The organism is Paenibacillus sp. FSL R5-0527, from assembly GCF_038008055.1.
Taxonomy (GTDB): domain Bacteria; phylum Bacillota; class Bacilli; order Paenibacillales; family Paenibacillaceae; genus Fontibacillus; species Fontibacillus macerans.
In genome coordinates this window covers 4,405,633-4,463,303 of record NZ_JBBOYI010000001.1, presented here as the reverse complement: position 1 = coordinate 4,463,303, position 57,671 = coordinate 4,405,633, and the positions used below count along the sequence as shown (strand labels likewise).

Genomic DNA, 57,671 nt, shown 5'->3' with positions numbered 1-57,671 from the left:
AGGCCGCGCCATACGGGCTGACGCTCGTACAGGGGAATTGGGTTTTGGTCGCGCGCTGCGAGCTGCGGCAGGATATCCGCCATTTCCGCTTGTCGCGGATGACGGAGCTTGCCGTATTGGAAGAACGGTTTTCCATGCCGCCCGGGTTTAATCTAAGCCGTTATCGCCCGCCGAATGACCGTAACCTGCAGGTGCTGGTTCGGGTGAACCCCGATATCGCCGACAAAATCGCCGAGACCGTTAATTTTTATGTAGAAGAAATTGAGGAACGGGAGGACGGACTGCGGGTCACTTTTCGCGTCCGGCAGTTGGAGGAACTGCTGCCATATGTCCTCGGTTGGGGCGGGGAGGTCGAGGTGCTGGAACCGGATTCCCTCCGCCGCCGGATTCGGGAAGAGGCCGAAAAAATTTTAAAACGCTACTGACACGCTGTTGTCAGTAGCGTCTTTTTATAATGGGAGTATATCCATGATTGAAGAGGAGTTGTTTGTAATGATGAGAAGTACGGCTGAGGCATTGCAGGCGTTTGAAGCAACGGTGGAACGGTATTTGAGCGAACTGGAAAACCTCGATATGGAGCAGCTGCTGAAAAAAACGGATGAGGAGGAATGGTCCATCGGGCAAATGTACATGCATTTGATCCAATCGGCGCAATTCATGCATTTGAGCCATATCGACCAATGTTTGGCCGAAAGCGAAGCAACCTTGGTCCATACGGGGGAAAAAACGGAGCAGGGCAGGGCGGTATTCAAACTGGGGAGCTTTCCGCCCATTCGGATTCGGGTCCCGGCTTCGCCGCAATACACGCCGCAGCAGCCGGAGAGCAAGCAGCAGCTGTCGGAAGGGCTGCGTGGTGTAGCGGAGCGGATGAAACGCACCGAACCCGCTTTGAGTCAGGCGCCCGAACACAGCAAGATGCCGCATCCCAGACTTGGCCCGCTGAACGCCAAGGAGTGGTTTTTGCTGATCGAGATGCATTACCGGCATCATCTCCTGCAACTGGACCGTTTAAAGCGGGAGTTGAATTTGCAAGCATAACCAGCAGCTATAAGTTTAATAATATAGCGGCAGTCCTGGACTTTTATTCTGGTCCGAGGCTGCCGCATTTTTTTGCCAGTCTAATATTCACACATAACCCGAGCCGATCTCCCGGAAGAACTCAAGGATAAACTCGAAAAACGAGTTTTCCGTGTCGGTCAGCCGCTCTCCGGCGGGCCAGGACAAATAGATGGTGCGCTTGCACCGGGGTTCGCTAATGTGGAGCAGCTTGATATCTTCGGTAACCACCTTGCTCCATAGAATGGATGGGATGAAGGAGACGCCGATGCCGGTCTGGATCAACCCTCTGACCGTAGCGGGATCATCGCTTTCAAAGACGATGTCCGGTTCGTACGGCAGCTGCGCGAAGAAGCGGTCGGTCGTTCTTCGCAGCGGATGGCTTGTCGTCAGGCTGATGAACTTCTCATGCTCCAGGTTTTTCAGTGATACGGAATCAAGCGAACTGAGCGGGTGAGCCGCCGGCACGCCGAGCAAAATTTCCTCTTCAAGCAGAACGGTGTGTTCATTGCCTGCGATCTCTTCGGAGGTAATCGCGAAATCGTAAGCCAGCTCTTTCCTGATCTGGGTGGGATGCTGGGTCAGGTTAAACCGGATCTTCGGGTACAGGCCGCGAAACTGCTGGACAAGATTGGGCAGCAGCATGGAACCTACGGCGACATACAGCGTAATGATCTCAATTTTCTCCTGCTGCATTTCCTTGATCTCGGACACGCCTTGCTCCAGAGCGGACAGCGACTGGTTCACCCGTTTCAGAAATTTTTTACCGTATTGGTTCAGCACGATATGCTTGCCTTCCCGGTCAAACAACTGTACCCCCAATTCCGACTCCAGGTTTCGAATCATTTTGCTGAGCGCAGGCTGCGAGATAAACAGCTCGTCGGCGGCCCGCGTTACATTTTCATGTTTTGAGGTGACTTGAAAATATTTAAGCTGCAGAATATCCATGCTGAATCCATCCCCTTTATAGTGCGTTTTCTCCCATTAAAATGTGTGTTCAAAAAGTCGGCTTTTCAGCACCGAGAAGGTTGGATGAAGCTAGGGACTGAGTAGCGGAGCGTAGGAAGATCCTACGTGAGCAACGGAAGGCCCGGCTGAATTCAAGATTCGATGCCGAGTCCGCTTCATGATCTGCTTCGTGATCAAAAGCTGACTTTTTGAACTACCGCTTATAACCGTCCGGTTATCGATCATATGTGAATATATGTATTTTACAGTTTTTTACGGGCTTCTTACAATGAACAGTGTAAAGAAGACGAATCCGCTAAAGGTGGTGAGATTCTGAACATCGTATTTGCTTTTCCCGGTCAAGGGGCGCAGGTTCCCGGTATGCTGCAGGATGTGCCCGAGTATGTGAAAAAAGCAACGAATATAGTAGGTACCCCCTTGCGCGACGATGAGGAGGCGATGAATTCGACGGTCTGGATTCAGGCGGCGCTTTTCGTGAAGGAGACCGCGTTCGCGTACCGGCTTATCGAGCGGGGCATACGCCCTCAATTCGTGGCCGGGCACTCCATCGGCGCTTTTCCCGCCGCGGTTATTGCCGGGGTTCTCTCGTTCGAGGATGCGCTTCGGCTCGTGTGGCGCCGGGCCAAACTAATGGAAGAGGCTTACCCGGAAGGCTACGGAATGGGTGTCGTCATCGGGCTGACCAAAGCGGAAGTTCAGCAAGCCGTAGACCGCTCCCACAGCGAGGCGGCGCCCGTCTACCTCTCCAATATGAACGCCGAGCAGCAATTCGTCCTTTCCGGCTCATTGGAAGGGATTTGGCGGGCTTTTGGGCAGGCGAAAGCGCTGGGGGCAAGCAAAACCGCGCTGTTGAAGGTGCCGATTCCCTCGCATTGCCCTTTGATGTCAGATATATCCGAGGAGTTATTGGAACTGGTACGGACCTTTCCGTTGCGGGAACCCGAAATTCCTTATTTGGCGAACCACACGGGGAGAATGCTCAGGGCGAAGGAGAAAATCGCCGAGGATTTGGCCCTTAACGTAGCTTATCCCGTTCGCTGGACCGACATGGCGGCCGTCTGCGTCGAATCCGGAGCCGGCTGCTTTATCGAAATGCCCCCGGGCCATACGCTTTCCCGCCTTGTCAAGCAGGCCCACAGCGGCACCCGGCAGATTGCCGTGGACGAGGTTGGTCCGGAAGCGGCCGAGTATCTGATCAGAAAATGGAAGGAGCAAGAAGAATGAGCAAAGTGGTGCGTTCCTGGTCACAAAAACGCGATAAAAAACTGGAGAAATTAAAGAAGGTAGGGAAATGGCTGGACGGAAAATACGTCGATGCTTCCCGGATCGTCGATATCCTGGAGGCGTTGATGGAACCGGGCGCCAGGGTCGTCCTGGAGGGGGACAACCAGAAGCAGGCGTCTTTTCTGTCCGAGAAGCTGCTGGAAGTCGATCCCGGCAAGGTGCATGATCTGCATATGATCATGTCCAGCATTTCCAGACCCGAGCATCTGGATATTTTCGAAAAAGGCATCGCCGGGCGGCTGGATTTCTCCTACAGCGGCTCGCAAAGCCTGCGCATCGCGCAAATGATCGAAGATGGAAGGCTGAAGCTCGGCGACATCCATACGTATTTGGAATTGTTCGGACGCCTTTTTATCGATCTGATTCCGGACGTCGTGCTGGTGGCGGCGGACAAAGCGGACCGCGAGGGCAACCTTTATACCGGCTTCAACACCGAAGAAACCCCGACGATCGTGGAAGCCGCGGCTTTCAAGGACGGCATCGTCATCGTGCAGGTTAACGAAATCGTGGACGAGCTGCCGAGAACGGATATTCCGGCCTCCTGGGTGGACGTGATCGTCAAAGCCGACAAGCCGTATGCGCTGGAGGCGCTGTTTACCCGCGACCCGCAAAACATCACGGAGCTGCATATCCTGATGGGGATGATGGCGATCAAGGGCATTTACAGTAAACACCATGTACAGTCGCTGAACCATGGCATCGGTTTTAATACCGCGGCGATTGAGCTGCTGCTGCCCACCTACGGCGAAGAGCTCGGGTTGAAGGGCAAAATCGCCAAGCATTGGGCCTTGAACCCTCACCCGACCCTGATTCCGGCGATTGAGTCCGGCTGGGTGGAAAGCATCCACAGCTTCGGCGGCGAGGTCGGGATGGAAAAATATATCGCGGCCCGTTCCGACGTATTTTTCGTCGGCAAGGACGGCACGATGCGCTCCAACCGGGCGATGGGCCAGGTGGCGGGGCAATTCGCCGTGGACATGTTCATCGGCTCGACGCTGCAGATCGATCCGCTCGGCAACTCGTCCACCGTGACCTCCGGCAGATTGTCCGGCTTCGGCGGCGCGCCGAACATGGGCCATGATCCCCGCGGACGCCGGCATGCGACAAAGGCGTGGCTCGACATGATCGAGCACCCGCACGAGCTCTCCAAAGGCCGCAAGCTGGTTGTGCAGATGGTGGAAACCTATGGCGCCAACAAGAAGCCGGTATTCGTGGATTCGCTCGACGCCGTCAAGGTGAAGGAAGAATCCGGCCTCGCGGTTACGCCGGTCATGATTTACGGCGACGATGTCACCCACGTCGTCACCGAGGAAGGCATCGCTTACCTTTACAAAACGGACAGCATCGAGGAAAGAAAGCAAGCGCTCGCGGCCATTGCCGGCGTATCGCCCCTGGGCATGGAGAGCAGCGAAAGCGATGTGAGCCGGCTGCGCGACAGAGGCATTGTGGCCTATCCGGAGGATCTCGGCATCATGCGCAGACAAGCTAAGCGTTCGCTGCTCGCGGCGCAGACAATCAACGACCTTGTGGATTGGTCGGACGGGCTGTACGAGCCGCCGGCTAAATTCCGCAGCTGGTCTTAAAGCCATGCTGGCGGCAACTCACGCGGCGTTTGGGGCGGCCTTGGCCGGTAAAGCCGTGAAGGCGCTTATGGACGAGGCCCTGCTAACGCCCAAGCCAGGGCTTGTGGACGCCAGAGACAACGGTTCCCATACGGATATGACCCTTGAGCTTATGCTGAAATCAGCGAAGGCTCTGGAAGGAACATTCCGGGAAATCGCCCGGGTCTCTTACCTTCATCCGGTGAACCAGTCGTTACGCGAACAAATCGCTTTCATCGGGCGGGAAGGCGAGAAAGCGATGCTCGCCGCCACAAACGGCGTCAACACGCATAAAGGAGCGATTTGGGCCCTGGGTCTTCTTACCAGCGCACGGGCCGCTTTCCCGGAGGAACGAAATCCGTACCGGATTATGAGCATCGCCGGGACCATCGCCTCGTTCCCTGACCGGTTCCGCCCAAAGCAGCGCACCCATGGGCAGGCGGTTAAGCGGAAGTATGCGGTTATGGGGGCTGCGGAAGAAGCCCAGTTCGGTTTTCCCCATGTGCGGGAAGCGGCACTGCCCGCCTTGCTGCGGGCCAGAGCTTGCGGGAAAACGGAGGAGGAAGCCCGCATTGAGGCTTTGTTGGCCTTGATGGCCACGGTGGACGACACCTGCATCCTGCACCGCGGCGATTGGCCGGATCTGCTGGCCGTCAAGCGGATGTCCGGCGCGTTCCTGGCTGCGGGCGGCTTCACCACCCTAACGGGCCGGAAGCTGTTTCACCGCCTGTCCGCGTATTGCGAGGCAAAGCGGCTTTCTCCCGGAGGCAGCGCCGATTTGCTCGCCGCAACCTTGTTTCTTGTCGATTAACCTATTTCATGGAGGTGTCCCTTTAGATATGGAAAGATTAGAATTTCAATATCAAACTTCAAAGCCGATCCAAAAGCCCGCGCACATCGGCGTCGTCGGTTCGGGGGATTTGGAGATCATTGTGGAGCCGGTGGAAGGCCAAACGAGCAACGTCAGCATTCTGACGGGCAGCGACGGATTCGGACAAGTTTGGCAGAACGTGCTGACCCGCTTTTTCAACCGTTATCCGATTACCGCCAATTTTACGGTTCATGATTTCGGAGCCACTCCGGGTGTAGTGATGTTAAGATTTACCCAAGTTTTGGAGGTGCTCGATTATGCAGAATAGTTTTGTGGAACTGAACGGACGCGATCGCGCCAAAGCGCTGCTGGATGAAGGAACCTTCCGGGAACTGCTCGGACCGCTGGACAAGCTCCAGTCCCCGCATCTTGAGCCGCAGGGAATCGTCCCGCAGAGCGATGACGGGATCATTTTGGCCGTCGGGGAAATCCGCCAGCGGAAAGTCCTGATCATTTCGATGGAAGGCGCTTTTCAAGGCGGGGGCATCGGCGAAGTCAGCGGCGCGAAAATCTCCGGCGCGCTGGAACTGGCGCTGGAAGAGAACAAGAAAGGGAATACCTTGTATCCGATCATGATTTTCGATACGGGCGGCGTTCGGCTGCAGGAAGCGAACTACGGGCTGCTGTCGATTTCGGAAATCGGCGCCCAAGTCGTAGCCCTGCGCAAATACGTTCCCGTGGTGGGGCTGATTCCCGGCCGCGTGGGGGCGTTCGGCGGCATGTCCATTACGGCCGAATTGTTCACAACATTAATCGCTACAAAAAAAGCCCGCCTCGGTCTGAACGGACCGGAAGTCATCGAGCAGGAGGCAGGCGTAATGGAGTTCGACTCCAGCGACAAAGCGCTGATCTGGAACACCATCGGGGCAAATCAGCGGCTCGATACCGGATTGATCGATGATGTGGTGGAAGATACCATAGGCGCAGTGATCGAGGCGGTCGACGCCGCGCTGGGTGCGCCGGTCAAACCGGCCAAAACCGAGCAAATCGATTTTTATTTGACCCTGCTTAAAGCCCTTGATCCGACCGAGACGTGGACGCCCGAGCGTTACCGTGAATTTTACAAGCAGCAACAGCCGGTCAAGCAGCCTGTGCCGCTGGCTAAAGAAGGCGCGGCCGACGCTAGTGACGGCAGAGGATACCGCTGGTTCTCACGGCTTACTGGAATAGCCCATCCGGTCAGCGAGGTTCCGACGGTGCTGGCGGCCGATGTGGAGAAAAACGGGCAATTGTGCAGATATATCGCGATCGTTCCGGATGCCGAAAACCGCTTCCCGCGCGTGAGAAAGGGCGAGGTCGGGATGATGGAAGGGTGGACGGTGGCTCAAATCGTCCGGGACGCCGTCCTGCAGGACGAGAACAGCGAGGTCAAACGCCCGATCATCGCCGTGATCGACGTCCCCAGCCAGGCTTACGGTTACAAGGAAGAGATGGTCGGGATCAGCCTTGCGCTCGCGGCGAGCGCGGACGCTTACGCAACGGCCAGACTTGCGGGCCATCCCGTGATCGGCGTCATCGTCGGCAATGCAATTTCCGGCGGCTTCCTCGCCCATGGGCTTCAATCGAACCGGCTGATCGCCTTGGACGACGACAAAATCAATATCCAGGCCATGTCCAAGGCCTCCGCGGCGCGGATCACGAAGCGGACCATCGCCGAGCTGGAGGAAGCGACCAAGAAAGTTCCGGCCATGGCTTACGACGTGCGCAGCTACAGCACGCTGGGGCCGCTGTACCGGCTGTTGTCCGGCATCCAGGCGGACGATCCTCAAAGCGGTGACGTGGCAACCGTGGAACAGACCATTTCCGAAGCGATCGACAGCACCAAAGATGCGCCCCGTGATCTAAGCTTCCGCCTGGAGACCAAAGAAGCTTTGGCCGGCGGACGCACGGCAACGCTGAAGGTTCGCAAGACGCTGTCCGAGCAATGGTAATGGCGGTCCGGCCTCACGATCTGATTGAGGTTGCCGATCTTACCTGCCTCTCCATGCATGAAAACCACGAATGGGCTGCGGCCTCGTTAAGGCGGACCCCCTTTGTGGTCGTCCGGCGGTCCTGCCCCCCGGCGGATGGCCGCATTCCCGTAGGCATTCGGGGAGCGGAGCGGAACCAGCGGGAAGCGGCGCTGCTTGCCCCGGAGGGAGCGGGACGGATTGTCACGCCTTATGAAATTGCCGAGCGCCGGATGTGGAACGCCGTGTCTGCGGAGAGACGAGGGCTGCCCGTGATCCGGGTCATGGACAAGGTAGCGGAGTTAATGGCGGACTGGCGCTGGGGTCCTGCAGGCAGCGCCGGCTTCGAAATGGCGACGGGTTGTCCGTCCTTGAAGGTCACCAGCGATCTCGACCTGGTAATGGACAATCCGGAAGCGATGAATTATGCGGAAGCCGCAAACCTGCTGCAGAGGCTGGATAAGCTTGGGGTCCGCATCGATATCCAACTGGAGACGAAGGACGGAGCTTACGTCCTGCGTGAAATCATCGACAGGCGGACAAGCACGGTGGTGCTGCGTTGCCTATCAGGCCCGAAGCTCGTCCGCAATCCTTGGAAATGAGGGTGAAGTGCATTTTATGGAAAACAAAGCGGAACAAAATATCTCTATCAATGAAAGTGATATTTTAAAGGTGTTCGCCGTCTGCGGCGCGATTATGCAAAGCGTGCTGGGGGTGTTTCTGAAACATGCCCATAACGAGGTGGACATGGCCTTGCTTGGCGTCCTATATAATTTGGTAAAATACACGGCGCCGGTCTTTATTTTTGCCATCGTATACGGCATGGTGAAAGGGAATCAGTATACGAAACCGGCCCATTTTTACAAGGAAAAATTCAGCGAGCTCGTTGTCCCGTATTTTCTATGGGCGACCGCCAGCCTGATATTCTTCCCCGACCTGCAGGTGAATCGGCCCGTCACTTCCTTTTGGACGCTGGTGGAATCCTATGTGGTCGGCAATTCATCGCCGCAATACTGGTACACGGTCATGATGCTGCAGTTCCAGGTGTTAATGCCCATCATTATCTACGTCTGCTACAAGTTTTTGGCCAAGCCTTCGCGGGTCATCCCGACGTTGGTCGTGAGCTTCATTGCCTTCGGGGCCTGGCTGTGGTTCTACGACACCTATGTATTTCACGGCGCTTACGAAATCAGCCTGCGGTATTTGGACCGCTTTTTCGTCAGCTACTTTATTTATGCCCTGCTGGGCGGAATTGCCTGGGTCTATAAGGAGCGGTTCGACGTGGTGCTCCGCCGGCTTCAGTTTCTGCTTATTCCGGCGGCGCTGCTGCTGCTGATTTGGACAAATCAGGAGTTCTTCGGCTTTGGATTCAACGGCATGTCATTCGGCAACCTGATTTATTTGAAGCCGTCGATGACGCTGTACAGCCTGGTTATCATCATTCTGATCTACATGTTGGCCAGACATTTGATTCGCCTGGGGTCCCGTTCGCTCCCGTATTATAAATGGCTTTCTACCTATGCGTACCGGGCATTTACAGCGAACGTATTCATTTTGACCATCGTGCTGCGCCTGTTTGGCGGTCTGCTCGACGTGATTCCATTCTTCTCGGCTCTGCTGTTGGTTTTTCTGACGACAGCGGCCTGCTCCTTCACCGTTGTTTATGCTTTTGCACAGCTCAAAATATGGATCGAGCGTGCGGTTTTCAAAAAGGGAGCGGCGGCAAGGGGCCATCGTCATGCGAATGCTCATTAAAGGCTAAATCTTAAGCTTCAGCGTTTGTGAAGTGCAAGCTGGAACGGAAACTTGATTCTTCCGAAGCCGGAATGGGACGATCTGTTAAAAAAGTGTACTTGGTACGATTAAAAAAACCGGCCACGGAGGTACCATACTCCGTGCGCCGGAAAAATCAGCGTTTTATCCACGCCCGCTCCAGATCCATCTCCCGAATGCATTCGGCCGTGTCGTGTTTGTCGTTGTCAATCAGCGGCGCCACCGCGTACGCATGCATCTCTTCGGCCGAATGGGGCCGCAGAATCGGATCTAACGCATCCAAATCGTTCGTCCCCTCATCAAGCCACCGGGCCATGTTCTCCGGAGAGAGAATCGCCGGCATCCGGCTCTCAAATTCCCCGATCAACGGGTTGGCTTCGGTCATGACCAGAGTGCAGGTGCGAAGCGGTTCCCCGCGCGCATCCCGCCAGATTTCGTATAAACCGGCCACCCCGAACATGGCGCGGTTTTTCATGATGACCCGCACCGCGTATGACTTCTTGCCTTCATTTTTCCAATAGTAAAATCCGTTGCATGGGATGATGCACCGCTGCTTGTTCACCATTCTGCGGTAAGTCGGATTCCGCTGCACATTCCGGAGATCCGCGTTGATCGCATCCTTTCCCCAGTAGGGCACGAATCCCCAACGGAACTCGTCCAAAATCCGCTCCCCGTTCTGCTGCAGCACGACCGGCGTATGTTGCGTGGGGCTAATGTTATAGCGGTTTTTATAGTAGTACATCACCCGCTCGATCTGAAAATGCTCCTGAACCTCCGCCAGCTCGGCCGCCATGGAAAAACGTTGACACATGAAACATCAGCCTCCTATATAACCTAACTTATAGTGTTTGACAAAGAAGGAAAAATATTCATTTGGCTCCTTCGGCGGAAAAATTTTCTTGTCTATTTTTCAAAAAAATCTTGGTAAGGTAGGAGATAGCAATCGATTAAGAGGTGATGTTGTCATGATGAAGAAACGCTGTTTGTTCTGCGATAAGATTGTCTTCACTAAACAGGAAGGCGAGTATGATAGATATATGGACTGTTTCTGTTCACCCGGCGGGTCTTATAGCTTGCTGACGGACAGCTACAATGCAATACAATCGCTTCCGCACCAAAAGAAACGCGGCTTGCTTCATTTAGTTTCGGCGTATATCCGGGAGCGGACGGATTGTAGTGAAAAGGTCGCTTTATCCGCCAACGATATGGAAGCCATTGCAAATTCTCCCGACATTCCGGCGAACATTCAAGACAAAGGGAATCGTTTGCTCCAGTATTTGCATAGACATTCCAATGGTCCGGGGGAGCCGGTGATCATTCATCCGCTCTCCAACAGCTACAATCTGACGTATTCTCCCAACCTGCAAGAACTGGTATATATCATTGATAAGCTGAGAAACGAGCAATTGCTCATTAGGGAAGGGATTACCTTTCAACTGACTGAAAAAGGATGGAGGGAAGCCGTCGCCAGCGCCGCAGGAAAAAACTTAAAGCCATGCTCCGTTCTTATTTCGGATGAGGAGGATTTGCGTACGGAGTGGCAGGCTAAGCTGCTCCCCAAAATCGAGCAGTACGGTTATCTGCCGCGCTTGCTGGCGCAAAGGAACACGCAGGGCAGTGAAAAATATTCCTTGGAAGCGATAGCGGACAGCAAGCTGGTGATAGCGGATTTAACGGGTCAATCTCCTGAGGTGTATTTTGCGGCGGGATATGCGCTCGGTTTGAACATCCCCTTGATCTGGACCGTAAGCAGCAGCGATGCCGATACACTCCCTGTAAAAATCAAGGAGATCCGTCCCGTTGTTTGGGATACCGTTGAAGAATTGGCGGTCATTCTCCAGCAGCGCTTGAGTTGATAGAAGGGCTCCGGAAAGCGGGGCACAGAGGAGGCAGCTTATGTCTCCTCTAAGTTTTTTATAAAAGGGATGGCCGGCCGCACCTTGTTCATGGCGCGTTCCTTGGCTTCATCCAATACGTGCGTATAGATTTGCGTGGTAGAAATGTTCTCGTGGCCAAGCAGTTCCTGGACAGCGCGCAAATCAGCGCCGTTTCGCAGCAGATCCGTAGCAAAAGAATGGCGCAGTTTATGAGCCGATAGGGGGACACCCTTAAATTGAGGATATTTCTCGGCCAGAGCTTCGAATGTCTTATCGGCGATGGTTTGAACCATACGTTTACTGATGCGGCGGCCGAATTGCGAAATGAAAAACGCGGGCTCGTCTTTTTTGTTCCGCGGTTTAATTCGTTGGTCCAGCGACATCTGCAAAAGATAACGCAATTCCTCCGGAAGCGGGATATACCTCCATTTTTCCCCTTTGCCAAGCACCGACATTTTGGATCCGAAACGATAAAAATCAGTAATGTTCAGCCGGACGATCTCGCTTACCCGCAACCCGGCGTAAGCCATCAACGCGATAATGGCAACGTCGCGCACGATATACCTTCCCTTTACAAGCTGGAGGCACGCATCCAGGAATTGCTTTTGAAGAAATACCGGTTGCCGGTTTTTCTCGATCTTCGCTTTTTCAATATCCATCGCCGGGTTGTGGCTGCACACCCTAAACCGGACCAGAACTTTATAGAACAAACGGATTGCGGACTGGCAACGGTTTCGATAGCGGGGGCCGGCGCCGGATTCGCGAACCCGCGTGAGATGCTGCAATATGTCAATGTCGGTTACATCGGCAACCGCTTTACCGTTCAATCCCGCGAGAAAGTGTTTGATGTCGTGGAGGTAGCCGTTCTGGGTTTCCTTTGAATATTCACGATCCTTCATATATACCAAAAAAAGGTTCAATTCACGCTCATATAGCTCCAAAGTATCTGTATACTTCATCCATTCGCACCTGTCCAATCGCTTACAATCGAAATTACATTAAACGTACATTTAACGCAATTTAATTATAGCAAAAATCGCCCAAAAGAAGGAACTATCGTGCATATAATTTTTTAATTTTTTAGGTAAAGAGATAAAGGTTTCATGCATGAACAGAGTTGAGGAATGACAACTTAAGGAAGTGGTATACATCACAATATCCAAAGGAGGATACCTGTTATGGCTCACCAGAAGAGAAGGAAAGAAGCGGCCTGGAAGTCACGCAAGCAAGAACAGCATCCCCATGGTAAAATCAAATCGCTCAAGGAATTGTCCAGCGAATAGGATTGAGGAGTATACTACTTGAAAGCGAAGGACTGCCGGCGGAAATTGCCGGCAGTCTTTTTTTGCGCGAGAGGCCCATGCAATTGTGCATGGGTCTGCACGATTTTGCCATATTTCTATCAAATCAAAGAATATGTTGAAAAATATAGCAGGATTAATGGGGGAATATGTAAAATAGTTACTCTAGCAATCTCTTTTTGTCTTATTTTAGGAGATTGACCCTATTTAGTAAAGGAGGCAGATGATAGGTTGATTTAAGCGCTTCAGGTTCGGCTTTTAGCAGGTAATTATCTTCTTTTGCAAGGAGGACAAACCAATTGAAACAGGCCAAAATATTAGGCAAATCGGGCATTTGGCTGCTCGTTGCCGCACTTATCGTTCCGTTGTTTTCACTCGCCGCATTCAGCGAGGAGGGGGCGGCGGCTGCCGCAAACGGCGATAAAATCATCGTCGGCTACTGGCACAACTTTGACAACGGGTCCAGCAACATCCGGCTGCGCGATGTCCCTTCGAGCTATGATGTCATCCAGGTTGCGTTTGCGGAGCCTTCAGGCGGTGCGGCGAGTGGAGATATGGCTTTCCAGCCTTATAACGCCTCGATCGACGAATTCCAAGCCGACGTACGGGAACTGCAAAGCCAGGGCAAAAAGGTGCTGATCTCCATCGGAGGAGCCAACGGAGCCGTGGAATTGTCCACCGACCAGGCCAAACAGAAATTTGTCAGCACCATGAAAAGCATTATCGATACGTACGGCTTTGACGGCCTGGATATCGATTTGGAAGGAAGCTCGCTGTCCTTGAATCCGGGCGACACGGATTTTCGCAACCCGACGACGCCTAAAATCGTCAACTTGATTTCCGCCGTGCGGGAGATCGCGAACAGCTACGGTTCCGGCTTCGTCTTGACCATGGCGCCGGAAACAGCGTACGTGCAAGGCGGATACGCCGCTTACGGCGGTCCGTGGGGCGCGTACCTTCCGGTCATTTACGCTTTGCGCGATTCGCTCGACTATCTGCACGTGCAGCATTACAACTCCGGATCGATGACCGGTTTGGACGGGAAATCCTATGCCCAGGGAACGGCGGATTTCCAGGTGGCTATGGCCGAGATGCTGCTGCAGGGATTTGACGTTGGCGGCAATGCAAACAACCATTTTCCCGCCCTGCGCCAGGATCAAGTGCTCATCGGGCTTCCGGCGACGCAGTCCGCGGCAAATGGCGGATATACGGCTCCGGCCGAAGTGCACAAAGCGCTGGATTATCTCGTTAAGGGGCAATCTTTTGGCGGAAGTTATACGCTGCGCAATCCCGAAGGATATCCCGGCTTCAAAGGGCTGATGACCTGGTCGATCAACTGGGATAAAGCGGCCAACTACGCCTTCTCCGGCAGTCACCGGGCCTATCTGGACAGCTTGGGCGGCGGTGGCAATCCCGCCCCCGATCCTGATCCCGATCCTGAACCGGATACCACACCGCCAACCGTTCCCGGTAAACTGCGCGTAACGGGAGCCACGCCGACAAGCATCAGTCTCGCCTGGGATGCTTCCACGGACAACGTGGGCGTTGCCGGCTACACGGTAACGTATGATGCCGGAAGCGTAAACGCAACCGGAACCGCGGCAATCGTTAGCGGTCTGTCTCCGAATACGACTTATACCTTTTCGGTAACCGCTAAAGACGCCGCCGGCAATGTTTCCGCGGCCGCTTCCGTTCAGGGAGCGACGACGGCGGAGGATGATCCGGGTGAAGGTGAAGTTCAGCCTTGGGAGCCATGGGTTGCCTACCGTATAAATGACCTGGTGTCCTATAACGGCAGCATTTACGCGTGCATTCAGGCGCACACCTCGCTCCCGGGCTGGGAGCCGGCAAACGTGCCTGCATTGTGGCAATTGCAGTAACCAAGGCAGCGCCTATTTGAGGTTGAGCCGATAGGGGAATTTGCGGAAGCGGGGGGCGCCCCGCTTCCTTGTTTTGCGCTGCCGCAACCATGCGGAGAATGTCCCCGTTGCAACGAACTCTTCGCCGAAATCACACAAAATAGCCGCTGGTACAACCGTTAGATTTTCGGCCGGGCGATAGTTTGGTTCGAAAACCGGGTCAGCCTAACCTAAATCAACTGCCAAGGGCGCCCGAAAGCTTGGGGATAGGAAAGTGGAGTGGGCGGCAGATCAACACGCGCTGTCCGGAGACTTTGCACGATGATCCCGTTTGATCAGGTAGCAGAGAGAAAGACAAGCTCGGGAGAAATAATATTTGTGGAGAAGCAGATAGGTTCGAGATATTTTAAACCCACACCAATCAAGTTGATCCGCATTAAACTTACCCCTGCCGTTCAAACGCCAAGATTTCCTCATCTCTTCTGTTTTTTCTTCCCTCTTTTAGAACCCTTGTTCTAGCCCCGCTGGTCCCTGGCTCCCTGAACGAAGGGGATAATCGTGCAAAGGTTGCTGGCAGGACACCAAGACACGAACCCTTTAGACAGCCCCACACCTGGCGTTGATTTGTGAAACTGCTCGAAGCTCGAAGCGGCTAGGGTGCAAAAGGTAGATACACTGACCTCGGCGGAACGTGACTGGCGACTTTTTTTGTTTTAAGGATATAAGTTGTTGTCCAAACGCAAGGAAATCACATTAAACAAAGGTCATGATAGCTGTAAATTTTTAACGTGTTCTGGAAGTGTAATGCTGGTATAATTAGCTTTTAGACGTTTCTTTTAATTATTTTGGAGGTGTTTGATATGCAAAAAAGCCAATTTCAATCCAACCAACGAACCGGAGTAAATCAAGATCAAAAAAGAAAAACGGTAAGCGGCCGCATGTGGCGGTATGGATTGTGATTAGCGAATAGGGAGTAGCGAATATTACCTTCTGAACCTGGAATGACGCGCCGCCTACCTGAAAGGCGGAATCCGTTTTGCATAACGTTCAAGCGGCAAAAGTATTTTATTTGATGAATTTTATTTCTTCGCTGGCAAACAGCACTATATTTACGACCTACAGCATCTATTACGTCACACAGCTGGGCCTGAATCCCTTTGAGCTGGTTCTGATCGGAACCGTATTGGAATTAACGGTGCTGATTTTTGAGGGGATTACCGGCGTCGTTGCCGATACATACAGCCGCAGACTGTCGGTCATTATCGGGATGTTCATTTTGGGTGCGGGGTTTACGTTTGAGGGCAGTATCATTTGGTTTCAGGGGCTCGGCCTGGCGATCCCGCTCGTCGTTTGGGTGATGCTGGCCCAGGTGGTGTTCGGGATCGGCCACACCTTTATCAGCGGGGCGGACAGCGCCTGGATTGTTGACGAGGCGGGGGAATCCGCTGCCGGGTCCATTTTTATTCGCGCCAAACGTGTGGCTCTGACAGCATCTCTGCTGGGAATTGGCGTGAGCGTGGGCCTTTCCGTGCTGGCTCCGAATTTGCCGTATATAGCGGGAGGCCTGATGTATGCTGTGCTCGGCCTGCTCCTGATCCGTAAGATGAAGGAGACGGGCTTTGTCCGGCCGCCGCGCAGCGGAAGAGTCTCTCATTTTCGAGAGATGACCCGAACCTGGAAAAGCGGGGCAAAGGTGGTCGCACGCAGTCCGCTATTGATGATCATCGTGTTCGTCACGTTGTTTAGCGGCGCGGCCTCGGAAGGTTATGACCGGCTATGGGAGATTCATCTGATCCAGGAAATCGGCTTTCCGGACTGGACGTTGCAGGCGGCCGTATGGTTTGGCCTGATCAGCGCGGCCTCCACGATTTTGGGAATGCTGGCGGTAGGCTTCATCGAGAAAAAGCTGAACATGAGCAGCGAGCGAACCGTGTCCGCGGCCTTATTTATGCTGACTTTCATTCGCGTTGCCGGCGTTTTCTCGCTTTTCCTGGCGACGGACTTTGTCTGGGCGCTGGGTCCGTGCTGGCCGTAAGTGTAGTCGTTACCGTAAGCGAGCCGGTCTATGCGACATGGCTGAACATGAATCTGCGCAGCGATACACGGGCCACGGTGCTGTCGATGGTCAGCCAGTCGGACGCGCTTGGCCAAACCGCGGGAGGGCCGGCCGTGGGCTGGATCGGAAACCGGTTCTCTATCCGAGCCTCCTTGTTAACAGCAGCAATATTGCTGCTTCCGATTTTGGGCGTATTTGGCCGGATGCTGCGCAAGCGATAACGTAGCGATAAAAGTTAAAGGAGGCAGTCCCAAAAGGTCAGCTAGCTTGTGACCTTTGGGCTGCCTTCATCTCTTAAATGCAGTGGGGGACATGCAGGGGTGTGATCCAGAAAAAACCATGTCAAAAACCGTTGATCTTGAAGAAAAGATCAACGGTTTTTATGTATACTTAATCATAACCGGAACGAATAGGTAAGCAACTAAAGGAGATCCGCACGCAATGAAATCTGACCAAATAAAATTCCCGCTGGGATTTTGGGCGGGATTACAACAATTAGGAATTGCCCCGCACGACGTCGCACGCAAAGCGGAGCTGCCGCTCACCATTGCTGCAGAACCTGTCGCCGTCACCGTCGCCCAATATTTCAAAATCTGGCAGGCATACGCCGATCTCGTCGGCGACACTGCGATTGGAATCATCAAGCTGGCCACCGTCTTTGAAACGGCTCAGTACCCGCCGACCGTCTTAGCGACCTATCATGCTCGCGACTATCGCGACGCCCTTGAGCGGATGGCCCGGTACAAACAACTGTGCCCTCCGGAAAGCTTGCGTATCACCGAAGAAGGCGAGCGCTGTACCATCGAATTGGAACGGATGCCCGGTGAGCAACCCGGACCGCCAGTGCTGATTGGAACCACGCTGGCCTTTCTTCTGGAGCTAGGGCGGCGGGGCACGGGGCGCCCTTTAACTGCACGGTCCGTGGAATTTTCCAGCGCGATGGGGGATGTAAAGGCTCTTGAGGCTTACTTCGGGTGCCCTATCCGGATCGGTGCAGCCAACAACCGATTAACGCTGCATCGAAGAGACCTGGACCGTCCCTTTGTTTCATATAACAAAGAGTTGCTGGAGCTCCTGACTCCCGTATTGGACCGCTCATTGGAAGAACAGCTCAGCCGTTCATTTCCCGAGATGGTCAAGAGGATCTTGAAGCGCAGTCTGGCTGGAGGGCGCCTTGACATTCGGACGGTAGCGAGCGCGCTTGGCATGAGTGTTCGTACCTTGCAGCGCCGCCTTACTGACGAGGGCACAACATTCAAGCAGTTGTTGGCACAGGCTCGGCATGAACAGGCACGGGAATACTTGGCAGACCCCAAGCTCGATATTAAAGAAGTGGCATTCTTGATCGGTTATGAAGATCAGAACTCGTTTTACCGCGCCTTTCGCCTTTGGGAAGGCGATACCCCTGCAAATTGGCGTTCCGAATATTTAACGACAATTTGCTAGGTTTTCATAATTGGCGGGTTATACAAGAAATTTGGCATTGTCCACTAGTTACCGAACGATCCGGACACAGTAATATAATCCCTATCCGGAGCACGAGAGTGTTCTATGAATAACTGTAAATCAGCTCGCCGTAAATGACGACAAAGGAGACAGATGATATGGATATGGGATTAAAAAACAAAACCGCTTTAGTAACCGGGTCGACAAAAGGGATCGGGAAAGCTATAGCCATCGAACTTGCCAGAGAAGGCGCCAATGTCCTTATTAACGGACGGAATAACGATGAAGTAGAACGAACCGTAAAAGAACTGAAATCCGAGTTCCCGGCTACCTCCCCTCAGAATGCCGCAGCCGATCTTGTGAATATCCGGCAAAGAGAAGCTCTATTTGAGAAATATCCCCATGTCGATATTCTGATTAACAACATGGGGATTTATGAAATCATGTCCTACGAGGATGTTGACGATGAAGTATGGGAGAAATACTTCCGAACGAATGTCCTTGCCGCTAATGGATTATCCAAATTTTATATGCCTAAAATGTTGAAAAACAATTATGGACGAATCATCTTTATTGCCAGTGAAGAAGCGATTATGCCTTCAGGGCAAATGCCCCAGTATTGTATGACCAAATCTATGTTATTATCCCTGTCAAAAAGCTTATCCAAATTAACGAAAGGAACGGAAGTCACATCCAATACGATTTTGCCGGGACCAACGCTTTCCGAAAATGTGTATCAAATCATTGAAAGTTTGTTTCCAGACGAGATGCCGTTCTCGGAAAAAGAGAAGCAATTTATGGCTGCCAACCTGCCCCAATCCGAAATACAGCGGTTTATCAAGCCTTTTGAAATAGGCAGGCTGGCCGCATTCGTATGCAGCCCTTACGCATCCGCATTTAAGGGTTCTCCAATCCGGATGGACGGGGGCATGGTGCCTACCATTTATTAACCTATTTTGCCGCCAGATTCATCTCTACGCACATAAGGATGAAGGCGCCAGCGCCGTGCAGGTCGTTTTCGCTGGTTGGGCGGGCGATATAGTGGGCGTAGTCGCCGATTCCCGTGCCGATGCAAATATTGCCGATCACGACGTTGCCGTTCTCGTCGAACTTCAGCGTATCGATGACGCCTTGGTAGCCTTTCCAGGCATACTCCATGTACTTGGCATCCAGATAACCGAACCGGACGGCCTTGGCCATGGCATGCACGAACAGCGCCGTGCAGGAATTTTCCGGCCAGTTATCCGGACGGTCGCCTTTATCAATAACCTGGTACCACAGGCCAGTGGCCGGGTCCTGATAGTTCGTCAGCGCGATAAGCAGATCCTGTACAACGGTAACAAGCTTTGCTTTATCCGGATGGTCCTCCGGCATGTGTTCGAACATTTCCAGCAAGGCGACGGGATACCAGCCGATGGCGCGGCCCCAGAACTCCGGTGCTTGGCCCGTGAGGGGATCGGCCCAGTCGGCTTTTTTAGTTTCGTCCCAGCCGTGGTACAGCAAGCCGGTGGCCGGGTCCTTCGTATGCCTCTCCATGAGCAGCGCCTGAAAGGCCATCATGTCGAAATATTCGCTGTCGCCAAATGTTTTGGCAAATTGCACGGCAATCGGTCCGGCCATATACAAGCCGTCCAGCCACATTTGATTCGGATAATGTCCCTTGTGCCAGAATCCGCCGGACGGATTTTTCGGCCAAGATTTCAGCAAGGGTACCAGCGTGTGCAGCGCTTTTTTATACCGCTCGTCTCCCGTTTGCTCGTAGAGGGGGAAGAGAAGCACGCCGGGCTGAATGTCGTCGAGCTCGTCGGACATAAACTTCTTGATGCTGCCGTCCTCGAGAACCTGGCTGTCCACCCACCGTTTCATATAGTCGAACAGCTTCTGTTCTCCGGTCTGCCGCCAGCATTTCTCCATACCGGACAGAAAAACGCCTTGATGGTAGTGGAACCGGTCCGGCGGAAGCTTTTCCGGCTCGAATTTGGCCATGATCGCCTCGCAGGCTTTAAGCGCCCATTGAATCGGGGTCATAAGGGATGAAGCGATTTGCATACGTATCCTTCCTCCTTGATTGTTTGTACTCCCATTCTAGCATCGGTTTATGTACATTTTTTGCAAAAAGCCTCTGTTTCTTCTCATTTCTTGCAGTATAATGTAACAACAGGTACGGAAGGGAGAGCGGAGCGGATTGGGAGATCTATATTTCGAGAATCATGCGGGTACTTTCGAGGTATCCCACCGGAAAGCGTTAAGCCACCATATGCCGGTGAGCCATTTTCACAGCACTTACGAAATCTATTATCTGATGTCCGGCAAGCGGGAATTTTTTATTCAGGACCGGACGATTACGATTAACGAAGGCGATGTCGTCATCATTGCTCCCAATATTCTGCACCGTACGACCAATGCGGAGCGGCCGAAGCATGAGCGGTTCATTATCAATATGCACGAGCGGTTATTTTCGCCGGACGGCGCCCACAAGGAGGCGCTTTGGCCTTTGCTGGATCGGGATTACCTGATCGTGAATGGCTCCTTGCGCAATAGACAACCGCTCGAAACGCTTTCCAGAGCGATTATTCAGGAGATTCGGGAACGCAGTAGCGGCTTCGAATTGTTTGCCCAGACGCTCGTCGTGCAGCTGCTCATCATGTGCTGCAGGCACTTCCGGCAACAGGATGCGGAGCTGCCGGCATCGCCAAGTCCGATGCATGAACGAATAGCGGAGATTGTCCGCTATATCAACGAGCATTACATGGAGGAATTGTCGCTTCATTTGCTGGCGGATAGATTTTATATCAGCCCGTATTATTTGAGCCGATCCTTCAAAGAAGCGACGGGCTTCGCGTTCGTAGAGTATGTGAACAGCGTACGGATCAAGGAAGCCATAAAGCTGCTTGAGAGTTCTTCCATAAAGGTCAACTTGATCGCAAGAAAGGTGGGGTTCGGAAGCGTGACGCACTTCGGTCGAGTGTTCAAGGCGGTCACGGGCCATGCGCCGTTGCATTATAGAAGGAAATAATAGTATACAATTTCCTGAAAAATTTTAAGGAGAGCGAGATAGATGCTCTACAAAGCAAAATAAGCTTTCTATAATCGCCCGAAAAGGGGGTTATGGAAAGCTTTTTGCCTATTGGTACGACACAAAAAAATAATTGAACGCAAAAAAGCGCTATGTTATAATCATTAGCGCACTGAAAAATCATGATAAACCGATATTTTATTTTCTATCCTAATTTAATTTTATACCGGTGACCTCTGATTTGTCAATGCTCTTTTTTATCCAGACTTGACTAAAAAGGAGTGTGTTCAGAAGAACATGGAAGCGAAGGAATGGCGGACAGAACAAGAACGGCTGGATCAGGTTAGGGAAAAGCTGAAAGCGAGGATGGACGAGCTGGAACCGAAGGTTGCCGGGCTGCACGACCAGGCTGGTGAGATTCGCAGGCGGTTCTGGGAAGAAGTTACGGTCAACACGGGCTCGGACGAAGAATTTGAGGAAACATTTTATACGATCAAACAACAGGCCGCGGTGTTATCTGAACGGGAGCGTGGCCTTCGGCTTCTGACGCTACAATGGAGAAGCTTAAAACGGCTGTTACCGTCTCCTTATTTCGGACGTGTCGATTTTCTGGAGGACGGTCTGAACCAGAGCGAGCAGATTTATATCGGTGTATCTTCCTTCGTCGATGAAGATGGATTGAGCTTCCTGGTGTATGATTGGCGCAGTCCCATTGCAAGTCTTTACTACGACCATTCCCCCGGTGCGGCCTTTTACGATACGCCTGGTGGGCAGATCACCGGTACGATGGAGCTGAAACGGCAGTATCAGATCCATGACGGACAAATCCGGAATATGTTTGATGCGAACGTAACGATCGGCGACGAGCTGCTCCAGCAAATGCTGGCCAAAGGCGCGGACTCGCAAATGAAGAGTATCGTATCCACCATCCAAAAGGAGCAAAACGCCATCATCCGAAACGAGAATAGCCGGCTGCTTATCGTGCAAGGGGCGGCCGGCAGCGGAAAGACCTCCGCAGCCTTACAACGTGTGGCGTATTTGCTGTACAAAAACCGCGATTCGCTTAAGGCTGACCAGATCGTTCTTTTCTCGCCGAATCCGATTTTTAACAGTTATGTATCCTCCGTCCTTCCCGAGCTCGGCGAGGAGAACATGCAACAAACGACTTTGCAGGAATATCTCGAATATTGGCTTGGTTCATCCTTACGTCTGGAGGATCCCTTCGATCAGATCGAATATGTGCTGACCGCACAATCAACTGCCAATGATGAGGCACGCCTTCAAGGGATGAAGTACAAGGCGTCCGAGGCTTTCTTGAGTGCCCTGGAGAACTATGCGCAGTGGCTGGGGCGGGAAGGTATGCTTTTCAACGGCATTCGGTTTCGGGACCGTGATCTGATCACCGCAGAGCAAATGAGATCGCAATTTTACAGTTACGACCCTTCCTTGCGCTTGGCCAATCGTGTCGAACTCCTGCAGAAATGGCTTCTAAAGGAACTGTCACTGCTGGAACGCCAGGAACGCGGGGCATCCTGGGTAGAGGAGGAACTCCAATATCTCGACAGCGAGCAATACGCGGAAGTTTTCGGCGAGCTGCACAGGGACAGGGAAGTCTTTGACATTGCTGAGCGTTACGCCGTAGTTTACGAGAAAATAAGCAAGAAGCGCCGGGGAGATGAAGGCGACTTTGACTTCGCCGAGCGGGAGGAGGATTTGCTCAGCCAAAGGATCGTGAAGATGAGCTTCAAACCGTTAAGGCAAAGTGTGAGGAAATTATCTTTTATCAATGTCCAAGGTCTATATTCCCAATTGTTTGGCGATGAAGCTGGTTACCGGGAGAAGACGAATGAGGCCGAGATCCCTGTTTTATGGTCTGAAATCTGCAAGCAAACCAAAGAAAAGCTGGACCGGCTCGAATTATTTTATGAAGATGCGACTCCGTATTTGTATTTAAAAGAACTGCTCGAAGGCGTGCGGACGAACACGGAGATTCGGCATGTCTTCGTCGATGAGGGGCAGGATTATTCGCTGTTTCAATATGAGTATCTTAAAAAACTGTTTCCTCGTGCCCGCATGACGGTACTCGGCGATTTCGGGCAGGCGATCTTTACGCAGTCTACAAACCTACAGGAGTCCGATTCGCCGCTGTTTCGGCTTTATGGCGAATCCGAAACAAGTTTGATCCGCCTGGTGCGCAGCTATCGTTCAACGCGGGAGATTGTGGAATTTACGAAGGAACTGCTCGCTGATGGGGCGGAAATCGTCCCCTTTGCAAGGAGCGGACCGAAACCTCTTCTTGTCAGGTTAGAAGGCGGGGAGGAGCGTGACGCGCGAATGTCGCAAGACATCGCGGCACTTAAAGCTGAAGGCTTCGACTCGATTGCCGTCATTACGAAGACTGCAGCCGAAAGCCGAACCGCCTTTGAATCATTACGGACGCAAGGAAGCGAAGCATTGCAGCTCATTACGAAGGAGACGGTTACCTTTGAGAAAGGAGCGGTGGTTATTCCCGTGTATCTCGCCAAGGGTATCGAGTTTGATGCCGTTCTGATTTATGAGGCTTCACCTCAAGTTTACGGCCGGGACAACGAGCGCAAGCTTCTGTATACCGCATGTACACGGGCCATGCACCGGCTTCAGCTTTACACAACGGGCGATTGGTCGCCGTTCGTGCAGGCATTGCCTGCGAATTTGTATGAGAAAGCAACATACTGACGGCTAATTGTGAAGCGGCTTCGATCCACCCGTATGCCAATAGCCTTGGTCATGAGTCGGCCAAGGCATTTTTGCTGATTATGTTAGTCTGTTCGTGTAAGAATAAATCGGGGCCCCGCCGGAAAAATTAAGTGCAGTTATTCATTACTTTAACGAACAGAGGAGATTGGAATATGGTAAAGTATATTTTATTGGCAGCAATATTGCTGGTATCGGGGTGTGCGGCCGGCAACAATACGGCGGGAAACAACACGGCGGGAAAGACCCCTTCAATGAAAGCTCAAACGGCTGCACCAACTCCTGTCACCACACAGGCGTCTTCAATAGCTACATCAACTAAGGCTCACGGATCGGTTAGGATAAAAGAAACTCCCGATGGATTTCCTTCCAATATAGGGGACTTCATTCCACCTGCCGGAAATCCGACAAACCCGGTACCTTCCAATCCGACCAATCAAGTTCCATCAAGACCAACGAATCCGACACCTTCAACGCCTTCACCTACTACAGGCACCACAGGACAAGCTCAGGATTCCTCCCAATTTGCGCAGCAAGTACTGGATTTGGTCAATAAGGAAAGAAGCAAAGCAGGTTTAGCCGCTCTCACCATGAGTCCCGAATTGTCCAATATGGCGATGGTCAAGGCACAAGACATGTATAACAATAACTACTTCGATCATAATTCTCCAACACACGGATCCCCGTTTGATATGATGAAGGAGTTCGGAATTACCTACAATTCAGCCGGTGAAAATATTGCCAAAGGGCAAAGCACCCCTACTCAAGTGATGAACGATTGGATGAACAGTCCGGGGCATAAAGCCAATATTTTAAACAGCTCCTATACCAAAATCGGTGTTGCTTACTACAATAGCGAGTGGGTTCAAGAATTTACGGGGTAATCCGGAACATAGGGGAATGCGCTCAGTATTAATTACACGCTAATCAAAAAAGAACCTGGGTAAATTCACCAGGTTCTTTCATATTGCACATCAACAGACACAATGATATAATTAGATCACGACTGACTTCTGTTTAAATGATATAAATATCTCATTTTACATTTTAATTGTAACACGCCGGTAAACTCTTGTCAAATGTTTTTTCTCAATTTAATGGTTAGGAGAGATGTGGAATGAGTTCGTTGGTTCTTGGCTTCAAGGAAATCGAAAAAACGCAGCTTTCGCTCGTTGGCGGAAAAGGGATGAATTTAGGGGAGTTATCCAAACTAAAAGGAATCCAAGTGCCTGAAGGATTTTGTGTTACAACCGCGGGATTTCAAAAAGCCATCGAACAAAACGAAACGTATCAAGCTTTGCTTAATCGACTAACCATGCTAAAAGCAGAAGATCGCGATCAAATCGGGGAAATCAGCGGAAAGATTCGGCAAATCATTTTGGACGTCGAAATTCCTTCCGATGTTGTGAAAGCAGTAGCTCACTGTCTATCCCAGTTTGGCCAGGAGCATGCTTATGCCGTGCGTTCCAGTGCGACTGCCGAAGATTTGCCGCATGCCTCTTTTGCCGGTCAACAAGACTCCTTTTTAAATATTATCGGCATCGATGCGATCTTACAGCATATCCGCAAATGTTGGGCGTCGCTGTTTACCGATCGCGCGGTCATCTACCGAATGCAAAACGGATTCGACCACCGTCAGGTTTATTTATCCGTTATCGTGCAAAGGATGGTTTTCTCGCAGGCGTCGGGGATTTTATTTACCGCCGATCCGATGACCGGAAACCGAAAGCTGCTGTCCATCGATGCCGGTTTTGGGCTTGGAGAAGCGCTGGTCTCCGGCTTGGTATCTGCCGATGGTTATAAAGTACGGGATGGGGAAATCGTCGATAAGCGGATAGCCACCAAAAATTTAGCGATCTATGGACGAAAAGATGGGGGAACAGAGACAAAGCAGATCGATCCTGATCGGCAAAACACGCAAACCCTGACGGATAAGCAAATTTTACAACTGGCAGGCATCGGGAGACGGATCGAAGCTTATTTCGGCCAGCCGCAAGATATTGAATGGTGTTTGGCTGACGGCACTTTTTATATCGTCCAAAGCCGGCCGATCACAACTTTATACCCGATCCCTGAGGCGAATGATCAGGAATATCACGTTTATGTATCTGTGGGTCACCAACAAATGATGACCGATCCCATGAAACCATTGGGATTGTCTTTCTACCTGTTGCTAACTCCTGCGCCCATGCGTAAAGCCGGCGGAAGGTTGTTTGTTGATGTTTCAACTATGCTGGCTTCACCTTCCGGCAGGGAGACTTTAATCCATGTTCTGGGAAAAAACGATCCGCTCATAAAAGATGCATTGACGACCGTCATAGAGCGGGGGAATTTTATAAAATCGGTACCGGATGACAAGGAAGAACGGAGTAACGGAAAAAGCAATCAAGGTCCGGCGCCTGCGGATTATCAAACCCTAAACGATTACGATCCGGCAATCGTCTCTGAGTTGATTAAGCAAAGTGAATCATCGATCGAGGAGTTAAAACATAAGATCCAAACGAAATCAGGAGCCGATCTGTTTGATTTTATCCTGAAAGATATCCAGGAATTAAGGGAGAGGAAGAGCGTATCTGATCCACGAAGCTTTGGTGTGATTATGACTGCTATGAATGCTTCATCATGGATCAATGAAAAAATGCTGGAGTGGTTGGGTGAAAAAAACGCAGCAGATACGCTGTCTCAATCTGTACCAAACAATATCACTTCGGAAATGGGTCTGGCGCTAATGGATGTCGCAGATGTGATACGTCCTTATCCGGAAGTCATTGACTATTTACAACATGTGCAAGATGATAACTTTTTGGATGAACTGCTTAAGTTGGATGGAGGGCAGGAAACTAGGGACGCGATCTGTGCTTTTCTGGGCAAATACGGAATGCGGTGCGCCGGAGAAATCGATATTACCAGACCTCGTTGGAGCGAAAAACCAATTACACTTGTCCCCATGATTCTGGGTAATATCAAAAACTTTGAGCCTAATGCCGCAAAGCGGAAGTTTGAGCAAGGGCGACAGGAAGCTTTGAAAAAAGAACAAGAGTTATTGAAGCGATTGAAGAAATTACCGGATGGCGAACAAAAGGCCAAAGAAACAAAACGAATGATCGACCTGGTCCGGAATCTCATTGGATATCGGGAATATCCAAAATATAGTTATATTAATCGCTACTTCGTTTATAAGCAGGCTTTGCTCAAAGAAGCCGAACAACTCGTGCAAGCGGGCGTTATTCGCGAAAAAGAAGATATTTACTATCTCTACTTTGAAGAATTTCACGAAGCCGTCCGCACCAATCAACTGGATTACCGGATCATCAGCCAACGAAAAGACGAGTACAAATTATACGAAAAGCTAACTCCACCACGTGTTATCACGTCTGATGGTGAAATCATCGCAGGGGAGTACAAACGAGAACATCTCCCAGCCGAAGCGATTGTGGGTCTGCCTGTTTCTTCCGGAGTGATCGAGGGACGAGCACGTGTCATCTTGAGTCTGGAAGATGCTGATCTGGAAGATGGAGATATCTTAGTCACCGCCTTCACCGACCCTAGCTGGACCCCCTTGTTTGTATCCATCAAAGGCCTGGTCACCGAAGTTGGCGGACTGATGACCCATGGAGCCGTTATCGCGCGTGAGTATGGCTTACCAGCCGTTGTCGGCGTGGAGAATGCCACCAAATTGATCAAAGACGGGCAGCGAATTCGCGTGCATGGAACAGAAGGGTACATCGAAATATTGTAAGGGTTAGTTCAATGAAGCGGCGACAGTTAAGGACTTGATGATTCGGTCCATAGGCTGTCGCTGTTTCGCTATTCAAGCCAGTCTAGAGCTTGCTGCAGCACTCCAATTTTATGAATGGATATTAGCCGTTAACGAGCAAAAAAATTACTTCTTGCAATTTTGAACCAAAAGGTACATAATAGTGCCATGCTCAATTATGAACCGAAAGGTTCAAAAATGAATGGAGAGGAGTTTTACATTTGAATACGACAAGCACAATGAATAAACCATTAGCCGGCAAAAAAGCATTGGTCACCGGAGGAGCTCGCGGCATTGGCGCAGCCATCGTGAAAAGGCTCGCAGAAGACGGCGCGTCGGTTGCTTTTACTTATGTCAGTGCGCAAAGCAAGGCAGATGAACTGGTACAAGAAGTTAAAAGCGCAGGTGGGCACGCTTTGGCGATTCGCGCGGACAGCGCCGATGCCGGGGCAGTGAAAGGCGCCGTCGAAGAGGCGATCCAAGCCTTTGGCGGTATTGATATTCTTGTAAATAATGCCGGCATTGCAGGTTTGAAGCCTTACGACCAATATACCCTTGAAGAATTCGATCAAATGGTGGCGGTTAATTGGAAGGCGGTATTCGTTGCCGTTCAAGCGGCCGCTCCGCAAATGACACAAGGCGGTCGTGTCATCAATATTGGCAGTGTGGCCGCCGACAGCAATCCATTCCCTGGAAACAGCCTGTATATCTCGACCAAAGCCGCGGTAGCCGGATTGACACGAGGGCTGGCGCGCGATCTGGCGCCTCAAGGCATTACAGTCAATAATATTCAACCGGGAATGACCGATACGGATATGAATCCTGCGGATGGTCCCTATTCTTCATTCGTAAAGGCGATCCCGCTAGGGAGACACGGAAAGGCATCCGAAATTGCCAGTATGGTGGCTTTTATCGCTTCGCCTGAATCCAGTTATATTACCGGAGCAAGCCTGAATGTCGATGGGGGCGGGAGCGTTTAACCACAAGCGTTTTCTTAACGAAGACAAAGTAAACGAGAAACAGACGATGTAAGCAAAAAGATCCAAACTGTCAGGAGATCGGATTGCCGCCGATCTTTCCGGGCAGCTTGGATCTTTTCATATTTTCCGAAATCATTGCAAATTCCGAGCTGTGTAGTAAAATATCACTTATCTGACATACGAAAAAGGGTGGGATGGTTATGGCAGCCGGACGTCCACGGGAATTTGACATTAAACAAGCGCTTGAGCGTGCCCTGAAGGTTTTTCGGCAAAAGGGGTATGAAGGGACTTCGTTGTCGGACCTGACCGAAGCCATGAAGATCAACCGTTCAAGCTTTTATGCCACTTTCGGCAGCAAAGAGAAACTGTTTCACATAGCGTTTGATTTATATATGAGCGAAGCGCCCATTCAAGCTTCCGTGACTGCGCTGAACGAACCGACAGCTCGATCCGTCATCGAGAAACTTCTTCGGGCAACGGCGGATTCGGTGGTTAATCCCGATTATTCTCCAGGCTGTTTATTAATCAAAGGAGCCCTTACGGGCAGCGAGGAATCCGATCCGATCAAACAATTATTGACCGATCAACGCGTTCAAATCGAACAAGCGCTAAGTACCCGGTTGGAGCAAGCCAAGAAGGATGGGGATTTGCCCGAGCACGCCAACCCTGCCGCCCTGGCCCGGTACGTTACAACCCTCGTGTACGGCATGACGGTCCAGGCCGTGAACGGGGCCAGCCGCGAAGATCTCGAAGAAGCGATCAACATCGCTCTGTTGGCATTGTCAGCATATGAATAATCGTGCGCCGAGGGGGGGATTGTCGGCGGACAAGAACTTGCAATTGGAGTTGTACGAGCTGTCGGCGTCATCAGGCATCTTCTCTAACATTTTGGTTTATTGGTTGATGATGCCTGGCCGGCACTGCCTAGGGCAGTATAAGTTTAATCTCTCATGTAACCCTTCCAAAACTTCTTCCGGCATCTCCCTGACCTTGATATCCCCACCTAAGAAAAGTAGCCAATTTATGATTTCGGTTAATTCTTCCGAATGATGAACATTGATAAAAGCCTTTAAAATGGCTGTGGTTTGGTAAGGATTTGTATAGGAAAGTGAAGCTTTTAAAGGATGGTATTTCTTAAACTGGGCAATCGCCTTTGGACCGAGTTCAAGGACAAGGTTGAAGGCTTCTTCCTGCTTGCTTAGTATTTCTAAAATCTTTTTCTTGCTCACCCTTTTTTTCGCAGGGTAGGGTTCTACATCGGTGAGATTGTCGACAGGAAAAATCCGCCTCTTTGCTTCCTTTAAGTCAAAGCCTTCAATGTGCCATAAGCTTTTTTCACGATAAAGGTGCAAGAGATAAATCGGATACGACTTTATTTCCTTCTCTTCTTCGATGGACACCAATAAATAGCTGTCCAGAAGCAGGATTTGGATGAGTTTTTCCAGCATGGGGTGGGGCAGGTCCGACAGATCAAGCAGGTCGGGATTATGGGGGTTGGTCCCTTCAAACAGCAATATTTCATTTAAAAGAACCAGGTCATCCTGCTGGTTTTCCGAGATCAGGCCGAGTAATTTTTCGGCTAAAGACTGACGGCTCTTAAGATAAGGGAGTTGTTGATTTCTCGTGGCCATAAAGGCAATAAACAGAGCTTTAATCTCATTATCGGTAAAGCGGACCGTGGGCAGGACCGAGTTGTTCATGACAAAATAACCCCCGTCCCTTCCGGCTTCAGCGACAAGCGGCATCCCCATGGCTTCAATCTCCCTGATATCTCTAATGGCTGTCGAGCGGGAGATATTGAATTCTCGCATGATTTCAGAAATGGTAAAATGGGCGCGATTGTTGATATACCGCATGATGATATTAATCCGTTCAACCTTTTTCATCGGGACCCCCTAAACGGTATCATTTTTTGACATGATTTATGGTTATTATAAACCCATCAAGTGAAAAGACAAATCATTTGATAAATTTAAAAAAGAGGAAGGTTTTGAATATGGCAAATTATACCCTTGAGGAAAAAGACAGCTTTACCGTTTTAGGTATTGGAATCGAGCTTAAGAGCGATTATACGGACTATGCCGGCATAAACAAGGAGAAAGCAGCCTTTTGGCAGGCAGTGAAACAAGATGGAACGCTTGACACTTTAAAGGCCATAGCCGAAAATGACTACATTTTTGCCGTGAACGAAGCGGTGAATAACAAGATGATGCACTATGCTGGCGTAATGAGCGAGGCCTCGCTACCGGAAGCAACCAGGGTTATTCAATTTCCTAAGGGGGAATACCTGGTTGTTAAAGGGGAAGGGAAGACGGCTGATGAGCTAAATAATACGCTTGCCGGCATTGCCTTTGGCCAAGCCTTGCCGGAAGCCAAGGATTTTGCCTATGTTGGCGGGCCAAATACATCGGTTGTGATGGGGCAGCGAAACGGTTTAGTATTTGGCGAAATGTGGATTCCTGTGGTTAGGAAATAAAGAGATCATAAGGGGGGATGAGCATGTCCTATATCGTTGATTTTAAAAATGTGTCTACGGTTGGCTTAGAGTCTTCACCCGTAGCAGAAGCGCTTGCCGGTTTACGTGCAAATGAAGCCCGTTACTTCATGAACAAATATAAGCATGAATTTACGGTTGTACCGGCTAGCGAAAGCCAGGAGACCCTTGATTATGTGAACCGGATTTTGAAAGAAGAACGTGATATTGAGTTTGCGGCCAAACCTTTAGAGACGTCGCGTTTTCAAGTGGAAAATATTAAAATGGCCTATGTCTTTTATGAGGATGGGCTTGGGCTCAATGTCATGTATACGATTGATGATCCTAAGAAGCGGGCCGTTGGTTTCAAGCTTTCCGAGGGGATGGAGGTACCCCGGGAGCTGGAAGGGAAGTTTAAGTTTGCCCGGCAGAAGTCTAAACTGGCCGGAACCATTCGGGGCTCCTTTTTTGTAATCAAAGGAGAATATTAAAGTAAACAAAACCGCCAATATTCATAAGAAATTTATGAATGATTGGTGGTTTTGTTTGTTCATTAGCAAGGGTCAAAGTTATTCTGCTGAATTTCCAACCTAAGAAGATATACAGGATATTGGAACAAACTTCATTGACAGTAACTGTCAGTGAAGTTACTTATAATCAAAATACGGAACATTAATCGTTAAGGAGGAAAACCAATGTCTATTTTCAAAATAGAATATAAAAACCCGTGTTTCGGAATTCCCGCGTCCATCTTGCCTGCTTGAAATCGATGGAATTGCAGTCATTGAGGACAAGGACTAAGTATATATCTTATAATCTATGGTAAAATGCGGAACTTTGAACAATATAGTCTGGGAGGCAATTATGGTCTATGTCGCATTACTCCGCGGAATCAATGTTGGCGGAAAAAATAAAATTGACATGAAGCTGCTTAAAAAATCTTTCGAGCACGCCGGTATGAACAATGTAGTTACATATATCAATTCAGGCAATTATCAATTCAGGCAATATTATTTTCACACACAATAGCCGTACCAAAGCACAAATATCACACATTCTGGAAATGTCTATTCAGGAAAACTTCGCATTACAAATCAAAGTACTGGTTCTTGATTTAAATGATATGAAAAGAATCATGGCTTCGCTCCCGGAATCGTGGACAAACGACGATAAAATGAGGAGCGACGTGCATTTTTTATGGGACGAAATTAATAATGAATCCGTGCTGGACAAGCTGGTCATTAAACCGGATATTGATACGGTGATATATGTCCCAGGAGCAATTCTATGGTCGGTTTCCAAGCAAAATGTTAGAAGAAGCGGCATGACAAATATTATCGGATCGGATATTTATCGACAAACAACGGTAAGGAACGTAAATACAACGCGCAAAATATATGAGCTTATGCTGGCATCGGAAAAGTAAGCACACCCAGAAAGCTCCGGTTGGTGAAAAGGAGCAAAGATGTTTCCTGCGAATATGGTCTCTGAGCCGCGCATCGAAACCCAATCCGGAAGTAGGTTGCGCCGGGAACCCGCACCCGTTATCGTGCTAGAGTATAACCGCGTCCTGCGGCGTACTTGAAGAGGTGAATGTCGCAAGACATTGATGAAACTGGGTGGTACCACGTGAGTTTAGACTCTCGTCCCTTTAGGGATGAGAGTCTTTTTGTTGTTTTCCTATAAAAAGGAGGTGAATTACCATGAGAAACATTTTTATCGGTGGAGCTTGGCCATATGCCAATGGTTCCCTTAACTTGGGAAGGCTAGCGAGTGTGCTGCCAGGGGATGTGCTGGCGCGCTACCACCGGGCGAACGGAGATTCTGTGAATATGTAGACTTGTTCGAGCCGATCAATTTGATCGGCTTTTTAAAATATCATTAAACGAGGCACAGCGAAGGAAGTGGGGTCCTTATGAAAATCTTAATAATTTCTCAAGCTGGAAGTCATAAATTTAGTTGCCGAATTTAGTAAAATAGGAGGATGTTGAGTTCTGCCGGAAAGGAGTTGAAAATGATGTGCGCTAAAGTTCTCGTTGTCGACGATGAACATGAAATAGCGGATTTAATAGAAGTGTATCTGCGCAATGAAAATTATGAAGTGATCAAGTTTTACTCTGCAAAGGAAGCTCTTGCCTGCATAGAAACGACGGAGCTTGACTTGGCCATTCTGGACATTATGCTGCCGGACATCAATGGCTTTATGCTTTGCCGGAAAATACGGGAACAGCATACCTATCCCATCATCATGCTGACGGCCAAAGATGAAGAGACGGATAAAATTACGGGGCTAACCTTGGGGGCCGACGACTACATCACAAAACCGTTCCGTCCGCTTGAGATGGTAGCGCGTGTAAAAGCACAGTTGCGGCGCTATAAAAAATACAATACGCCGCAGTCTGCGCCTGTCACTGAGCCTGTAATCGTCCATTCAGGTTTGGTTATGGATGTAAACACGCATGAGTGCCTGCTGAATGAACAACCTCTTGAACTGACACCCACCGAGTTTTCCATTCTCCGTATTTTACTGGAGCGAAAGGGCAGAGTGGTGAGTGCCGAGGAACTTTTTTCTGAGATTTGGAAGGACGAGTATTATAGCAAAAGCAACAATACGATCACCGTCCATATCCGCCACTTGCGTGAAAAAATGGGCGATACTGTAGAAAAACCAAAGTATATCAAAACCGTATGGGGGGTCGGCTATAAAATTGAAAAGCAATAAGAAGGGCAATTATGCAATGCTGAAGCGAAAAGCTTTTTTACAAATGCTGCTGATTACGGTCATTGCTGTTGTTACCGTCCTTTTGATGCGGGATATTTTGCGGGGACAGATTGGAGATCGCATCGTTCAATTCCTGATTTATACTTTTAATCTGAACAACTCCGATGCACTGCTCATCTATCATTATGTTTTTCGCAATAACTTAGATCTCATTCTGCTTCTTTTGACCCTGGTTTTTCTTGTCATCCTTTCTTGGTTCACGATCTCCTGGTTCACAAAACATTTTGATGAAATCAGCTCCGGCATGGATCGGCTTGTGGAAGATTCAGAGGATAGAATATCCCTCTCCCCGGAGATGGAATTCATGGAAAATCGTCTGAATACCATAAAGGACAAGTTGAAAAGACAGAAGAAGGCTGCTCAGGAAGCGGAGCAACGCAAAAATGATTTGGTCGTTTATTTGGCCCACGATATTAGGACTCCGCTTACATCTATAATTGGTTACTTGAGTTTATTGGGCGAGGCGCCTGATATGCCCGCGGAGCAGAGGACTAAATATACTCACATTACCCTCGACAAAGCCTACCGCTTGGAGGAACAAATCAACGAATTTTTTGAAATCACCCGGTACAACTTGCAGCAGATCAAGCTGGAAAAGGAAATGATCGACCTTTACTACATGCTTGTGCAAATGACAGACGAGTTTTATCCGATCCTCTCCGAAAAAGGAAATACAACCGTACTTCATGCCGACGAAAATTTGACCGTGTACGGCGACCCGGTGAAGCTGGCGCGGGTATTCAATAATATTCTGAAAAACGCGGCCGCCTACAGCTACCCAAACACGGAAATCGTTATTTCCGCAGAGGAAATAGAGGGTGATATAAAGATCGTTTTTCAAAATCAAGGCCATACCATTCCACAGGACAAGCTGGCCGCTATTTTCGAGAAGTTTTATCGCTTGGATGAAGCACGCACGGCGGGCACTGGCGGTTCCGGGTTAGGGTTGTCCATCGCCAAAGAAATCGTCACCCTGCATAGTGGAACCATTGTGGCCCAAAGCAAAGATAACACAGTTACCTTTACGGTCTCTTTACCCGTTACGTATTAGGAAAACCTCAATCTGATGTTAGGATTTTCTTAGGAATTAAACAACTTAATATTAAAATACGGCCTGCCCGCTCTTGATAACATGGTTTTATCAAAGCGACAGGCTTTTATTTTGCAGAAAGGACAGTTGACACCATGGAGAAAACAGGGATCACGATTTACGGATGTGAAAAGGACGAAGCGGATCTGTTCGGGAGGTATTCACCGCATTATGGTGTTGAACCGACGATCATTGAGTCAGCGGTATCAGCAGAAAACGCCGCGTTGGCATCAGGCAATTGCTGTATAAGCGTTAACCATAAAACGGAAATAGGGCCTTCCACTCTTCGCGCCCTCAAGGAAAACGGCGTCGCTTATATATCCACAAGAAGCATAGGCTGCAACCACATTGACTTGGAAGCGGCTGAAAAGCTTGGCATTACTATTGGTAATGTAGCTTATTCGCCCGCTAGCGTGGCAGATTATACTTTGATGTTGATACTCATGTCTATACGAAATGCAAAGTCGGTTTTATGCAGGGCAGACGCCCATGATTACAAGCTTTGCGCTGTACCGGGACGGGAACTGCGCGACATGACGGTGGGGGTATTGGGGACAGGCCGCATCGGTCAGGCGGTGATTGATCGGCTACACGGCTTCGGATGCCGCATACTGGCTTACAACTTGTATCCGCAAGCTAAGGCCGATTATGTTACTCTGGACGAACTGCTGCGGCAAAGTGATATCCTGACGCTTCATATGCCGCTCAACGCTGATACTTACCATATCCTTGACCGGAAGCGAATCAAAAGCGTGAAACACGGGGCCTTTGTGATTAACACCGCACGCGGTGCTCTTATTGACACAGAGGCGCTGATCTGGGCTCTGGAAAATGGGAGGCTGGGGGGCGCCGCATTGGACGTCGTTGAAGGCGAAGAAGGTATATTCTATCACGACAGTACAAACAAGCCGATCCATAATCAATTTCTGCGGCGGCTGCAAAAATTGCCAAATGTGATGATTACGCCGCATACCGCTTTTTATACAGATCACGCGCTGCAAGATATCGTAGAGAACACGATTCAAAATTGCTTAGAATTCGAAAGGGGAACAAGATAGATGAACAAGCTCAAGATGGCCGTTTTATTCGGAGGCTGCTCTGAAGAACATGATGTCTCCATAAAATCCGCACAGGAGATCGCGAGAAACCTTGATCCAGACAAATTTGATCCGCTTTACATCGGGATCACCAAAGCCGGTGAATGGAAGCTCTGCGATTATCCCGGTGCGAATTGGGAACGCGGAAATTGCCTTCCCGCCATGTTGTCGCCGGACAGAAATGTCCACGGGTTGATTGTGCTGGAGCAGGGAGAATACAAGATCATCCGCCTGGATATCGTGTTTCCGGTTTTGCATGGAAAAATGGGAGAAGACGGCGCCATGCAGGGACTGTTGGAGCTTTCCGGCATTCCCTATGCAGGCTGCGATATCCAGAGCTCCGCGCTGTGCATGGACAAGTCTTTGACTTATGTGATCGTAAGAAACGCAGGAATCGCTACGCCTGATTTTTTGGCATTCAACAAGGGTGACATGCCAGACGCGGAGCAACTTGTTTATCCAGTCTTTGTTAAACCAGCCCGTTCCGGATCGTCTTTTGGTGTCAGAAAGGTATGCCATAGGGACGAATTGCCGGAAGCCATCGAAAGCGCAAGTCAATATGACACAAAAATTCTGATTGAGCAAATGATTTCCGGCAGCGAGGTAGGCTGCGCAGTGCTCGGAACCGGTAACGACTTGTTTGTTGGTGAGGTGGATCAAATCCAGTTGTCCCATGGCTTCTTCCGCATCCATCAGGAAAAAAATCCGGAGAACGGTTCCGAAAACTCTATGATCAAGGTTCCAGCCGCTATTTCAGATCAGGATAAGAAACGGGTACAAGAAACAGCGAAGCTGGTTTATCGGGCTTTGGGCTGCAGTGGGCTTGCCCGTGTGGATATGTTTCTACAGGAAGACGGGCAAGTCGTGCTCAATGAAGTCAACACGATGCCTGGTTGCACCTCATACAGCCGCTATCCAAGAATGATGGCCGCCGCCGGCTTAACGCTTGCCGATGTGATTGAACGGGTGGTTGCATTAGCGATGGAGGGATAAGAATATGGAAAAAGGATTTGTGTTCCTTGATGAAGTTCTCCCCGGAATTCGTTGGGATGCTAAGTATGCCACATGGGACAATTTCACCGGAAAACCGGTCGATGGTTATGAAGTTAATCGTATTGTAGGCACCCATGAATTGGCTGCCGCGCTGCATGTGGCCCAGGAGCAGGCAGCTGTCCTTGGGTATGGCTTGCTTCTCTGGGACGGTTATCGTCCGCAACGCGCAGTGGATCGTTTTCTGCAGTGGTCTGAAGAGCCTGAAGATGGGCGTACAAAATCAAAACATTATCCTAATATCAACCGTTCCGAAATGATTCAGAAGGGTTACGTAGCGACTCAATCGGGTCATAGCCGCGGTAGCGCCATTGATCTGACTCTTTATCGGTTAGATACCGGCGTTCTTGTTCCGATGGGCGGTGATTTTGATCTGATGGATGTCATCTCCCATCACGAAGCTAAGGGAATCACTGAAGCTGAAGCTAAAAACCGCCGGTTATTGCGTTCTATCATGGAGTCCAGCGGCTTTAGCTCTTATGAGTATGAATGGTGGCATTATACATTGAAAAATGAGCCATATCCCAGTACTTATTTTGATTTTCCTATATCACTTGCATTATAATTGTCGAAGAGGGACGGCAGTTTGAAGTCCCTCTTTGCTATAATTTTATGAAAAGTAGTTGACACCCCTGCTACTCGGTAATACAATGTACATGTAGTGAGTGATACTTAATAGCTTGATTTCCCAAAAGCTATTAAGTAAAATTTTCCCTTAGTACTATGTACTACTGATTATGAGTCAGACTAAATAGAGGAGGGGCAAAATCGGGGAGGCTTTGAACATGGAAAATTTAACTGAGATGCTGAAGGGGTCGCTGGAAGGCTGTGTGCTGGAAATCATCAGCCGCCGTGAAACCTATGGCTACGAGATTACCCGCCGGCTGAACGAGCTTGGGTTTACCGAAGTCGTGGAAGGGACGGTCTACACCATCCTTGTGCGGTTAGAAAAGAAAAAACTGGTCAACATCGAAAAGAAACCTTCGGATATGGGGCCGCCCCGCAAGTTTTACACCCTGAATGAGGCTGGCCGCCAAGAACTTAAATTGTTTTGGGAGAAATGGGAATTTGTATCTTCAAAAATCAACGCCTTGAAGTCAATTTAGCTTCATAAGATATTCCGTACCTAAAAAAGGAGGAAAAATAACATGATGGAAATGTTCAAAAAAATGATTGGTGATAAAAAAGAATACAAAATGATGATGGCACGGGTTGACGCCCTGCCGGAGGACTACCAGTATGTATTTAAGAAAATTCAAAACTACATGTGGAATTTCTCAGCGGGCAACGGGATGGATATGCTGCACATGCAGTATGAATTAATTGAGTTGTTCGAAGCCGGTGCGGCGGAAGGCAGACAGGTTCTGGAAATCACCGGGGACGACGTGGCATCCTTCGCCGACGAACTCGTCGCAAACGCTAAAACCTATGTCGCCAAGTACCGTGAAGATTTGAATCAGAGTATCATGAAACGATTGGGTAAAAAATAAATTCAGGTGGATAATACCGACTGTTCAATAGGCAACACCAACTGATTAGCTGGTTACAAATGTAAATTGCCGTCTTGCTATTCAGTTATATTTTTAGCTCGGTACTAAGTTATACTGATTATCAGTCAGACTAAACAGTAGATGGTAGGCACTTTTTTAAGGAGGAAAAATAATGAGCCATGCAGCGATTTCTGTAAAAGGGTTAAAAAAATCCTTTAAAGACAAGGAAGTCTTAAAGGGGGTGGATTTTGAGGTGCGGTGCGGCGAAATTTTCGCGCTGCTGGGGTCAAATGGAGCGGGCAAGACGACGACAGTCAACATCCTCTTGACGCTGATGAAACCCGATGGCGGCGAAGCAGGCATTTGCGGCTTTGACATCCAGCGTCAACCGGATCATGTTCGCCAGAGCATCAGCCTGACAGGGCAGTTCGCAGCTTTAGACAGCATGCTCACCGGGCGGGAAAACCTGATGATGATCGCCAAGTTGCGGGGAGTTTCCAATCCTGCTCAAGTCGCCGACCATCTGCTTGCAAGATTCAGCCTGACCGATGCGGCGGGCCGCCGGGTAGACAAATATTCCGGCGGGATGAAGCGCCGGATCGACATCGCCATGAGCCTGATCGGGGCTCCGGCCGTCATTTTGGGGAAAGCCACCATCCGCTGGGATCAACTACAAAAGTGCATTCTATTTTCCGCAAATCACCATTTTAGTGCGATTGAAATGCAAAAATTCATCTCATTTAGGGCAATACGATAAAAAAGCAGCTTTTGACCGGAAATGAAATGCACATTTGCATTTGAACCACCGATTTAGAGGAGTTTCGACAAAAACCGCCTGCACTTTTGCATTTCGTAGGAGTTCCCCCTCTTCCTAGCGGCTTCAAGCCCCGCGTCCCATCCCTGTTAACCCGGCTGGGTCTCCAGCTGGCGGAAGATGCCTTTATTGAAGTTGAAGCGTATCTTCTCCGCCTACCATGCTTTTTTTGACAAAAGATAAAGGAAATAGGGGGCCCCGATAAACGCCACCATGATTCCGGCCGCGGTACCATCCGGCTGAGTTAAGTTGCGGCCAATCGTATCTGCCAGAAGCAGCAGCCAGCCTCCGATTAGAATGGACACCGGCACAAATTGCTGATGCCGTGCTCCAACCAAAGCTCTGGCAATATGCGGAGCCATCAGGCCGATAAACGCGATACCGCCGGTCATGGAAACGGCCGAGGCCGCCAGCGCAACCGCCGCCAGCATCAGAAGGATACGGTCTCTTTGGACCGCCATGCCGGCACCGATCGCGCTGTGCTCGTTTAATGCAAGCAAATTCAGCGCACTGGATTTGAATAGCACATAGGGGACCAGAATGAGCAGCCAAGGAAGCAGGGCCAGGGTGAAAGGCCAGTCTGTTCCCCATACGTTGCCGGCAAGCCATTTGGAGATAAAATCCACTTTGGTTCGGTCAACGGAAGAGGTGAGCACGATCATCATACCGGAGAGGGCCATGGAGAAACCGACGCCGGTGATAATCAGCCTGATCGGCTGCACCCCATTGCTGCGGGTGTATGAGAATGCATAGATCAGTACAGCCGTTACCAGGGCTCCGGCGAAGGCCATAAGCGGAATCATGTACACGAAGGATGCGACATTAAGTGGCGCAAAGATGAAAAAAACGGTAACTCCGACTCCGGCTCCGGAATTAATGCCTACGATTCCCGGGTCTGCCAGCTCATTGCGGGTGATTCCCTGCAGAATCGCACCGGATAATGCAAGCGCCATACCCGCCAGCAGCGTAATTAGTATCCGGGGCAAGCGGATGGAGAAGAGCACAAAATGATCTTCGAATGATCCGTGCCCAAGGATTGTTGGAATCAGCCTGCCATACGATACAGGGGAAGATCCGATACCTATACCGGTTACGATGGTGCCCAGGATAAGAAGCACGAGGAGAGAAATGACAAGCGGTTGTTTATGATACAGACGGGATGTTTTCATTAGAAGGATCGCACTCCTTTGCGAACAATAAACAGGAAGAATGGCAAGCCCAGCACGGCCACGATAGCTGCAACCGGCGTTTCAAACGGGACGTTAATCATCCGCCCGAGCGTATCTGCGAACAACATGAAACTACCGCCAACGATCGCGGACAGAGGCAGAATGGTACGGTAATCGGTCCCGGCAAACGCCCGCACGAGATGCGGAATCATCAGGCCGATGAACGCAATGTTGCCAACAAGGGCAACCGCGGCGCCCGCCAAAAGTGTGATCAACACGTAAAGCGCTATCTTGACATGAGTGATCTTCAGCCCAAGACCCACGGCTGTTCCTTCGTTCAGGCTAAGGATCGTCAGCTGCCGGGACAGCAGAATAGAAATGACGAGGCAAATGATAATAACCGGGGCTATCGCTGCAATTTGCCCCCAGGTCGTGCCGATCAGTCCGCCGGACGTCCACATCGATACATTTTTGGAGAGCTTAAATTGCAGGCTGATTCCTTCGGCCACAGCCGTCAGCAGAGCCGATACTGCAGAACCGGCTAACACCATATGCAGGGGAGACATGTTTTGTTTCCGAAGAGCAGCAATGCCGAATACAAGCATAAAGCCAACAGTTGCGCCGATAAAACAGGCAATCATCGTTCCGAAATAACCGATGGCAGGTATAAAAGCAAAAGCAACCGCAAGTGCGGCATTTGCCCCGGCAGTCAGACCGAGTAGTCCGGGGTCGGCAAGCGGGTTTCGGGTTAGAACCTGCATAATCGCCCCGGCAACCGCAAGTGCAGCCCCTACCAGAACGCCGCCGACTTCCCGGGGTAAACGGAGCTCGCGGATGATGGAAATATCGCCACCTGTCAAAAGCGGGTTAAACATGGCGCTCCATATGTCGGAGAGGGAAACATTTTTGGCGCCAAGCCTGATCGCTAGTGCGAACATGACAACAAACACAACCAAGCTGACAAGCAGTTTAAGCGCAAAAGAAGAGTTAATCAGCTTTTGCGGAGACTCTTTCTTCATTTTGATCATCCGTTCCTTAATTCCCCAGCAACGACTTGGAAATAAAATCAAGCTGATAGTCAAGAGAAAGGGCATCGTTAAAATAGAACGTTGAGGCGTCCACTTCATAGACATGGTTATTTTTAACGGCCGGGATCTCCTTGTAAGTTGAAGTCTCCTGGAAGGAGGCATCACCGGCGGATTCTTTACTATAGATGACGTAATCTCCCATATAATCCGGCAGGATTTCTAATGACAAATTGTAATAACCGTCTTTTGCCGTCATTTCTTTAACCTTATCCGGCATTTTCAGACCCATGGCCTGATAGATGATTTCCGTGCCGCGGCCCCAACCGCTACCAAAGGTATACAGATTCTTGGAATCGCCTTCTATAACGGATATTGTACTGTCAGCACCGATTTTAGCTTTGATTTCTTCACCTGCGGTTTGGGCACGTTCCTTGAAATCGGCAATCCAGTCAGCTGCTTTCTGTTCCTGGTTAACGGCTTTGCCGATCTCCAGAATCTGAGTCAGATAGTCCACCTTGTTGTATGTATAGGTAACCAGCGGTGCGATTTGCCCCAGCTTATTCGCGTTCTTGACATCTGACATGGCGATGATCAAGTCGGGTTTAAGGTTCAGGATGCTTTCAACATTCTCATCGGACACTTCGGCGACGTTCTTCAATGGATCCTGGAATTTAGGATTTGCTTTGGTCCAGGCATCCGCACCAACAAGGGGGATATCAAGTGCTAGCAGGTTGCCTGCATATCCGGAAAGGACTACAACACGCTGAGGGTTTGCAGGAACCTCAATCGGTCCGCTTTCGGATTGATAAGTAATGGTATCAGAGCTGCTGGTATTAGCGCTTGCGCTAGCTTCCGGAGCCTTGCTGGTTGTGCCGGAGTTATTATTTGCATGGTTGCCGCAGGCACTTATAACCAGGATGGTAAGGACAAACAAAGGTAACAACAATTTCTTCATTTCTGGTACTCTCCCTTTCAACTACACTAATTGTGATATTGATAATCATTATCATTAAAAGACCACTGAGAAAACTTTATAGGTTTATAGCTCGATTGTCAACAGTTAAAATGTATCCCAGGAGAGTGGGCTAGCCCCACTCCTTTCTTTTTGAGCAGGGATTATAATCCATCTTGACAGTGAAAGTTTTAATGGAGGGAGGGCTTGATCGTCAGGAAGTGGGGCTGCTAGCTGAATAATCTTGAGGAGGTATTTTTCATGCTTACCATTACAAGAAAAGCAGTTAGTCTGTTGGTAGTGCTTGCCGTCATGATCACAGGATTTTTACCCCAAACTGCTGGTGCGACCGAGATGGATGCTGATTCGGCATCTTTGGCACAGACCGCCGGTGCTCCGGCCACGATCCAAAATTACCCGATGCCATCCATCTATACCGCATCCAGTGTGTTTACATTGAAAGCGGATAACGAAACGATTCCTGTTATTAAGTATCTGGATGACTATGACTACGCTCAATTTTCTTTTTCCGGCACGGTCAGGATCGAAGTTACTGCTAATGCGCCGAGTTGTAGTGGGTGTCCAGCTTTGGCACGGGCATCCAATCGGGGGCGGTGTTGACGATCGCTTGGATACCAGGTTTTTCGTCGTATGACACACATACGTCGCAGAGCGGATTCAATTCCTCGTTTTCCAAGATATATTCGACTTGCCGATATACACACAATACTCCTACGTGAACGTTTTGGCGATTTAGCGCAGTGTCATTATCTCAGTTGATAATCATTAAGTAAGGATATCCTTATGTTCCTGAAAAAACTAAAAATGTTTATTGATTATTAAAATAGCGGGATTTATTCTGGTCACAGAAAGATAAATTGCAAAATCCTACATCATAATCCGAAATAAGCTACTTTAATTGGAGGAAAGGAGGGGATAGCAGTGCCGGAAGAGGCGATGAAAGCGCATTACTTCGTGGATGAAGCCGGACGTACGCTCCCCTTTGTGCAGAATTTGAATGACTGCTATGAACGGGCAGTGTATTTTTCAGTAGCCAACAGCGTAGCGGACATAGACAGTTACCAAAGCATTTTTATTGGGGATTTGTCGTTTTGTCTTCAGCTGGAAAGCAATAACCGAAACTTGAAATTATCCACCTATAAGAATCTATTCGCGGGGGCTATCACGCTCGACAGGGCATTTTTTATCAAGAATAACGCAACTGAAGCGCTTGCAGGAATCGAAGAATGGTTGAATCGGAAGGATTATCTCCTGCTCCGCACCGCTGAGAATAAGCTGCCTTTTCTGCGAAGGTTTGCTCCGGAGGCCATCAATGACGAATCATATAACCCGGGTCATTTGCTACTGCTGCTATGGCATGATGAATCCAACCTTTATTTCGTCGAGAATCCGTTAAACCTATGTCCGGAGCGTTTTACTGCATTCTATGCTAATCCGGAGGTTGGGATTATCTCCAAGAAGGAGATGATTGAGGCATTAGGACATTTTTCCGAGGTCTTTACAGTCAGAATTCATCCCCATTTGCTAAATAAAGTCGGAAAGTCACCGCTTAATGTGCTTAGCCATTACACCGAGCACTATGAAACAGTAACCTTTGAGGATGGGGTTCAATTCTATTATAATCGTCAGGCTTTGCGGAAACTTGTACAGCTTTGCAAGGAAGAGTCGCTTTATTTGAATCTGGATTACAGCAGGCCGGATGAGAACAAGCTGCTGGTGGGTCTGGACAGGATCATCAGAAGGCGAAGGCTCTTTTATGATTACATTTGTGATAAAAATCACGATAGTAAATTCACCTCTCTCCTAGAGAGTAATATCCAAGGCTACGAAATGGCAAGGTATGACATATTGAGCGGTATACTTAGGGGGAATTGGCTACTGCACAAAGAGTATGCGCCGCACTTCGAATACATATTAACGACGGAAGACGAAATATATGGCACAAGGGAGGCGGAAGCATGGCTTATGAGTTTCAGCGGCTAGCGTCAGCAAGTATGGCTTATGGGGCCGGGTTGGTCGATGAGGCTCTGATGCCCAATGTAAACGGCTCGCCCCAGCGATATCATATACATGTATTACGTACATTTCCATTTGAATTTATAGCCCAATCGTTGAAATCTTACTTAAACTTGTGGAACGCCTCGTTTACATATCGTTATTCGGATTACGACCCTTCCCTGACCAAATTTGAAATTGGCCTGGGGACCAGCCTGGTGATGGTATGGCTTGACTACAGACTGTATATGAACATGCGGCCAAAGGATTTTTCTGTCTGGATTCAAGGGCGTTTACATTTAATACAACAGCAAACCGACAAACCAATAGTGATTAACAACTGGATTGAGAATCTGGATGCAGAGACCTATGCCGGTGGAAATTCACCATCGCTTACCTGGGTAAGAGAGAGCAACTATCTGCTGCAAGAAACGGTTCAAGGATTGCATGGTGTTCATTTGGCCGACCTCAGTCTATGTTCGGCAAGACCACAGGAATCCATCTATGATTACAGGAATGATCGGTTAGTCGGATATCCCTTCAATGCTTACGGCACTGAGCTGCTGGCTCAATATTTTGGTCTCCAGCTCCTTCCGGTTCTGCTTGCAGGGAGACTCAAGGCGCTGATTTTAGACCTTGATAATACACTGTATCAGGGAACTCTGGCGGAAGACGGCCTGGACAAGGTTTTGCTTACCGAAGGACATCAAATACTGCAACGGCTCCTGCTGAATCTTAAACAAAGCGGCTTAATCCTGGCATTATGCTCTCAGAATCAGGAAAGCGACGTGATGGCCCTGCTGGAACAAAGGGATGATTTTCCGCTGAAAAAAGAAGACTTTTCGGTGATTATCGCAAACTGGGAGGAAAAAAGCGACAATATTGCCCTTATTGCTGAGCAACTCCATGTTGATTTTTCCGCGATGCTGTTTGTGGATGATAATCCGGTCGAACTGATGAAGGCCAAGGACAAGTTGCCGGCCATTCATGTTTTACTGGCGGACACCGACGGGCAAGAGACGAAGAACAGGCTCATCCGTTATCCTGGAGTATTCGCAGTCCGGAATGACGAACTGGGGGCTAGGCGATCGGAGGATATCAAAGCCGATCAAATCCGCCGGCGGTTGAGAGAGGAAGCACGAAGCCCATTTGAATATATTAAAGGTTTGAACATGATTCTTGCCGTGAATGAAAATAACCCTTCCCACATCGGCCGGTTCCATGAATTGAGCCAGAAGACTAATCAATTCAATGTTTCCCTGCGGAGAACGGAAAGTCAGGCGGCCAAGAAGATGTTCTTCAGCGATAATCATGTTGTGCTGACGGTTGAATTGCAGGACCGCCTGGCCAACAGCGGGATCATCGGAGCAGTGGCGGTGTCGTTGAACGAACAAAGAGCTACCTTGTTAGAGTTCATGATCAGCTGCAGAGCTTTAGGACGTGAGCTTGAGAACATTATATTCTATCTTCTTCTCCAAATTCTGCTTGAGAGGGGCGTGCTTGAATTGGCAGTGGAAAGAACAGCAGGCCCGCGCAATCAACCTGCATTACAGTGGCTAGAGGGGATTTATGGAAGCAAGGAAAATTTGGAGCTGACCGAGCTGTTCAAATTACTGGAGCCCAAGGTGAAAGGGCATCCGGCCGAGGTGAAAATCAATGGACGAGATCGTGGATAAAATACACGGAATTATCGTGGGTGTACTTGGCCTGCGGCCCGGGAAAGTGCAAACAATAGTCAGAAAAGAAGTGATGGAGTGGGATTCCTTAAACCACATGCAGATCATTTTCAAGGTGGAGCGTGAATACCGTGTCCGATTCTCAATTGCCGAGGTTACCGCCATCGGTTCGGAAGAGGATTTGATACGTTCTATATGCGAGAAGTTGACTGTCTTATGAACCCGCTTATGTTCCACCACATCGGATTGGCTGCCCGTTCGCTCGAACCGGAGCGCCAAGCCCACTTGCTGTTGGGATATGAACAGGAAGGTGAGGTGTTTCATGATCCCGTTCAACAAATTAACGGTGTATTCATGCGGCACCGCAATATACGCATTGAGATCGTTGAACCAGCCGGCGAGGTATCTCCGATCCATGAAATATTGGTGCGAGGCCACAAAATGTATCATCAGTGCTATGAATGCACCGATATTCAAGCAACCATAGATTTGCTTGTCTCCGAAGGTGCCCATGTGCTGAGATCGCCGGTCCCTGCGGTCGCTTTTCAGGGAAGATCCATTGCATTTCTGATCATGCCCACTCTATTAATTGTGGAGCTTATCGAACAAACTGTTATCCGAGGTCCTTGCGATGAAGAAGAAATTGCTGCCCGTAACCCATCCTATCCTTGATTCTTATTCCAAGGTTGGACATATTTTATCGATTATCCAATCACATCCGCAAACCGAAGCATGGCTGTACTGCAATTTCATTCAGCTTGTATATAAGCATTATGCTTTGGTTAAATACGATACCGTTAATTGGTATTGCCCGTGGATTCATGACCAGAAACTCAGCAGGAATCTTGTAGGCCGTGCCTGCGGGGGGCATATAGATCATTTTTTAAAAGATTGCATCGATATGGGTTATTATATTCGGTTGGATATGGATCATTATCACCTGGGCGTCAGTGATCATTATATGAAGAAGTCCCGAGTCCACGATATTTTCGTGTACGGCTATGATCTTGAGATCAACGTTTTCTATGTAGCCGACAATTTCAAGGGCGGCATTTACTCCAGCGAGAAGATTTCGACAGATCAGATCCGCTCAGGCTTTGAGCGTTATGTTTCCAAGCACAGACCCGACTATGATGATATCAAATTAATGAGCTTTAATGAACACGCCGATTATCGGTTCGACAAAGACTTTGTTGTCGGCGTCTTAAAGGATTATGTGGAATCCTCCAGTACAACGCGCCTGCGCAGCATCGCCAATGAACCGCCGGATGGAACAGCGTACGGCCTCGGGGTATATGACTGTCTGAATACATATTACAGCAGCCTGCTTGGTGGGGACGCGCGTATTGATGTCAGGGGGGCTCACGCTATCCATAAGCATAAAGTACTGATGCTAAAGCGGCTGGAATACATGTCTACCGGGAACATCCTACAAGCTGACGAAAATTTGTTCGAGAGATTCGCAGCAGTGGAAAGGCTTTGTGAGCTGCACAAAAATATCCTTCTGAAGTATGAGATCACCGGAAAAATCCGATTGCTTTATGAAGTTATGGAGCTGGTTAAGGAAATTTCCGGCACTGAACGGGCAGCAATGGAGCAATTGATAACAGCTTTGTCAAAGGAGTGAGGGGAATGAGCATGGATGGCTGCCAATTGCGCCTTCAGCGCGGAGCAAGCCTTGTATTTAATCACCGCAGGTTCTCATATCAGGACATGAGGCGAAGTATAGCCCAGATCATTGACACCTTGCTGGAGGGTCGTACTGAATCACCTATAGCTATTGTAATGGAAAGAAGCGAAGCCATGGTGTGCGCCATGTTGGCTTGTCTTGAAGGCGAAATCACCTACATCATCATAGACCCGGCATGGCCTCAGGCAAGAATTGAACATATTTTGAAAGAGTGCAGTGTGGAAATTGCCATCGTGCAAAAAAGATTTGTCGAAAAACTTTCTTGCCGAGCAGTTTTCATTGAAGACATACAGTCCCGGACCGTAAAGACGGCACCCCTAAAAAATAAGAATCCAAGCCGTCTGGCTTACATCCTGTATACATCCGGTTCTACGGGGAATCCCAAAGGTGTCATGGTAACCCGCGCAAACTTGACCGCATTCATTGACAACATCCCCCAAAGCATCAGCTTCAAGGACGTGCAGCAGGTGGCGAGTCTTTCTACAGCGATCTTCGATGTCTTTTTCCTGGAGAGCATTGTTCCCTTGTTCCTGGGGCTGACAGTCGTGCTGGGAACGGAGGATGAATGTAAAAATCCCAGAATGATGGTACAGCTGCTTACAGAGCATTCCGTTGATCTCGTTCAAATGACGCCATCCAAAATGAGTATGCTGCAAGCCATCGATCCCCGGTTTCAGTGCCTGAACGCGGTGAAACGGATTCTTCTTGGCGGAGAACAGTTGCCCCTTCAACTTCTCAGAGATCTCCAGAACTTTACGCAGGCGACGGTCTATAATCTGTATGGTCCCACTGAAACCACGATATGGTCGACGGTTAGCGACCTGACCGGACAAAGTACCGTTGATATCGGTACTCCGCTGAAACAAACAGAACTCTACCTGATTGATGAAAATTTCAGGCTGATTACCGATGACAGGGCCGGCGAAATCTGTATTGCAGGGTCTGGCTTAGCTGACGGGTACTACAACAATCCTCAAACAACAGCGGAAGCGTTTATTCCATTGCCTGAGTTGCCGGGGGTAAGGGTATACCGAACAGGAGATCTTGGTAGACACAACGGCAGAGGCAGGTTTGAATGGCTAGGACGGAGAGACAATCAGGTAAAGATACGCGGTCACAGAATCGAACTGGAAGGCTTGGAAAGCGTGATGGATGCTTGTCCCGATATCTTGAAATCCGTTGCCCTGGTTCATTCCAACGGAGGTGTTGACCAGCTCGGATTAATCTATTTTGACTGCGGCGCGGAGCCTGCTGAAAATGCCGTTAAACGCTATGCGAGGCGGGAGCTTCCCAAGTATATGCTTCCCAATTTTTATATCAGAGGCGAAAAGATCTTTTACACCGACAATGGAAAGCTTGATCGGCGAAGGACCGTAGAGCATCATATCCGGCAACTGGGCACGAAAAGCAATGGAGGCCAGAAGACGGATGCCGACTCGGAAATTGTAATGAGGATTGTGGGCGACTATCTGCTGAAGCAGGAAGTGGACATGCAAAGCAGGTTGGCGGATACCGGGATGGATTCGGTTACCTTCATCAAAATTATAGCATCGCTTGAAGAACAGTTTGATTTTGAGTTTGAAAATGAGGTTTTGTCGCTGAAAGCGTTCGAAAAAGTAAGTGACCTCATCGATTACGTGGAGTCTCATAAATCTGACAGAGTTAAGGAGCTGAAGCCATGATTCTTCCTTCATTGACACCGGAACAACAGCTGCTGATATTGACTTCACGAAAAACGTTCTCGGAAGAGACCATTCAGAACATACGCGAACTTGTCCAAAAGCCGATCAACTGGTTTGAGTTTGCCAAATACGCACTTTACCACAAGACATTGACGTTATGCTGGGCGAATATCCGCAACATTTGTCCGAAGGTTGTTCCGAACCAATACTTAATTGAGGTCTTTAACTATATAGAATTTTCCATAAGAGAACAAAATAAGGTCTACATGTCGGAATTGGAGCGGCTCCAGGAAAGGTTTGAACAGGAACGCATTCACGCCATTCCGGTAAAGGGCGCCATGTTCATCCCCATGATTTACGGTAAGACAGGTACCCGATATGTAAGCGACCTAGACTTCTTAATCCGTTATGACGATCTGGAGCGGCTGGGTGCCTGCCTGAAGGAGCTGGGATATATTCAGGGCAGCTATAACCCCGAATTGCAGGTCCTTGAACCGATTTCCCGGATCAAGGAGCTGAAGTGGAAGGTGGGGATGAGTAATTTGTATCCATACCGGAGACTTACGAGCAATGAAAAGGTACCTTACCTGCAGTTGGATTTCCGCTTCAGCCTGGACGACAGTCTTGCCAAAGAGTCCGTCAATGAAATCATAGATTATTCTGCGGCGGCGACGAACGGAGCGCGCAATTTTGCCCATCTCTTCACCCATCTCTGCACCCATTTTTTCGACGAAGCCAAGCATACATTAACGATTTGGCTGGGCAAAGATTTTAACATTATCAAACTTTGCGACATCAGGGAGACCGTGCTTACCTTGATGAATGAACATGATCTGACAGCTTCCATTGCCTTCGCCAAACGCTACCGTTTGCAAAATGCGCTTTACTATACCGTTTATCACCTCATGATGGTTTACAATGACGGCTATGAAGAGGAGTTTCTGCAGTCCTGTGAGATTGAGGACACTGATTTTTTAGATACATATTCCGACCGAAATTCAGCTAATAACGACAAAGTGTTTAAAAAAGCGTTAAAAGACCGTCTTTTTTCATGCGGCAATCACGATGAACTTGACGATCTTCCACAATATCTGAAGTTTTGAGGCCAGCAAGGAACCGCATTGAAAGGGGGGATGCAATGCTAATGATCTGCTACAGATAAACCATAAAGGGAGGAAAAGACATGAATGTAACGGAAACGAGCTTCCTGAACCAAGTACGTTCAATCAATTCTGTCGACTGGTTCATCACGAACCGTTGTAATGACGTTTGCAAGTTTTGCTATGCCCCGCCTTTTAAAGAGCACCAGTATCAACTGGAGCACTATAAACAAATTGCGCGGCGCATTAAACAATTGAATTTTGAATGGGTCACGCTTTGCGGCGGTGAGCCGACCATGCATCCCCATATCGTCGAGATTGTCCAGTATCTCAAGGAACTTGGATTAAAGGTTACCTTCTACAGCAATGGGATCAATATCAATGTGCTTGCGAAAGTGTATTCTTATGTAGACATCATTAGCCTTCCTATAGATTCAATAGAGGATACTACCGGGAATTTAAGGTCGAAATTGCAGCAAAAGCGAGTCATGGAATGCATCGAGATGCTGAGCAAGCTCAATTGGCAGCCTAAAGTTAAAATCGGAACGGTGGCGACAAAGCAAAATCTCGCTGATTTGCCTCTGATCCAGCAATTGATCGAAAAGTATCCGATAATCACTATTTGGAGAATTTATCAATTCTCACCGGCGGAGCGGGCCAAACAGTATGAACAGCTCTATTCGGTGGACGCACAGGAATTCCATAAGGCGGTACAAGAGCGCACCGACAATATTCAAAACCATCATTATCAAATTTCCGGTCGTTCCAGGGACAGCAACCGCGGATACTGCGTAATAATGGATCAGGAGGGGGATCTGTACCGGTACGAGGAACAATATATCCGTATAGAAAAAAATATACTGACTTCCGGAGTGGAAGAAATCGGGGAGCATTATTCGCTTGATACCCACAGGGAACAAAAAAATTGGCTAAGTCAAGCTTAAACGGAAAGTGAGGTCTAATCATGCCGGATATTCAACAGAAGGTAGAACAACTGTCGGCTTACGGTGCGCTTCTTAAGCAAGAAATTGAAGGACTGGGGTCGGAAATTTTGAATTGCCAGACCGAGATCTGCGAACGGTCCATTTCCGGGATTATCTACCACCTGGACTATCATGAGCAGTTATTTGCCACAAATTATATCAGAAGTCTGCTTTATCTCAAGGAACCGCGGTTTCAAAGCTTTGTGGATGAAGAAGAGTGGAATACATATGCCGCAGATACAACGATGCTGCAACTGGCTTCGTTCCAAAGGGAGCGGGCCAGAAACTGCGAACTTCTGCTCTTATCCTACCCGCATGCGTGGAGCCGGAAAGGCCTTCATGAGAAAAGAGGGCCTGTCAATCTGCAGTATACAGTGGATTCCTTGTTGATGCACGATGAATATCACTTGCTGCAGATCCAGAAAATCAAACAAAGCAGGATTGATCAGAATGCCTGTTAATGTTGGAACCGGCATAACGGAGTGTTATGACAGTTATTGCTGCTTCCGTAACAAGGAAGAATCCGGCTACCGGATTCTGTGGGAACTGACGGCAAAATGCAACTTGGACTGTCCGTTCTGCCACGTCAGCCCAACACGGGAGCTTACCTTCCCGCAAATCGAGGCAATTATGCATCAGCTTAAGGAATTGCCGGTCAGCGATATTATATTCACCGGGGGTGAACCGCTGCTGCGAAAAGATATGTTTGATATCCTTGATCTGGCGCAGCGGCTGAACTTCAAAATGGATCTTTGTACCAATGCTACGCTGGTTACTGAACAAAGCGCGTATAAGCTGATGAAGTATTTGTCGGAAATCTCCGTATCCCTTGACGGCGATGCCGCGGCGCACAACCGAAGCCGCGGGTCTGACAAAGCGTATGACCGTACGATCAAAGGCATACGGACCCTTATTGAAGCAGGGCATCAGGTCCATCTAACGTGTGTGGTTACCAAATACAATTATCAACGTTTACCGGAAGTATTTGAGATCGCGCAAGAGCTGGGGGCGGATTCGCTGGCCTTTCTTGGCCTGATTGAATCGCATATAGCCAATCCGAAAGCCCGCAACGGGCTGAAATTGACCGAGGAAGAACTGCAACAGGTCCGCGAAACCATTACCACATTAAGGAGTCATTCTTCAATGAAAGTAAACACCAAGCGGATTTTTCCGCAAGTGGTCGAAGAACGCTGCACAGCGGGAACTAGAATTCTGGGAATTACAGCGGAAGGTGAACTGCGCAAATGCATTTTGTTGAAGGATGCATTCGTCCATGATTTTAAACAGGGCGTATTGACGGCAGATCAGCTGAATACGTTAGCGCCCCATCATTGCACCTGTTTCTGAATAACAGACTTTAGGTTGCGGAGGTATTATGGCTATTATAGGCAATACAGAACCAGTTAGGCAAGGTGTGACAAGACTGGGGCTCGGCGGCTCAAGCTTGCCTGCCGATCCGGAGACGGCTTATCGGATAATCACTGAAGCGCTTGGCGCAGGAATCCCGTATGTGGATATGGCCTCCCGGTATGTTAATCATCAAGGCGTAACTCTCCTATCCCAGGTGCTGCGCCACAATCCGCGCGCTGCTTTCACATTCGGATACAAATATCCTCACTGGACGATTTCCAGTGAACGGGAATTTTTCTTGCATCTCGAGGAACTGCTGCGGATGCTTAACCTTCCACATCTGGATGTTCTTTTGTACTGGGGATTGACCCTTCAGCAATGCGAACAATACGGGGGCCGAGGAGGCCAGTTTGAATGGATAAACCATGCCCGGCGCAAGGGCTTGGTTCATAAAGTTGGTTTCACTGCAAATGACTCGCCGGCTTCCATCTGCCGTATGATTGATTCCTCCATATTCGAGTCGGTCACCCTTGAGCTCAATCTGCTCCATACGGCCAACTTGCCGGCTGCTGTGTATGCTCGCTCGAAATCGGTGGAGGTCAATGTCCACGGGGTTATGGGAGGCGGAAGATTCGGCAGAGATTCCAGTATTTTAAACCGGATTGTCCCCGGCATTCTCCGGACGCCGGAGTTGGCCTTGCGCTATGCACTGGGAGTTCCGGAGGTTCATCGCGTACTGCTGGGAGTAAGCGGGGAGCAGCAGCTTGCCGAGAATATCGCTTTTAGCGCCAAAGGCGGACTCTCGCCTGACGACAGAGTGCTGGTCGATCAAGTTGTACTTGAAAGCAGCGCTGCCTGGGAGCGGTTCTGTGATTCCTGTGGAGCTTGCGGTTGCTGTCCCCAGGACGTAGCAGTCACGGAGATGCTGAAGCTGTACCCCCTCATCGCTTTTTACGCCATTACTTACTATCCAGTCAAGAAATACACCAGGCTGTTGCAAGATAACCGCGGATATGAGCGGTGTAATTTATGCATGGAATGTGTAAACAGGTGCAAATTCAATACTCTAGTACCCGAGATCTTATCCTTTACGCACACTGTTCTCAATAAAAAGCAAGGAGGGATTACCTGATTGCTGTCCCTAAGAATCAATATTACCAGAGCATGCAATCTGGACTGTGAGTACTGTTACATCGGAAGAACCAATGAATTTCTGGACAAAGCATTCATTGTCGAGCAAGTCGAAAGGTATCGTCCGGAAAGAGTAACCTTGACCGGCGGCGAACCGCTTCTCCACCCTCAGGTGCTGGATATCCTTCAATACCTGATTCAGAAGCGGATCCATGTAAATATGGTTACCAACGGTACCCTGTTGAACCGTTTCGGCGACAGGCTGGGGGAACTTGCAGTGCAAAGCGAATCTAGGGGAATTTCCTTCTCCCTGGGGATCTCCTATGACGGGAACTCTAAAACGGCAATTGGATTGCTAGGCAACCTGACCCGGCTGGGGATCAAGCGGCTTAAGCTCTATATCTATCCCTTCTGGAAAGATGAACACGAATTACGCAGGCTGCTTGAGATTGCGGCCAAAGAGCGGGTGGCCGTTCAGCTGCTGTATCCGGTGCCTCTTGGAAGCCAGCAGGGATATACGGATTATGATCAGTGGAACGAATACGTTCACCAGTTTGCAGCAGAGTCCAGTAGGCTGGAGCTGGAAGCGTATTATCAGCCCAATTGGGCGGAATTGTGTGACATCGACAGCGTGTTGGGTAGTTTGACCGACAATGTGTCAATCGATTCCGACGGCTTGGCCTATGAATGTTGTCTGTTGACCGGACTGGAAAATCATTTAAGGCTTGAGCTAAACGAGAAATGCCAGTGGCGCAACAATGGAGGCTGTCTCGCAATAACCAAAAACCAGGGATGCGATTGGAGATTGGAGGGGCACGCCGCCTCTGCCATTTGTCCGGTTGTCATTTGCAGGGTATAGAAAGGAGTAGCTATGGAATTCGGTATAACTATGCTGCAGAAAGAGCAGCATGCGCTCTTTAGGGAACTGAGCAGCCGGCTTAACTTACCTATGTGCTTGGCCAAAAGAAATATTTTTAGAAACAATGAAATCAGCATCGAGATGGATCCGCAGAATATTCGGCCCCACATGATCGTTCTGTACTCCATGGAAGCTGATATTAATCGTTCGCTGATTGAGCTTTTTATCCTGCTGGATACGCTCAAGAGCAACGGCGCCTTGACCATTTATCTGTTTCTTTCTTATTTCCCCTACGAGAAAGCGAACCGGAGAAATGAAGACCATTCCAATATATCCAGCAAACTGATGTGTGACTTGATGTGTGAAGCGGGAGCATCTGCGATCTATTCAGTGAACCTGCTTTCGGGATCTTTGGAAAGCATGTCGAGGAACATTTATAATCTGGACGCCAAACCTGTATTTGTAGAACGTTATCGGCAAGAACGGTTAAAGCCGTTCCGGGGTACGGCCAGCATTATCGCCGCGGATTTGCTCGACATCGACGCTGCCGTGAAATTGTCGCATGCGCTGAAGATTCCTTTCAGCGGATTCCTCTCCCGTAAAAGAGATCCTCTGACTGAAGGGAGAACCTGGCATCTTACCTGCGACGATATTAAGGGAAGAAATGTACTGCTTTTTGCAAACGAAATCGAAACCGGAGAAACCATTAAAACCAGCATCCAATATCTCTATGAAAAAAGCGCGAAGGATATTGAACTGGTGTGCGTTCACCCCAAATTTCTGATTACCAACTGTTCGCTGCTTAAGGAACTGGACCATGTTAGCCTGGTCGTTACCGACACCATCCCCTGCCTCATGCCGGAGGAGGCCCGGATTAACCGGTTTGAGATTGTATCGATGGCCCCGGTTCTGTATAAGAGCATTATGGAGCTTGTAAAGCACCGTGAGATATTGGCCAACTCATAAACCGTATTCCTGCTAAGAAGCGGAACAATTCAGATGGGAGGTACAGCGTGCTTGAACTGGATTTAAATGTTACGAACCGATGCAATTTGTTGTGTAAGCATTGTGTGTTTAACTCGGGAGCTCCCAACGACGATGAACTCAGCTTGATGGAGATCCGGACCATCATAGACGATGCGAAGGAGCAGGGGCTAGAGGATCTTCACATTACCGGCGGTGAACCGCTGCTGCGGAAAGATTTAACCGACATTATATCCTATGCCGACAGCCGAGGCTTAAAGCTGAGATTGATCTCCAACGGCACGCTCCTAACCGGAGCGAAGCTGACCGAGCTGAAACAGGCGGGTCTCCGGGAACTGATGATCAGTCTGGACGGAATGGAAGGGCAACATGATGAGATCAGAGGATGCCGGGGCAGCTTTCAAAAAACGGTAACGGCGGTGACGCAGGCCGTGCAGATGGGATTCAACGTGAGGGTCAATGCGGTAGCCTTTGCTTTTAATCTGGAGGATTTGCTGGAGTTGGTCCATTTTTTGAATGAGCTGAAAGTGTCTGCGTTCTCGGTCTTTTTATTCTCGCCGACCGGCAGGGGAAGTGCGCTGGAGAGCTGGCTGGTGGAACGGGAGGATTGGCTTGGTTTCTGTGACCGGCTTGCGGGATTGACCCGCGACATGAACATGAAAGTAATTGTCGAGAAGGGCTATCACCTGCTGTCGGAGCCGCCCATCCGGCGCGAAGCTGTCACCGGCCCAGGAGCAGGATGCAGTCAATTGGGCCGGAAGGATGATTATCTGATCATTACATCGGAAGGTAGCGTATGGCCTTGTATCCTCATGGTGAATTCCGGCTATCCTCTGGGAAACATAAGACACAATCCATTGAAGGAAGTACTCGGGCAAAAGAAACATACTGATTTCTATCATTCTCTTCTGACCGGGCTGGAAGAGTGCGAGTGCTGCGGCAACTTTGACCAATGCCAAGGAGGATGCCGCGGCTATGCATTCCTGATGGAGAACGATTGGAAACGAAAAGACCCAAGGTGTTCGGCGGAAAGAGAGTATTTCCCACTATGCCCGATTATGAAGCGGAATTTGAAAACGAATCATATCGGAGGCTCATCGGAACAGGCGATCGGCAGTCAAATCAGGGAGGAAGTTAACCATGGCCTATAGCTGTAGCTTCAACACAGAAATCAAAATTTTTTCGGGCAGTGCCAATGAGGATTTCACCAAAAATATGTGCAGACATTTAGGAATTGAGCCGGGAAAATCGGAGGTAATGAAATTCTCCGACGGGAACACATTTGTCAAGATTCATGAGACTTTGCGGGATAAAGATGTATACATTGTGCAGACCATCGGCATGGATCCCAACAATGAGTTTATGGAATTGCTGTTTTGGATCGATGCGTTCAAACGTGCGAGCGCCAGCACCGTGACTGCAATCATTCCCTATTTCAGTTATGCAAAAGGCGATAAAAAGGATGAGCCGCGGGTGTCTATCCGTGCCAGAGTTTGCGCAGATTGCATAGAAGTTACCGGTGCCGACCGAGTGTTAACCATGGATTTGCACAGTCCGCAAATTCAAGGTTTCTTCAAAAAACCGGTAGATCATCTCCAAAGTATGGAGATTCTGTGCAACAGGCTCCGGGCTATGGGGCTGAAAGACATTGTGGTGGTGTCCCCGGATACCGGGTTTGCCAAAACAGCGCGCAAATTTGCCAGCTGCTTGAACGGCAGCGTGGCTAT

55 protein-coding genes and 4 pseudogenes (2 of these 59 only partly in view) are annotated in these 57,671 nt (G+C 49.4%); 50 read left to right on the top strand and 9 right to left on the bottom strand.

Annotated features, from left to right (window positions below; genetic code table 11):
- Both NYE69_RS19660 and NYE69_RS19655 read left to right on the top strand, forming a co-directional pair.
- Positions 1-425, top strand: partial view of a helix-turn-helix transcriptional regulator gene (locus NYE69_RS19660; protein WP_328271396.1) — the 3' end only. 523 nt of this gene lie to the left of the window's left edge; the window shows 425 of its 948 coding nt (coding positions 524-948); its start codon lies off the left edge, out of view; its stop codon occupies positions 423-425.
- A gap of 70 nt (positions 426-495) precedes the next feature.
- The gene (locus NYE69_RS19655) at positions 496-1,038 is read left to right on the top strand and encodes a DinB family protein (RefSeq protein ID WP_328271424.1); all 543 of its coding nucleotides are present in this window, start codon (positions 496-498) and stop codon (positions 1,036-1,038) included.
- An 87-nt stretch (positions 1,039-1,125) separates the two neighbouring features.
- Here NYE69_RS19655 and NYE69_RS19650 read toward each other — a convergent pair whose 3' ends face one another.
- Complete coding sequence (locus tag NYE69_RS19650; protein WP_328271395.1) at positions 1,126-2,004, bottom strand: LysR family transcriptional regulator; 879 nt, start codon at positions 2,002-2,004, stop codon at positions 1,126-1,128.
- Positions 2,005-2,409: 405 nt separating this feature from the next.
- Between NYE69_RS19650 and NYE69_RS19645 the strand changes: the two genes are divergently transcribed.
- From NYE69_RS19645 to NYE69_RS19615, 7 genes are read left to right on the top strand one after another with little or no spacing between them, the layout of a single operon-like run.
- Positions 2,410-3,249, top strand: coding sequence for an ACP S-malonyltransferase (locus tag NYE69_RS19645; RefSeq protein ID WP_328271394.1), 840 nt, complete (start codon positions 2,410-2,412; stop codon positions 3,247-3,249).
- Positions 3,246-4,892, top strand: a complete 1,647-nt coding sequence (gene mdcA, locus NYE69_RS19640; RefSeq protein ID WP_328271393.1) for a malonate decarboxylase subunit alpha — start codon at positions 3,246-3,248, stop codon at positions 4,890-4,892. The genes NYE69_RS19645 and mdcA overlap by 4 nt, the downstream gene beginning before the upstream one ends.
- Positions 4,893-4,896: 4 nt before the next feature.
- Complete coding sequence (locus NYE69_RS19635; protein ID WP_328271392.1) at positions 4,897-5,721, top strand: triphosphoribosyl-dephospho-CoA synthase; 825 nt, start codon at positions 4,897-4,899, stop codon at positions 5,719-5,721.
- Between the two features lie 28 nt (positions 5,722-5,749).
- On the top strand, positions 5,750-6,049 hold the full coding sequence (gene mdcC, locus NYE69_RS19630) for a malonate decarboxylase acyl carrier protein (RefSeq protein WP_328271391.1): 300 nt from the start codon (positions 5,750-5,752) through the stop codon (positions 6,047-6,049).
- Positions 6,039-7,712, top strand: coding sequence for a biotin-independent malonate decarboxylase subunit beta (gene mdcD, locus NYE69_RS19625; RefSeq protein WP_328271390.1), 1,674 nt, complete (start codon positions 6,039-6,041; stop codon positions 7,710-7,712). The genes mdcC and mdcD overlap by 11 nt, the downstream gene beginning before the upstream one ends.
- Positions 7,712-8,332: a malonate decarboxylase holo-ACP synthase gene (locus NYE69_RS19620; protein WP_328271389.1), complete on the top strand. Its 621-nt coding sequence runs from the start codon at positions 7,712-7,714 to the stop codon at positions 8,330-8,332. Before mdcD ends, NYE69_RS19620 begins: the two co-directional genes overlap by 1 nt.
- A 16-nt stretch (positions 8,333-8,348) precedes the next feature.
- Positions 8,349-9,485: an acyltransferase family protein gene (locus tag NYE69_RS19615; protein WP_340927526.1), complete on the top strand. Its 1,137-nt coding sequence runs from the start codon at positions 8,349-8,351 to the stop codon at positions 9,483-9,485.
- Positions 9,486-9,639: 154 nt separating this feature from the next.
- On the opposite strand, the gene NYE69_RS19610 is transcribed toward NYE69_RS19615, so the two are convergent.
- Entirely contained in the window at positions 9,640-10,314 is a 675-nt protein-coding gene (locus NYE69_RS19610) for an SOS response-associated peptidase (protein WP_328271386.1), read from the bottom strand.
- Positions 10,315-10,468: 154 nt separating this feature from the next.
- Between NYE69_RS19610 and NYE69_RS19605 the strand changes: the two genes are divergently transcribed.
- Positions 10,469-11,359: a hypothetical protein gene (locus NYE69_RS19605; protein ID WP_340927524.1), complete on the top strand. Its 891-nt coding sequence runs from the start codon at positions 10,469-10,471 to the stop codon at positions 11,357-11,359.
- A gap of 38 nt (positions 11,360-11,397) precedes the next feature.
- Here the strand turns inward: NYE69_RS19605 and NYE69_RS19600 are convergent, their stop codons facing one another.
- The gene (locus NYE69_RS19600; RefSeq protein ID WP_328271423.1) at positions 11,398-11,937 is read right to left on the bottom strand and encodes a tyrosine-type recombinase/integrase; all 540 of its coding nucleotides are present in this window, start codon (positions 11,935-11,937) and stop codon (positions 11,398-11,400) included.
- Between the two features lie 189 nt (positions 11,938-12,126).
- A pseudogene (locus NYE69_RS19595) lies at positions 12,127-12,279 on the bottom strand (phage integrase N-terminal SAM-like domain-containing protein); the annotation flags it as partial.
- Positions 12,280-12,558: 279 nt separating this feature from the next.
- Here NYE69_RS19595 and NYE69_RS19590 point away from each other — a divergent pair.
- The 6 genes from NYE69_RS19590 (at position 12,559) to NYE69_RS19565 (ending at position 18,992) form a co-directional block, all read left to right on the top strand.
- The gene (locus NYE69_RS19590; protein ID WP_015735743.1) at positions 12,559-12,663 is read left to right on the top strand and encodes a DUF6254 family protein; all 105 of its coding nucleotides are present in this window, start codon (positions 12,559-12,561) and stop codon (positions 12,661-12,663) included.
- Between the two features lie 317 nt (positions 12,664-12,980).
- Positions 12,981-14,561, top strand: coding sequence for a carbohydrate-binding protein (locus tag NYE69_RS19585; RefSeq protein WP_340927518.1), 1,581 nt, complete (start codon positions 12,981-12,983; stop codon positions 14,559-14,561).
- A 1,015-nt stretch (positions 14,562-15,576) separates the two neighbouring features.
- Positions 15,577-16,575: an MFS transporter gene (locus tag NYE69_RS19580; protein WP_340927517.1), complete on the top strand. Its 999-nt coding sequence runs from the start codon at positions 15,577-15,579 to the stop codon at positions 16,573-16,575.
- Positions 16,563-16,817: a hypothetical protein gene (locus NYE69_RS19575; RefSeq protein ID WP_340927516.1), complete on the top strand. Its 255-nt coding sequence runs from the start codon at positions 16,563-16,565 to the stop codon at positions 16,815-16,817. The genes NYE69_RS19580 and NYE69_RS19575 overlap by 13 nt, the downstream gene beginning before the upstream one ends.
- A 220-nt stretch (positions 16,818-17,037) precedes the next feature.
- A complete protein-coding gene (locus NYE69_RS19570; protein WP_340927515.1) occupies positions 17,038-18,042 on the top strand; it encodes a helix-turn-helix transcriptional regulator in 1,005 nt (334 codons plus the stop codon).
- Positions 18,043-18,200: 158 nt separating this feature from the next.
- Complete coding sequence (locus NYE69_RS19565) at positions 18,201-18,992, top strand: SDR family NAD(P)-dependent oxidoreductase (RefSeq protein ID WP_036622918.1); 792 nt, start codon at positions 18,201-18,203, stop codon at positions 18,990-18,992.
- A gap of 1 nt (position 18,993) precedes the next feature.
- On the opposite strand, the gene NYE69_RS19560 is transcribed toward NYE69_RS19565, so the two are convergent.
- Positions 18,994-20,091, bottom strand: coding sequence for a glycoside hydrolase family 88/105 protein (locus NYE69_RS19560; RefSeq protein WP_340927513.1), 1,098 nt, complete (start codon positions 20,089-20,091; stop codon positions 18,994-18,996).
- Between the two features lie 136 nt (positions 20,092-20,227).
- On the opposite strand from NYE69_RS19560, the gene NYE69_RS19555 reads away from it, so the two are divergent.
- From NYE69_RS19555 to NYE69_RS19530, 6 genes are all read left to right on the top strand, one after another.
- Complete coding sequence (locus NYE69_RS19555; RefSeq protein WP_340927510.1) at positions 20,228-21,058, top strand: AraC family transcriptional regulator; 831 nt, start codon at positions 20,228-20,230, stop codon at positions 21,056-21,058.
- 297 nt (positions 21,059-21,355) lie between these two features.
- Positions 21,356-23,773 carry an RNA polymerase recycling motor HelD gene (gene helD, locus NYE69_RS19550; RefSeq protein WP_340927509.1) on the top strand — a complete coding sequence of 806 codons (2,418 nt, stop codon included), beginning with the start codon at positions 21,356-21,358 and terminating at the stop codon, positions 23,771-23,773.
- A gap of 173 nt (positions 23,774-23,946) precedes the next feature.
- Positions 23,947-24,675, top strand: a complete 729-nt coding sequence (locus NYE69_RS19545) for a CAP domain-containing protein (RefSeq protein ID WP_340927508.1) — start codon at positions 23,947-23,949, stop codon at positions 24,673-24,675.
- Positions 24,676-24,908: 233 nt separating this feature from the next.
- Positions 24,909-27,530: a phosphoenolpyruvate synthase gene (gene ppsA / locus NYE69_RS19540; protein ID WP_340927506.1), complete on the top strand. Its 2,622-nt coding sequence runs from the start codon at positions 24,909-24,911 to the stop codon at positions 27,528-27,530.
- A gap of 239 nt (positions 27,531-27,769) precedes the next feature.
- Positions 27,770-28,528, top strand: a complete 759-nt coding sequence (locus NYE69_RS19535) for a 3-oxoacyl-ACP reductase family protein (protein ID WP_340927504.1) — start codon at positions 27,770-27,772, stop codon at positions 28,526-28,528.
- A 200-nt stretch (positions 28,529-28,728) separates the two neighbouring features.
- Complete coding sequence (locus NYE69_RS19530) at positions 28,729-29,325, top strand: TetR/AcrR family transcriptional regulator (RefSeq protein WP_340927503.1); 597 nt, start codon at positions 28,729-28,731, stop codon at positions 29,323-29,325.
- Positions 29,326-29,421: 96 nt separating this feature from the next.
- On the opposite strand, the gene NYE69_RS19525 is transcribed toward NYE69_RS19530, so the two are convergent.
- Positions 29,422-30,414: a helix-turn-helix transcriptional regulator gene (locus NYE69_RS19525; RefSeq protein WP_340927501.1), complete on the bottom strand. Its 993-nt coding sequence runs from the start codon at positions 30,412-30,414 to the stop codon at positions 29,422-29,424.
- Positions 30,415-30,524: 110 nt separating this feature from the next.
- On the opposite strand from NYE69_RS19525, the gene NYE69_RS19520 reads away from it, so the two are divergent.
- The 12 genes and pseudogenes from NYE69_RS19520 to NYE69_RS19465 all read left to right on the top strand — a co-directional run.
- A complete protein-coding gene (locus NYE69_RS19520) occupies positions 30,525-31,004 on the top strand; it encodes a GyrI-like domain-containing protein (RefSeq protein WP_340927500.1) in 480 nt (159 codons plus the stop codon).
- Between the two features lie 23 nt (positions 31,005-31,027).
- Entirely contained in the window at positions 31,028-31,492 is a 465-nt protein-coding gene (locus NYE69_RS19515) for a phage tail protein (protein WP_340927499.1), read from the top strand.
- A gap of 373 nt (positions 31,493-31,865) precedes the next feature.
- Positions 31,866-32,427, top strand: a pseudogene (locus tag NYE69_RS19510) (DUF1697 domain-containing protein).
- A 277-nt stretch (positions 32,428-32,704) separates the two neighbouring features.
- Positions 32,705-32,830: pseudogene (locus tag NYE69_RS19505) on the top strand (class I tRNA ligase family protein); the annotation flags it as partial.
- Positions 32,831-33,018: 188 nt separating this feature from the next.
- Positions 33,019-33,723: a VanR-ABDEGLN family response regulator transcription factor gene (gene vanR / locus NYE69_RS19500; protein WP_340930444.1), complete on the top strand. Its 705-nt coding sequence runs from the start codon at positions 33,019-33,021 to the stop codon at positions 33,721-33,723.
- 16 nt (positions 33,724-33,739) lie between these two features.
- Complete coding sequence (locus NYE69_RS19495) at positions 33,740-34,834, top strand: sensor histidine kinase (RefSeq protein WP_340927498.1); 1,095 nt, start codon at positions 33,740-33,742, stop codon at positions 34,832-34,834.
- 134 nt (positions 34,835-34,968) lie between these two features.
- Positions 34,969-35,931 (top strand): D-isomer specific 2-hydroxyacid dehydrogenase family protein, encoded by a 963-nt coding sequence (locus tag NYE69_RS19490; protein WP_340927496.1) that lies wholly within the window; start codon positions 34,969-34,971, stop codon positions 35,929-35,931.
- Complete coding sequence (gene vanA, locus NYE69_RS19485) at positions 35,932-36,963, top strand: D-alanine--(R)-lactate ligase (RefSeq protein ID WP_340927495.1); 1,032 nt, start codon at positions 35,932-35,934, stop codon at positions 36,961-36,963. It begins immediately after the preceding gene.
- A gap of 4 nt (positions 36,964-36,967) precedes the next feature.
- Positions 36,968-37,585, top strand: coding sequence for a D-Ala-D-Ala dipeptidase VanX (vanX, locus tag NYE69_RS19480; protein ID WP_340927494.1), 618 nt, complete (start codon positions 36,968-36,970; stop codon positions 37,583-37,585).
- 220 nt (positions 37,586-37,805) lie between these two features.
- Positions 37,806-38,126: a PadR family transcriptional regulator gene (locus tag NYE69_RS19475; RefSeq protein WP_036622934.1), complete on the top strand. Its 321-nt coding sequence runs from the start codon at positions 37,806-37,808 to the stop codon at positions 38,124-38,126.
- Positions 38,127-38,168: 42 nt separating this feature from the next.
- A complete protein-coding gene (locus tag NYE69_RS19470) occupies positions 38,169-38,510 on the top strand; it encodes a DUF1048 domain-containing protein (RefSeq protein ID WP_340927493.1) in 342 nt (113 codons plus the stop codon).
- Positions 38,511-38,682: 172 nt separating this feature from the next.
- Positions 38,683-39,150: pseudogene (locus NYE69_RS19465) on the top strand (ABC transporter ATP-binding protein); the annotation flags it as partial.
- Between the two features lie 329 nt (positions 39,151-39,479).
- On the opposite strand, the gene NYE69_RS19460 reads toward NYE69_RS19465, so the two are convergent.
- The 3 genes from NYE69_RS19460 to NYE69_RS19450 are packed head-to-tail and all read right to left on the bottom strand — an operon-like array spanning position 39,480 to position 42,476.
- Complete coding sequence (locus NYE69_RS19460; protein WP_340927492.1) at positions 39,480-40,493, bottom strand: FecCD family ABC transporter permease; 1,014 nt, start codon at positions 40,491-40,493, stop codon at positions 39,480-39,482.
- Positions 40,493-41,533, bottom strand: coding sequence for a FecCD family ABC transporter permease (locus NYE69_RS19455; protein ID WP_445744842.1), 1,041 nt, complete (start codon positions 41,531-41,533; stop codon positions 40,493-40,495). Before NYE69_RS19455 ends, NYE69_RS19460 begins: the two co-directional genes overlap by 1 nt.
- Positions 41,529-42,476 (bottom strand): iron-hydroxamate ABC transporter substrate-binding protein, encoded by a 948-nt coding sequence (locus tag NYE69_RS19450; RefSeq protein WP_340927489.1) that lies wholly within the window; start codon positions 42,474-42,476, stop codon positions 41,529-41,531. The genes NYE69_RS19455 and NYE69_RS19450 overlap by 5 nt, the downstream gene beginning before the upstream one ends.
- A 258-nt stretch (positions 42,477-42,734) precedes the next feature.
- Here NYE69_RS19450 and NYE69_RS19445 point away from each other — a divergent pair, with 258 nt between their 5' ends.
- The 16 genes from NYE69_RS19445 to NYE69_RS19370 form a co-directional block, all read left to right on the top strand.
- Positions 42,735-43,094 (top strand): hypothetical protein, encoded by a 360-nt coding sequence (locus NYE69_RS19445; RefSeq protein ID WP_340927487.1) that lies wholly within the window; start codon positions 42,735-42,737, stop codon positions 43,092-43,094.
- A 321-nt stretch (positions 43,095-43,415) separates the two neighbouring features.
- Complete coding sequence (locus NYE69_RS19440; RefSeq protein ID WP_340927485.1) at positions 43,416-44,477, top strand: hypothetical protein; 1,062 nt, start codon at positions 43,416-43,418, stop codon at positions 44,475-44,477.
- Complete coding sequence (locus NYE69_RS19435; RefSeq protein ID WP_340927483.1) at positions 44,453-46,165, top strand: HAD-IIIC family phosphatase; 1,713 nt, start codon at positions 44,453-44,455, stop codon at positions 46,163-46,165. The genes NYE69_RS19440 and NYE69_RS19435 overlap by 25 nt, the downstream gene beginning before the upstream one ends.
- Positions 46,146-46,385 carry an acyl carrier protein gene (locus tag NYE69_RS19430; protein WP_340927482.1) on the top strand — a complete coding sequence of 80 codons (240 nt, stop codon included), beginning with the start codon at positions 46,146-46,148 and terminating at the stop codon, positions 46,383-46,385. Before NYE69_RS19435 ends, NYE69_RS19430 begins: the two co-directional genes overlap by 20 nt.
- Positions 46,382-46,837, top strand: a complete 456-nt coding sequence (locus tag NYE69_RS19425) for a VOC family protein (protein ID WP_340927481.1) — start codon at positions 46,382-46,384, stop codon at positions 46,835-46,837. Before NYE69_RS19430 ends, NYE69_RS19425 begins: the two co-directional genes overlap by 4 nt.
- Positions 46,797-47,792: a hypothetical protein gene (locus NYE69_RS19420; protein WP_340927479.1), complete on the top strand. Its 996-nt coding sequence runs from the start codon at positions 46,797-46,799 to the stop codon at positions 47,790-47,792. The genes NYE69_RS19425 and NYE69_RS19420 overlap by 41 nt, the downstream gene beginning before the upstream one ends.
- 5 nt (positions 47,793-47,797) lie before the next feature.
- Positions 47,798-49,537 carry a non-ribosomal peptide synthetase gene (locus tag NYE69_RS19415; RefSeq protein ID WP_340927478.1) on the top strand — a complete coding sequence of 580 codons (1,740 nt, stop codon included), beginning with the start codon at positions 47,798-47,800 and terminating at the stop codon, positions 49,535-49,537.
- The gene (locus NYE69_RS19410) at positions 49,534-50,640 is read left to right on the top strand and encodes a nucleotidyltransferase family protein (RefSeq protein WP_340927477.1); all 1,107 of its coding nucleotides are present in this window, start codon (positions 49,534-49,536) and stop codon (positions 50,638-50,640) included. The genes NYE69_RS19415 and NYE69_RS19410 overlap by 4 nt, the downstream gene beginning before the upstream one ends.
- Positions 50,641-50,720: 80 nt before the next feature.
- Positions 50,721-51,581, top strand: coding sequence for a radical SAM protein (locus tag NYE69_RS19405; RefSeq protein ID WP_340927476.1), 861 nt, complete (start codon positions 50,721-50,723; stop codon positions 51,579-51,581).
- Between the two features lie 20 nt (positions 51,582-51,601).
- Positions 51,602-52,081, top strand: a complete 480-nt coding sequence (locus NYE69_RS19400; protein WP_340927475.1) for a hypothetical protein — start codon at positions 51,602-51,604, stop codon at positions 52,079-52,081.
- Positions 52,071-52,967 (top strand): radical SAM protein, encoded by an 897-nt coding sequence (locus NYE69_RS19395; protein ID WP_340927473.1) that lies wholly within the window; start codon positions 52,071-52,073, stop codon positions 52,965-52,967. Before NYE69_RS19400 ends, NYE69_RS19395 begins: the two co-directional genes overlap by 11 nt.
- A gap of 28 nt (positions 52,968-52,995) precedes the next feature.
- Positions 52,996-54,102, top strand: coding sequence for an aldo/keto reductase (locus NYE69_RS19390; RefSeq protein ID WP_340927471.1), 1,107 nt, complete (start codon positions 52,996-52,998; stop codon positions 54,100-54,102).
- Positions 54,103-54,960 (top strand): radical SAM protein, encoded by an 858-nt coding sequence (locus NYE69_RS19385; protein ID WP_340927470.1) that lies wholly within the window; start codon positions 54,103-54,105, stop codon positions 54,958-54,960.
- Positions 54,961-54,972: 12 nt separating this feature from the next.
- A complete protein-coding gene (gene prs / locus NYE69_RS19380) occupies positions 54,973-55,926 on the top strand; it encodes a ribose-phosphate diphosphokinase (protein WP_340927469.1) in 954 nt (317 codons plus the stop codon).
- Positions 55,927-55,973: 47 nt separating this feature from the next.
- Entirely contained in the window at positions 55,974-57,095 is a 1,122-nt protein-coding gene (locus NYE69_RS19375; protein WP_340927468.1) for a radical SAM/SPASM domain-containing protein, read from the top strand.
- A protein-coding gene (locus NYE69_RS19370; protein WP_340927467.1) for a ribose-phosphate diphosphokinase crosses the window boundary here: on the top strand, positions 57,085-57,671 show its 5' portion. 370 nt of this gene lie beyond the right edge of the window; only the first 587 of its 957 coding nucleotides appear in the window; it begins with the start codon at positions 57,085-57,087; the stop codon falls past the right edge of the window. The genes NYE69_RS19375 and NYE69_RS19370 overlap by 11 nt, the downstream gene beginning before the upstream one ends.

Bases quoted from the DNA above. Each gene is read 5' to 3' on its own strand.
- NYE69_RS19620 (WP_328271389.1), top strand. From the start codon at position 7,712: ATGGCGGTCCGGCCTCACGATCTGATTGAGGTTGCCGATCTTACCTGC.
- NYE69_RS19405 (WP_340927476.1), top strand. From the start codon at position 50,721: ATGAATGTAACGGAAACGAGCTTCCTGAACCAAGTACGTTCAATCAAT.
- NYE69_RS19445 (WP_340927487.1), top strand. From the start codon at position 42,735: ATGCTTACCATTACAAGAAAAGCAGTTAGTCTGTTGGTAGTGCTTGCC.
- NYE69_RS19515 (WP_340927499.1), top strand. From the start codon at position 31,028: ATGTCCTATATCGTTGATTTTAAAAATGTGTCTACGGTTGGCTTAGAG.
- NYE69_RS19590 (WP_015735743.1), top strand. From the start codon at position 12,559: ATGGCTCACCAGAAGAGAAGGAAAGAAGCGGCCTGGAAGTCACGCAAG.
- ppsA (WP_340927506.1), top strand. From the start codon at position 24,909: ATGAGTTCGTTGGTTCTTGGCTTCAAGGAAATCGAAAAAACGCAGCTT.
- NYE69_RS19545 (WP_340927508.1), top strand. From the start codon at position 23,947: ATGGTAAAGTATATTTTATTGGCAGCAATATTGCTGGTATCGGGGTGT.
- NYE69_RS19635 (WP_328271392.1), top strand. From the start codon at position 4,897: ATGCTGGCGGCAACTCACGCGGCGTTTGGGGCGGCCTTGGCCGGTAAA.
- NYE69_RS19430 (WP_340927482.1), top strand. From the start codon at position 46,146: ATGGACGAGATCGTGGATAAAATACACGGAATTATCGTGGGTGTACTT.
- NYE69_RS19410 (WP_340927477.1), top strand. From the start codon at position 49,534: ATGATTCTTCCTTCATTGACACCGGAACAACAGCTGCTGATATTGACT.
- helD (WP_340927509.1), top strand. From the start codon at position 21,356: ATGGAAGCGAAGGAATGGCGGACAGAACAAGAACGGCTGGATCAGGTT.
- mdcA (WP_328271393.1), top strand. From the start codon at position 3,246: ATGAGCAAAGTGGTGCGTTCCTGGTCACAAAAACGCGATAAAAAACTG.
- NYE69_RS19565 (WP_036622918.1), top strand. From the start codon at position 18,201: ATGGATATGGGATTAAAAAACAAAACCGCTTTAGTAACCGGGTCGACA.
- NYE69_RS19605 (WP_340927524.1), top strand. From the start codon at position 10,469: ATGATGAAGAAACGCTGTTTGTTCTGCGATAAGATTGTCTTCACTAAA.
- NYE69_RS19435 (WP_340927483.1), top strand. From the start codon at position 44,453: ATGGCTTATGAGTTTCAGCGGCTAGCGTCAGCAAGTATGGCTTATGGG.
- prs (WP_340927469.1), top strand. From the start codon at position 54,973: ATGGAATTCGGTATAACTATGCTGCAGAAAGAGCAGCATGCGCTCTTT.
- NYE69_RS19520 (WP_340927500.1), top strand. From the start codon at position 30,525: ATGGCAAATTATACCCTTGAGGAAAAAGACAGCTTTACCGTTTTAGGT.
- NYE69_RS19415 (WP_340927478.1), top strand. From the start codon at position 47,798: ATGAGCATGGATGGCTGCCAATTGCGCCTTCAGCGCGGAGCAAGCCTT.
- NYE69_RS19525 (WP_340927501.1), bottom strand. From the start codon at position 30,414: ATGAAAAAGGTTGAACGGATTAATATCATCATGCGGTATATCAACAAT.
- NYE69_RS19655 (WP_328271424.1), top strand. From the start codon at position 496: ATGAGAAGTACGGCTGAGGCATTGCAGGCGTTTGAAGCAACGGTGGAA.
- NYE69_RS19400 (WP_340927475.1), top strand. From the start codon at position 51,602: ATGCCGGATATTCAACAGAAGGTAGAACAACTGTCGGCTTACGGTGCG.
- vanX (WP_340927494.1), top strand. From the start codon at position 36,968: ATGGAAAAAGGATTTGTGTTCCTTGATGAAGTTCTCCCCGGAATTCGT.
- NYE69_RS19530 (WP_340927503.1), top strand. From the start codon at position 28,729: ATGGCAGCCGGACGTCCACGGGAATTTGACATTAAACAAGCGCTTGAG.
- NYE69_RS19390 (WP_340927471.1), top strand. From the start codon at position 52,996: ATGGCTATTATAGGCAATACAGAACCAGTTAGGCAAGGTGTGACAAGA.
- NYE69_RS19495 (WP_340927498.1), top strand. From the start codon at position 33,740: ATGCTGAAGCGAAAAGCTTTTTTACAAATGCTGCTGATTACGGTCATT.
- mdcD (WP_328271390.1), top strand. From the start codon at position 6,039: ATGCAGAATAGTTTTGTGGAACTGAACGGACGCGATCGCGCCAAAGCG.
- NYE69_RS19490 (WP_340927496.1), top strand. From the start codon at position 34,969: ATGGAGAAAACAGGGATCACGATTTACGGATGTGAAAAGGACGAAGCG.
- NYE69_RS19425 (WP_340927481.1), top strand. From the start codon at position 46,382: ATGAACCCGCTTATGTTCCACCACATCGGATTGGCTGCCCGTTCGCTC.
- NYE69_RS19450 (WP_340927489.1), bottom strand. From the start codon at position 42,476: ATGAAGAAATTGTTGTTACCTTTGTTTGTCCTTACCATCCTGGTTATA.
- vanA (WP_340927495.1), top strand. From the start codon at position 35,932: ATGAACAAGCTCAAGATGGCCGTTTTATTCGGAGGCTGCTCTGAAGAA.
- NYE69_RS19570 (WP_340927515.1), top strand. From the start codon at position 17,038: ATGAAATCTGACCAAATAAAATTCCCGCTGGGATTTTGGGCGGGATTA.
- NYE69_RS19395 (WP_340927473.1), top strand. From the start codon at position 52,071: ATGCCTGTTAATGTTGGAACCGGCATAACGGAGTGTTATGACAGTTAT.
- NYE69_RS19610 (WP_328271386.1), bottom strand. From the start codon at position 10,314: ATGTGTCAACGTTTTTCCATGGCGGCCGAGCTGGCGGAGGTTCAGGAG.
- NYE69_RS19420 (WP_340927479.1), top strand. From the start codon at position 46,797: ATGAAGAAGAAATTGCTGCCCGTAACCCATCCTATCCTTGATTCTTAT.
- NYE69_RS19470 (WP_340927493.1), top strand. From the start codon at position 38,169: ATGATGGAAATGTTCAAAAAAATGATTGGTGATAAAAAAGAATACAAA.
- NYE69_RS19475 (WP_036622934.1), top strand. From the start codon at position 37,806: ATGGAAAATTTAACTGAGATGCTGAAGGGGTCGCTGGAAGGCTGTGTG.
- vanR (WP_340930444.1), top strand. From the start codon at position 33,019: ATGTGCGCTAAAGTTCTCGTTGTCGACGATGAACATGAAATAGCGGAT.
- NYE69_RS19560 (WP_340927513.1), bottom strand. From the start codon at position 20,091: ATGCAAATCGCTTCATCCCTTATGACCCCGATTCAATGGGCGCTTAAA.
- NYE69_RS19650 (WP_328271395.1), bottom strand. From the start codon at position 2,004: ATGGATATTCTGCAGCTTAAATATTTTCAAGTCACCTCAAAACATGAA.
- mdcC (WP_328271391.1), top strand. From the start codon at position 5,750: ATGGAAAGATTAGAATTTCAATATCAAACTTCAAAGCCGATCCAAAAG.
- NYE69_RS19460 (WP_340927492.1), bottom strand. From the start codon at position 40,493: ATGAAAACATCCCGTCTGTATCATAAACAACCGCTTGTCATTTCTCTC.
- NYE69_RS19615 (WP_340927526.1), top strand. From the start codon at position 8,349: ATGGAAAACAAAGCGGAACAAAATATCTCTATCAATGAAAGTGATATT.